The 57,671-nt window shown below is 35.3% G+C and carries 51 protein-coding genes and 1 pseudogene (1 of these 52 running past the window's edge); 13 read left to right on the top strand and 39 right to left on the bottom strand.

Going from position 1 to position 57,671, the window contains the following annotated elements:
- Window positions 1-951: the 3' portion of a serine hydrolase domain-containing protein gene (locus tag BJ095_RS12155; protein ID WP_107937040.1), read on the top strand. 111 nt of this gene lie to the left of the window's left edge; only the last 951 of its 1,062 coding nucleotides appear in the window; its start codon lies off the left edge, out of view; the stop codon is at window positions 949-951.
- Between the two features lie 115 nt (window positions 952-1,066).
- A complete protein-coding gene (locus BJ095_RS12150; protein WP_107937038.1) occupies window positions 1,067-1,633 on the top strand; it encodes a nitroreductase family protein in 567 nt (188 codons plus the stop codon).
- A gap of 95 nt (window positions 1,634-1,728) precedes the next feature.
- Here the strand turns inward: BJ095_RS12150 and BJ095_RS19415 are convergent, their stop codons facing one another.
- Window positions 1,729-1,854: a CrcB family protein gene (locus BJ095_RS19415; RefSeq protein WP_193768078.1), complete on the bottom strand. Its 126-nt coding sequence runs from the start codon at window positions 1,852-1,854 to the stop codon at window positions 1,729-1,731.
- A 246-nt stretch (window positions 1,855-2,100) separates the two neighbouring features.
- On the opposite strand from BJ095_RS19415, the gene aspA reads away from it, so the two are divergent.
- From aspA to BJ095_RS12135, 3 genes are all read left to right on the top strand, one after another.
- A complete protein-coding gene (gene aspA / locus BJ095_RS12145; protein ID WP_107937036.1) occupies window positions 2,101-3,516 on the top strand; it encodes an aspartate ammonia-lyase in 1,416 nt (471 codons plus the stop codon).
- Between the two features lie 179 nt (window positions 3,517-3,695).
- Window positions 3,696-4,508 (top strand): LAGLIDADG family homing endonuclease, encoded by an 813-nt coding sequence (locus BJ095_RS12140; protein WP_107937034.1) that lies wholly within the window; start codon window positions 3,696-3,698, stop codon window positions 4,506-4,508.
- Window positions 4,492-4,866 carry an rRNA methyltransferase gene (locus BJ095_RS12135; RefSeq protein ID WP_107937032.1) on the top strand — a complete coding sequence of 125 codons (375 nt, stop codon included), beginning with the start codon at window positions 4,492-4,494 and terminating at the stop codon, window positions 4,864-4,866. Before BJ095_RS12140 ends, BJ095_RS12135 begins: the two co-directional genes overlap by 17 nt.
- Before the next feature lie 245 nt (window positions 4,867-5,111).
- On the opposite strand, the gene BJ095_RS12130 is transcribed toward BJ095_RS12135, so the two are convergent.
- On the bottom strand, window positions 5,112-5,684 hold the full coding sequence (locus BJ095_RS12130; RefSeq protein ID WP_235867655.1) for a YdhK family protein: 573 nt from the start codon (window positions 5,682-5,684) through the stop codon (window positions 5,112-5,114).
- Window positions 5,685-6,148: 464 nt separating this feature from the next.
- On the opposite strand from BJ095_RS12130, the gene BJ095_RS12125 reads away from it, so the two are divergent.
- Together BJ095_RS12125 and BJ095_RS12120 are read left to right on the top strand one after the other, a co-directional pair.
- Window positions 6,149-6,472 (top strand): DUF485 domain-containing protein, encoded by a 324-nt coding sequence (locus BJ095_RS12125; RefSeq protein ID WP_107936365.1) that lies wholly within the window; start codon window positions 6,149-6,151, stop codon window positions 6,470-6,472.
- Window positions 6,472-8,016 carry a solute symporter family protein gene (locus BJ095_RS12120; protein WP_107936367.1) on the top strand — a complete coding sequence of 515 codons (1,545 nt, stop codon included), beginning with the start codon at window positions 6,472-6,474 and terminating at the stop codon, window positions 8,014-8,016. The genes BJ095_RS12125 and BJ095_RS12120 overlap by 1 nt, the downstream gene beginning before the upstream one ends.
- Window positions 8,017-8,301: 285 nt before the next feature.
- Here the strand turns inward: BJ095_RS12120 and BJ095_RS12115 are convergent, their stop codons facing one another.
- The 3 genes from BJ095_RS12115 to parE all read right to left on the bottom strand — a co-directional run bounded on the left by BJ095_RS12115 (window position 8,302) and on the right by parE (window position 13,771).
- On the bottom strand, window positions 8,302-9,216 hold the full coding sequence (locus BJ095_RS12115) for a DMT family transporter (RefSeq protein ID WP_107936369.1): 915 nt from the start codon (window positions 9,214-9,216) through the stop codon (window positions 8,302-8,304).
- A 152-nt stretch (window positions 9,217-9,368) separates the two neighbouring features.
- Window positions 9,369-11,798 carry a DNA topoisomerase IV subunit A gene (gene parC / locus BJ095_RS12110; RefSeq protein WP_107936371.1) on the bottom strand — a complete coding sequence of 810 codons (2,430 nt, stop codon included), beginning with the start codon at window positions 11,796-11,798 and terminating at the stop codon, window positions 9,369-9,371.
- Entirely contained in the window at window positions 11,795-13,771 is a 1,977-nt protein-coding gene (gene parE, locus BJ095_RS12105) for a DNA topoisomerase IV subunit B (RefSeq protein ID WP_107936373.1), read from the bottom strand. The genes parC and parE overlap by 4 nt, the downstream gene beginning before the upstream one ends.
- Window positions 13,772-14,371: 600 nt before the next feature.
- Between parE and plsY the strand changes: the two genes are divergently transcribed.
- From plsY to BJ095_RS12090, 3 genes are all read left to right on the top strand, one after another.
- The gene (gene plsY / locus BJ095_RS12100) at window positions 14,372-14,977 is read left to right on the top strand and encodes a glycerol-3-phosphate 1-O-acyltransferase PlsY (RefSeq protein ID WP_107936375.1); all 606 of its coding nucleotides are present in this window, start codon (window positions 14,372-14,374) and stop codon (window positions 14,975-14,977) included.
- 26 nt (window positions 14,978-15,003) lie between these two features.
- Window positions 15,004-15,294: a HesB/YadR/YfhF family protein gene (locus BJ095_RS12095; protein ID WP_107936377.1), complete on the top strand. Its 291-nt coding sequence runs from the start codon at window positions 15,004-15,006 to the stop codon at window positions 15,292-15,294.
- 121 nt (window positions 15,295-15,415) lie between these two features.
- Window positions 15,416-15,865, top strand: a complete 450-nt coding sequence (locus tag BJ095_RS12090; protein WP_107936379.1) for an NUDIX hydrolase — start codon at window positions 15,416-15,418, stop codon at window positions 15,863-15,865.
- Window positions 15,866-15,917: 52 nt separating this feature from the next.
- Here the strand turns inward: BJ095_RS12090 and BJ095_RS12085 are convergent, their stop codons facing one another.
- The gene (locus BJ095_RS12085; RefSeq protein WP_107936382.1) at window positions 15,918-16,475 is read right to left on the bottom strand and encodes a flavodoxin family protein; all 558 of its coding nucleotides are present in this window, start codon (window positions 16,473-16,475) and stop codon (window positions 15,918-15,920) included.
- Window positions 16,476-16,644: 169 nt separating this feature from the next.
- On the opposite strand from BJ095_RS12085, the gene BJ095_RS12080 reads away from it, so the two are divergent.
- On the top strand, window positions 16,645-17,541 hold the full coding sequence (locus BJ095_RS12080; RefSeq protein WP_107936384.1) for a 3-hydroxyacyl-CoA dehydrogenase: 897 nt from the start codon (window positions 16,645-16,647) through the stop codon (window positions 17,539-17,541).
- A 218-nt stretch (window positions 17,542-17,759) separates the two neighbouring features.
- Window positions 17,760-18,680 carry an oxidoreductase gene (locus tag BJ095_RS12075; RefSeq protein WP_107936386.1) on the top strand — a complete coding sequence of 307 codons (921 nt, stop codon included), beginning with the start codon at window positions 17,760-17,762 and terminating at the stop codon, window positions 18,678-18,680.
- Window positions 18,681-18,733: 53 nt separating this feature from the next.
- Here BJ095_RS12075 and BJ095_RS12070 read toward each other — a convergent pair whose 3' ends face one another.
- From BJ095_RS12070 to BJ095_RS11960, 23 genes and pseudogenes are all read right to left on the bottom strand, one after another.
- Window positions 18,734-20,311 (bottom strand): amidohydrolase, encoded by a 1,578-nt coding sequence (locus BJ095_RS12070; RefSeq protein ID WP_107936388.1) that lies wholly within the window; start codon window positions 20,309-20,311, stop codon window positions 18,734-18,736.
- A 160-nt stretch (window positions 20,312-20,471) separates the two neighbouring features.
- On the bottom strand, window positions 20,472-21,386 hold the full coding sequence (locus tag BJ095_RS12065) for a VanW family protein (RefSeq protein WP_107936455.1): 915 nt from the start codon (window positions 21,384-21,386) through the stop codon (window positions 20,472-20,474).
- Window positions 21,387-21,464: 78 nt separating this feature from the next.
- On the bottom strand, window positions 21,465-22,586 hold the full coding sequence (locus BJ095_RS12060) for a Ger(x)C family spore germination protein (protein WP_107936390.1): 1,122 nt from the start codon (window positions 22,584-22,586) through the stop codon (window positions 21,465-21,467).
- A complete protein-coding gene (locus BJ095_RS12055) occupies window positions 22,583-23,692 on the bottom strand; it encodes a GerAB/ArcD/ProY family transporter (protein ID WP_107936392.1) in 1,110 nt (369 codons plus the stop codon). Before BJ095_RS12055 ends, BJ095_RS12060 begins: the two co-directional genes overlap by 4 nt.
- Window positions 23,689-25,215, bottom strand: coding sequence for a spore germination protein (locus BJ095_RS12050; protein ID WP_404427982.1), 1,527 nt, complete (start codon window positions 25,213-25,215; stop codon window positions 23,689-23,691). Before BJ095_RS12050 ends, BJ095_RS12055 begins: the two co-directional genes overlap by 4 nt.
- Window positions 25,216-25,342: 127 nt before the next feature.
- Window positions 25,343-27,451: a methyl-accepting chemotaxis protein gene (locus BJ095_RS12045; RefSeq protein ID WP_107936396.1), complete on the bottom strand. Its 2,109-nt coding sequence runs from the start codon at window positions 27,449-27,451 to the stop codon at window positions 25,343-25,345.
- Window positions 27,452-27,759: 308 nt separating this feature from the next.
- Window positions 27,760-28,749 (bottom strand): VanW family protein, encoded by a 990-nt coding sequence (locus tag BJ095_RS12040; RefSeq protein WP_107936398.1) that lies wholly within the window; start codon window positions 28,747-28,749, stop codon window positions 27,760-27,762.
- Window positions 28,750-28,896: 147 nt separating this feature from the next.
- Complete coding sequence (locus BJ095_RS12035; RefSeq protein WP_107936400.1) at window positions 28,897-29,745, bottom strand: CheR family methyltransferase; 849 nt, start codon at window positions 29,743-29,745, stop codon at window positions 28,897-28,899.
- Between the two features lie 21 nt (window positions 29,746-29,766).
- Window positions 29,767-32,997 (bottom strand): response regulator, encoded by a 3,231-nt coding sequence (locus BJ095_RS12030; protein WP_181418057.1) that lies wholly within the window; start codon window positions 32,995-32,997, stop codon window positions 29,767-29,769.
- 39 nt (window positions 32,998-33,036) lie between these two features.
- The gene (locus BJ095_RS12025; RefSeq protein WP_181418056.1) at window positions 33,037-35,109 is read right to left on the bottom strand and encodes an EAL domain-containing protein; all 2,073 of its coding nucleotides are present in this window, start codon (window positions 35,107-35,109) and stop codon (window positions 33,037-33,039) included.
- A 231-nt stretch (window positions 35,110-35,340) separates the two neighbouring features.
- Window positions 35,341-38,268 (bottom strand): EAL domain-containing protein, encoded by a 2,928-nt coding sequence (locus BJ095_RS12020; RefSeq protein WP_215534992.1) that lies wholly within the window; start codon window positions 38,266-38,268, stop codon window positions 35,341-35,343.
- 419 nt (window positions 38,269-38,687) lie between these two features.
- A complete protein-coding gene (locus BJ095_RS12015; protein WP_181418055.1) occupies window positions 38,688-39,143 on the bottom strand; it encodes a DUF2269 family protein in 456 nt (151 codons plus the stop codon).
- Between the two features lie 148 nt (window positions 39,144-39,291).
- Window positions 39,292-40,191, bottom strand: a complete 900-nt coding sequence (locus BJ095_RS12010) for an alpha/beta hydrolase (RefSeq protein WP_107936410.1) — start codon at window positions 40,189-40,191, stop codon at window positions 39,292-39,294.
- A gap of 54 nt (window positions 40,192-40,245) precedes the next feature.
- Window positions 40,246-40,458 carry a hypothetical protein gene (locus BJ095_RS12005; protein ID WP_107936412.1) on the bottom strand — a complete coding sequence of 71 codons (213 nt, stop codon included), beginning with the start codon at window positions 40,456-40,458 and terminating at the stop codon, window positions 40,246-40,248.
- A gap of 107 nt (window positions 40,459-40,565) precedes the next feature.
- Window positions 40,566-41,780, bottom strand: coding sequence for a CapA family protein (locus tag BJ095_RS12000; RefSeq protein WP_107936413.1), 1,215 nt, complete (start codon window positions 41,778-41,780; stop codon window positions 40,566-40,568).
- A 71-nt stretch (window positions 41,781-41,851) separates the two neighbouring features.
- Window positions 41,852-41,998 (bottom strand): annotated as a pseudogene (locus BJ095_RS19515) (hypothetical protein); the annotation flags it as partial.
- 142 nt (window positions 41,999-42,140) lie between these two features.
- Window positions 42,141-42,605: a DinB family protein gene (locus BJ095_RS11990; protein ID WP_107936415.1), complete on the bottom strand. Its 465-nt coding sequence runs from the start codon at window positions 42,603-42,605 to the stop codon at window positions 42,141-42,143.
- A gap of 59 nt (window positions 42,606-42,664) precedes the next feature.
- Window positions 42,665-43,657 (bottom strand): M23 family metallopeptidase, encoded by a 993-nt coding sequence (locus tag BJ095_RS11985; protein WP_107936417.1) that lies wholly within the window; start codon window positions 43,655-43,657, stop codon window positions 42,665-42,667.
- An 82-nt stretch (window positions 43,658-43,739) separates the two neighbouring features.
- Window positions 43,740-44,321 (bottom strand): hypothetical protein, encoded by a 582-nt coding sequence (locus BJ095_RS11980; RefSeq protein WP_107936425.1) that lies wholly within the window; start codon window positions 44,319-44,321, stop codon window positions 43,740-43,742.
- A 72-nt stretch (window positions 44,322-44,393) separates the two neighbouring features.
- Window positions 44,394-44,588: a nucleic acid-binding protein gene (locus BJ095_RS11975; RefSeq protein WP_107936427.1), complete on the bottom strand. Its 195-nt coding sequence runs from the start codon at window positions 44,586-44,588 to the stop codon at window positions 44,394-44,396.
- Between the two features lie 2 nt (window positions 44,589-44,590).
- Window positions 44,591-45,325 (bottom strand): class I SAM-dependent methyltransferase, encoded by a 735-nt coding sequence (locus BJ095_RS11970; protein ID WP_107936429.1) that lies wholly within the window; start codon window positions 45,323-45,325, stop codon window positions 44,591-44,593.
- Between the two features lie 119 nt (window positions 45,326-45,444).
- Window positions 45,445-45,828 carry a hypothetical protein gene (locus tag BJ095_RS11965; RefSeq protein WP_107936430.1) on the bottom strand — a complete coding sequence of 128 codons (384 nt, stop codon included), beginning with the start codon at window positions 45,826-45,828 and terminating at the stop codon, window positions 45,445-45,447.
- 23 nt (window positions 45,829-45,851) lie between these two features.
- Entirely contained in the window at window positions 45,852-46,751 is a 900-nt protein-coding gene (locus BJ095_RS11960) for a TIGR01777 family oxidoreductase (RefSeq protein WP_107936432.1), read from the bottom strand.
- A gap of 176 nt (window positions 46,752-46,927) precedes the next feature.
- Here BJ095_RS11960 and BJ095_RS11955 point away from each other — a divergent pair, with 176 nt between their 5' ends.
- On the top strand, window positions 46,928-47,362 hold the full coding sequence (locus BJ095_RS11955; RefSeq protein WP_107936435.1) for a GNAT family N-acetyltransferase: 435 nt from the start codon (window positions 46,928-46,930) through the stop codon (window positions 47,360-47,362).
- A gap of 175 nt (window positions 47,363-47,537) precedes the next feature.
- On the opposite strand, the gene BJ095_RS19075 is transcribed toward BJ095_RS11955, so the two are convergent.
- The 10 genes from BJ095_RS19075 to BJ095_RS11910 form a co-directional block, all read right to left on the bottom strand.
- Entirely contained in the window at window positions 47,538-47,699 is a 162-nt protein-coding gene (locus tag BJ095_RS19075) for a hypothetical protein (protein ID WP_181418054.1), read from the bottom strand.
- 49 nt (window positions 47,700-47,748) lie between these two features.
- A complete protein-coding gene (locus BJ095_RS11950) occupies window positions 47,749-48,726 on the bottom strand; it encodes an agmatinase family protein (protein ID WP_107936437.1) in 978 nt (325 codons plus the stop codon).
- A 1-nt stretch (window position 48,727) separates the two neighbouring features.
- Window positions 48,728-49,984: an imidazolonepropionase gene (gene hutI, locus BJ095_RS11945; RefSeq protein WP_107936439.1), complete on the bottom strand. Its 1,257-nt coding sequence runs from the start codon at window positions 49,982-49,984 to the stop codon at window positions 48,728-48,730.
- Window positions 49,984-51,660 (bottom strand): urocanate hydratase, encoded by a 1,677-nt coding sequence (hutU, locus tag BJ095_RS11940; protein WP_107936441.1) that lies wholly within the window; start codon window positions 51,658-51,660, stop codon window positions 49,984-49,986. Before hutU ends, hutI begins: the two co-directional genes overlap by 1 nt.
- A 94-nt stretch (window positions 51,661-51,754) precedes the next feature.
- On the bottom strand, window positions 51,755-53,266 hold the full coding sequence (hutH, locus tag BJ095_RS11935; protein ID WP_107936443.1) for a histidine ammonia-lyase: 1,512 nt from the start codon (window positions 53,264-53,266) through the stop codon (window positions 51,755-51,757).
- A 124-nt stretch (window positions 53,267-53,390) separates the two neighbouring features.
- The gene (gene hutP / locus BJ095_RS11930) at window positions 53,391-53,834 is read right to left on the bottom strand and encodes a hut operon transcriptional regulator HutP (protein WP_107936445.1); all 444 of its coding nucleotides are present in this window, start codon (window positions 53,832-53,834) and stop codon (window positions 53,391-53,393) included.
- Window positions 53,835-54,029: 195 nt separating this feature from the next.
- Window positions 54,030-55,118 carry a DUF4179 domain-containing protein gene (locus BJ095_RS11925; RefSeq protein WP_107936447.1) on the bottom strand — a complete coding sequence of 363 codons (1,089 nt, stop codon included), beginning with the start codon at window positions 55,116-55,118 and terminating at the stop codon, window positions 54,030-54,032.
- Complete coding sequence (locus tag BJ095_RS11920) at window positions 55,115-55,669, bottom strand: sigma-70 family RNA polymerase sigma factor (RefSeq protein WP_107936449.1); 555 nt, start codon at window positions 55,667-55,669, stop codon at window positions 55,115-55,117. Before BJ095_RS11920 ends, BJ095_RS11925 begins: the two co-directional genes overlap by 4 nt.
- 254 nt (window positions 55,670-55,923) lie before the next feature.
- Window positions 55,924-56,520 carry a protein kinase gene (locus BJ095_RS11915; RefSeq protein WP_107936451.1) on the bottom strand — a complete coding sequence of 199 codons (597 nt, stop codon included), beginning with the start codon at window positions 56,518-56,520 and terminating at the stop codon, window positions 55,924-55,926.
- Between the two features lie 112 nt (window positions 56,521-56,632).
- Window positions 56,633-57,568 carry an LCP family protein gene (locus BJ095_RS11910; RefSeq protein WP_107936453.1) on the bottom strand — a complete coding sequence of 312 codons (936 nt, stop codon included), beginning with the start codon at window positions 57,566-57,568 and terminating at the stop codon, window positions 56,633-56,635.
- Between the last annotated feature and the right edge of the window lie 103 nt (window positions 57,569-57,671).

Here is a 57,671-nt window from a genome sequence, read left to right as displayed (position 1 = left end):
GATACAGTTGTCATTGAAGAGTATTGGGGTAAACAATCCAATAAGAATGATGCACGGACTGTTCAAGCAAACACCCAATTTCACGTAGCATCTGTTCGAAAAAGCTATATTGGTTTTGCAGTAGCTTACGCAATTTTTACCGGCAAAATTCAGAGTATAGATGATCACGTCCTTCAATATTTACCAGAGCTTGATACTGAAATCTGGGAGAATACCACAATAAGACATTTATTAACCCATACACATGGTCTAAATGAATTAGACGGGCAAATTTTCCGCGAATATCCAGTCGGTGAAAATTGGACATATAGGCAAGTCAATATAAATACCCTAACCGAACTGGTCAACCGGACTACCCAAAAAACAGTTTCTCATATCCTGCATGAACAAGTTTTTGAGCCATTAGGTTTGAAAGAAACTGGTTGGTATAGCAATTCACACGAAAAACTTGTAGATGTTATTCTTACGGACGGTCAGCACAGGAAATGGAACATCGACAAAAGTACTGATGGTGACAGGATGAATATGTTTGTTTCTGCAAGGGAATTGGCTTTCTGGGGGTACTTACATTTAAAAGAAGGAAATATTAACGGGAAACAGATAGTACCAAAAGAATTGCTAAATTTAGCTATTTCATTACAAAGTCCTTCAACAATAGATAAAGATCTCCCTCAAAACGGTTTTTTATGGTTTGTTAAGGCTTTACCTGCAACAAAAACAGAGATTGGTGCGAGTGTCCCAAAAGGAGCCTTTCAAATCCTTGGATATACAGGCGTGACACTGTTGGTCATACCAGATGAAGACATAGTTGCAGTTCGTATGTTTAATAGCTATGGTTCACCAGAAGGCTATGACTATTTAGAGGATGTTAGGTCATTTGGAGATACAGTGATGGATTGTTTGAAAAAGCTAGAAATAGAAAATGTACAAAATCGAACGCTTTCACTATAAGTCGTTCCTTTGGATTATTCCCTGCAACTGGTTTAAACTTTTGAATGGCAATAGAGTGTAAAAATACATACGATGCTGCCCATTAAATTTAAACTATTTCTAAGGAGTAATTACAATGAATGAACTACAAATTAAACAATTCCGCCAATCAGAGCATGATGTGGATCCTATCTATTTAAATCGTTGGTCTCCTAGATCTTTTTCTGAGAAAGAGGTGCCTGAGGACGTTCTAATGCGCGTGTTTGAAGCAGCACGCTGGGCTCCTTCTGCAATCAATCTACAGCCCTGGAGATTTATCATTGCACGAAGTGAAGAGGATCGAGCAAAATTCAATTCCTTCATCTTAGATGGGAACCGTCGCTGGTGCGAAAAAGCTCCAGTATTAGCTGTACTTATTTCAGATAAGGAAGATCCAGTGCATGCTTTTGACAGTGGCACGGCATGGGGCTTTTTAGCACTACAGGCTGCAAAAGAAGGTTTAGTAACTCATGCGATGGGTGGATATGAAAAGGACAAGGCCCGTGAAGTTCTAAATATTCCTGACAACTTCGATCTTCAAATTGTAATTGCCATTGGCTACCAAGGTGAGAAAGAGGCATTACCAGAAGATTTACAAGGTCGTGAACAGCCATCTACACGTCGCCCATTAAATGAAACAATTTTTGAGGGCACTTTTAAATAACACCATAAACATTATTAAAGGGTTTTTTACACGATCGTATAGCGTCGTGTAAAAACCCTTTAAAATTTAACCAGATAACTATTTACATTATTTAATTATAAAAAAGAGAGCCAATCCTTAACATATGCTAACAAACCTAAAAATGCGCCAATACCAGCTCCGAAAAAGGCTGGTACTACTAAATTTGATGTTATTTTAGCCTTCACCTTACTGTTTCCCACCGAAACTCCTCACTTTCTAAACGATATTACTATAATTATATATAATCAATTCATTACTGTAAATCAATTAGTTTCCATATATTGGATTTCGAAGATTTATTCACATAATATTCGAACATTAAAAAATTTAATTTTCTATCTCAAAATTAGATTAAATTGTGCTAATCTAGAGATAGGTTTTGGAATATTCTTATATAAAATAATTTGCTTTTAATTTAGAAGACATCAGAAATGGAGATTTGTATTATGGTAATGAGCGAATTTCGTATTGAAAAAGATTTTTTAGGTGAAAAGGAAATACCAAAAAACGCATATTATGGCGTACAAACAATGAGGGCTATTGAGAATTTCCCAATTACTGGATACCGAATCCATCCAGTGCTTATAAAATCTTTAGGTATTGTAAAAAAAGCTGCCGCACTAGCCAATATGAAGGTGGGTATGTTAGACAATAAAATTGGACAATTCATTATACAAGCATGTGATGAAGTGATTGATGGAAAATGGAATGACCAATTTATTGTTGACCCGATTCAGGGTGGTGCTGGGACATCTATCAATATGAATTCAAACGAAGTAATTGCAAATCGTGCACTTGAACTTATGGGAGTGGAAAAGGGGAATTATAAAGTCATTAGTCCCAATAGCCATATCAATATGTCTCAGTCAACAAATGACGCATTTCCAACAGCAACTCATATTGCAGTCTTAAGCTTAATGCATCAATTACTCGATTCAACTAAAACTATGCAAGATGCGTTTGGGTCAAAGGCGAAAGAATTTGCCGGTGTTATAAAAATGGGCCGTACACATTTACAAGATGCTGTACCGATATTACTTGGTCAAGAGTTCGAGGCTTATGCTAGAGTGATTTCTCGTGATATATCACGTATGTCACTATCTATTCAGCATTTATATGAAGTGAATATGGGGGCAACCGCTGTTGGTACAGGCTTAAATGCAGACCCGAAGTATATTGAAGCAGTTATACAAAATCTTAGGGATTTAAGTGGGTTGCCATTAAGTGGAGCAGAACATTTAGTGGATGCAACTCAAAATACGGATTGTTATACTGAAGTATCTGCCATGTTAAAGGTTTGCATGATTAATATGTCTAAAATTGCCAATGATTTTCGTTTAATGGCCTCTGGACCACGCGATGGATTATTTGAAATTGTGTTACCAGCTCGTCAGCCTGGATCATCAATCATGCCTGGTAAAGTAAATCCCGTGATGGCAGAAGTAGTAAACCAAGTTGCTTTTCAAGTTATGGGGAATGATTTAACGATTTCACAAGCCTCTGAAGCTGGCCAATTTGAATTAAACGTAATGGAGCCTGTCCTATTCTATAATTTAATTCAATCTATCTCGATTATGAATAATGTATTTAAAGTGTTTACAGAGAAATGTGTATTAGGTATTAAAGCAAATGTAGAGCATTTAAAACAATATGTCGAACAAAGTGTAGGGATTATTACTGCTGTAAATCCTCATATTGGATATGAGCTTGCTGCTCAAATTGCAAAAGAGGCAATTGAAACAGGGAACTCTGTTCGTGAGTTATGTATTAAATCAGGTGCCCTAACTGCCGAACAGTTAGATAAAATATTAGATCCATATGAAATGACGCATCCAGGTATTGCAGGTGGAAGAAGCTTATAAGATTGTAAGAGAAATATCTAAAGTTCAGCCAATATTGGTTGAACTTTTTATTTGAATCATCTGGAAATTATTTCATTTAAATTGAGTGTAAATTATTGAAAACAAGAACATATGTTTGTATAATTGTATTAACACCTTTAGTTTATAGCATAAAGCCTAATTATATTGGAGGGTTTAAGATGCCGAGAAATAAAGGAATAACTGATGATATGATTATAGAGATGTACAAAAGTGGCATGCCTTATAAAGAGATGGTTCCAATTATTGGGCTATCTAATCGAGCCATCTATAATGTAATTGCTAAGCATAATGTCACCGTTAATCGTGAGCCATCCAGTGGCCAACCAAGAAAACATAAGGTCAATGAAGACTTTTTTAAAATCTGGTCCCATGAAATGGCTTGGGTATTTGGATTATTTGTTACGGATGGAACAGTTAGTGGAAATGCACATAGCATAAACTTCGCTCAAAAAGATGAAAGAATCCTTAAACTAGTGGCCAAATATATGGAAGTAGCCTACGTAGTACGACCAATCAGCACCACTAGAACCGTACCCATCTTAGTTATAAACTCAAAAGAAATTAAAAATGATCTGGCTAATTTAGGAGTTACTTCCAATAAATCTTTAACTTTACCTTTTCCAGACGTGCCGGAAGAATTTATGGGCTCATTTGTACGAGGGGTAGTGGACGGGGATGGGTGGGTACAAGACCGTGGTTATGTAATGAATATTACTACAGCTAGTTATAATTTCGCTGAAGGATTATATAACATATTTAAAAAATGGAATTTGAAAACTGAAATAACAAACCAATTGACAAATTCAGGGCGAAAAGTATATAGAGTTTGGGTAAAAGGTAAAGAAAGTATTTCAGAGCTATCTAGGCTTATTTATAATAATTGTGAAGAAAATTATGTATATACAAAACGTGAGAGGCTTACACAATGGATTAAAGAAACGGAGGTGAAGTATTTTGTGGAAATCTGTTAATGGTAGATTAATTCAAACGGTTGACGATACTAGGGCTGAATATAAAACACGTATAAGTAAATCATTGCTAACAGAGCTAAAAAAACTAGCAGACGAACATAATACACATGTAGGATATTTATTAGAAACTGGATTTGTGCAGATTTTAAAAGAAAATTATATAAACTTCGATAAAAAAAACAGACCCAAGGATCGAGTTGAATTCAGAACAACATGTAATAAAGAAGTACTAGAAAATCTTAGAGTATTTGCTAAGGATAATAAATTGAATTTAAATGATGTTATTGAAGCAAGTTGCAACTTAATTGATATTGAGCAAGTTAAAGATGGTAAATGGAGATATCGTATTGAAAGTTAGCAAAGGAGTATTTAGATACTCCTTTTTATACTTCTATAAATAGGGATGTGGTCGTAATATCTATTATAGGAAGCTAAGTATCATTTAAAAAGTATACTCTTAATAGTGAGACAGAAACCAAAATAGCTCTGAAACCAATTTTTAATCTTCAACTAGTACCATTAATCTTATAGTGTTTATAAATTAACACCTGTTGCTTTAGGCAAAAAAATACAGCCTAGACTTCCCAAGCTGTATTTTCAAGCTTATTCTTTTGTTTTTGATAATTCACTTTCTGTGACCCATTTATGATTTGTTACTTTTTCTCCTGTTGTTGAAATGTAATCTACCATATATACAGTAGTTTCTATTGCCGAATCAATTGTTCCTGTTGCTCCTTGCATTCCGTGCATATGGTCTGCATTAATGGTTGCTTGATCACCTGGCTTTAAAGGATCTTCACCAGCTCCCTTTAGTTCCTCATGAATCACCCATTTATGATTTGTAACAGGTTCTCCACCATTTGATGGTGTATAAGATACTGCATAAACTGTTGTATCATAAGCACCTACAATTGTAGCTTCAGCATTATTCATGCCTTCCATATGGTTTGCTTGTATTATAGCTGTGCTACCGACTGAGTATGTTGGATAACTAGCTTCTTTTAAACCATCTGGTAACTTGCCATCAGTTGAATGATTCATTGTTGAATGGTCAATTTGTGTAGTTTCTTCTTTATCATCTTGTGACATATCATGAGCAGCATCTTCATTGTCTCCACAAGCAGATAAATTCAATACAATGGCTAATACTATAATTACAAAACTGAATTTAGACACCGTAAAACCCCTCCATAAGCTATATTATTTTACATCGAATTCATCCTATTAATCGTAACAATTTTCAATCAAAAAATGCTGTGAAATTTTATTGAAATTTTCCAAATAAACCATCTACTAAGTTAGCAAAAAGCCTATTACAGAATACTATTATAAACTATTTTCACTATTTACAGGCTGGAATAATTGCGAAATTTTGCTTTGTCAATAACCAAAAGTTTTCATATTTTCTCTTTCGTGTATATATGAAATCTGTGTTTTTTTAATGGTAATACCTATTTTTAATCGTTTTTGTATAGAAATTCTCTAAAAAACTAATAAATTTTCAAAAATATATTTATTATTTAAATAAAAAGTATTGCAATTTTGTGAACGACAAAATAAAATGAGAAATGTAAAAACTATTAAACTAGAATTTTACGAACACAAAGTAGAAAATAATAACCTAAAAAAGGGGGATAATTATGGCGGGGAAAATTAGAGAAAATATTAATTATGACAAGATTGCACAAATGGAATCATTCAAAAAGTTAACGAAAAGAAAAAACAACTTCTTATGGACTCTTACTGTTATTTTTTTAGTTGCTTACTTGTTATTACCTATCTTAACTTCATTTACTGAAATTCTACATCATAAAGCTGTAGGAGAAATTACGTGGGTATGGTTCTACTCTGCTGGGCTATTTATCATGACATGGGGACTAGCTCATCTATACGTATCAAAGGCGAATTCATTCGATAAGGAAGCAAAAGCGATTATCGAAGAGTATGAGAGAGGTGTTAATTAATGAGTATTACTGCTATTGCAATGTTCGTCGGGATTGTTGGCTTAACATTAGCTATCACATGGTGGGCATCAAGAAAAAATAATACTGCTAGCGATTTCTATACTGCTGGTGGAGGTTTAAAAGGTTGGCAAAATGGACTAGCTATCTCAGGTGACTATTTATCTGCTGCTTCATTCCTTGGTATTGCTGGATCTATCGCTTTAGCTGGATTTGATGGATTCTTCTTCTCACTTGGTTATTTAGTAGCTTACTTAGTGGTTTTATATATCGTAGCTGAACCATTACGTAACCTTGGTAAATTTACTTTAGCGGACATGATTTCTGCTCGTTTTGATGCAAAAAAGGTTCGTGGAACAGCTGCTTTAAGTTCAATTGTAATTGTTTTATTCTATATGATCGCTCAGCTTGTTGGTGCAGGTGCACTTATTCAATTATTATTAGGAATTGATTATTGGGTAGCAGTACTTCTTGTAGGTTTCATGATGACAGTCTATGTATTATTTGGCGGTATGACTGCAACTTCTTGGGTACAAATTATCAAAGCATGTCTTTTAATGTTAGGTACAGTCATTATTTCATTCTTAGTATTAGCTAAATTCGATTTTAATATCTTAACTATGTTCTCACATATGTCTACTGCAACAGAAGCTGGTGAAGCATACTTAAACCCTGGTCTAAAATATACAAATGGAATTGACACGATTTCAATGTTAATTGCTTTAGTATTAGGAACTGCAGGTTTACCACATATTTTAATGCGTTTCTTCACAGTAAAGGATGCTCAAACAGCTCGTTCTTCAGTAATTTGGGCAACTTGGATTGTTGGTTTATTCTATGTGTTAACAATCTTCTTAGGATTTGGTGCTGCTGCATTCGTAGGTAAAGATGCAATTGTTGCTGCAAACGCTGCTGGTAACATGGCTGCCCCACTTCTTGCACAAGCTTTAGGTGGAGATATTCTATTCTCCTTCGTATGTGCTGTTGCCTTTGCAACAATCTTAGCAGTAGTAGCAGGTCTTGTACTTTCTGGAGCATCTGCCCTTTCACATGATATCTATGGTCAAATCATTAAAAAAGGTAAAGTAACTGAAAGAGAACAAGTAATTGCTGCTCGTACAGGTTCAATTATTATTTCTGTAATTTCTATCGTATTAGCATTAGGAGCACAAACTCTAAACGTTGCGTTCTTAGTATCTTTAGCATTCTGTATCGCAGCGTCTGCTAACCTACCAGTAATAATTTACACAATCTACTGGAAGCGTTTCAATACAACGGGTGCAGTTACAGGAATGTTAACTGGTTTAATTTCAGCATTAATTTTAGTAGCGCTTTCACCAAACGTTTGGAATCCAGTAGAAGGTGCAGCAATCTTCGTTGGAGAAGCTTTATTCCCATTAGGAAATCCAGCTATCATCTCTGTTCCACTAGGATTCTTAGGTGGATGGATTGGTACCCTACTTTCTAAAGAAGCTGATGAAGCGAAATATCGCGAAGTTGAAGTTAAAGCTCAAACTGGTATTTCTGTTCAAGACGTATCACACTAATACACAAAATGGCCTCGAGCACTAGTTGCTCGAGGTTTTTATATTTATTACTTCCCTTTTTACTCATAATGGAATAATATAGAAATCAAATAATATCAAGAGGTGAAGGTAAATGTCGAATTCAAGAGCTAAGAAAAACAGGTTGCGTGTACTACGTGAGCAAGGTAAAGATGTAACTATACAACGGGGAGATGTAAAGTTTAGTACGCATGAACGAATGACAAAGACAAAGCAGGAATCCTTAAATAAATTTTATAAGAAGCATAAAAGGCATTTCCAGGACAATCACAATGATTCTTCTGGAGATGCCTTTTGTTTTTTAGTTAATACGACTATGGTTAGTAAAATCAGTACAGTACCAAGCCAATCGATCCATCCAAAAGCAACATTTAGAAATAGAACGGATGTTACAGCAGCCGACAATGGCTCGGCACAAGCCAATAGACTGGTTTCAGATGCAGATAAGTATTTTAAACTCTCAAGATAACTATAAAAAGCAAGGACTGTACCGCAAACAACTACAAATAAAAAGGCTAAGCTTGTAGAGAAATACCATTCCCCTTCAAAGCTCCAGGGAGGTGTTACAAAGCTGAACACAACCCCACCGATAATCATGCCCCAGCCAACTACGATAGTAGACCCCCAGCGTTTTAGAAGCTCGATTGGTTGAATAGTATAAAATGCAAGTCCAAAAGCAGCTAAAATCCCCCATAGAAAGCCTAGCTTTGAGATTGATAAGTTTTGGATATTACCATGAGTTACGAGTAAAAATGTACCAAATAGCGCTAAGAAAACCGCAATCATTTCTTTTGAAGTTGGTCGTCTCTTAGCTTTTAATATAAAATATCCAGTTACAATAGCTGGACCTAAGTATTGTAAAACAGTAGCAGTTGCTGCGTTTCCATGCTTAATCGCAGCTAAGTATGTATATTGTACCCCAATCATCCCTATAATTCCGAAAATTACAATTCCCAAAATATCAGCTTTGTGACGCCATACATCAAATACCCGATTCCCATGTTGTTTATAGGCTATTAATGTAAGTAAGAAGCCTGCAGACAACAGTCTAGCGGTAGTTAGCCATTCTGCACTGATATGTAATTCTTGAAAGAGATATTGAGAAACTGTCCCAGAGATACCCCAGAAAAACGCTGCAGTTAATACTAGAATAATCCCTTTTGTTCTACCCTGTAAGTTCATATTAGACCTCCTAGAAAATAAAGGAAACAAGTCTATCTTATTCGTTATATCTATTGAAAGCAACATAAATTTAAGATTATAAATTCTATATAAACCAAAAAAGATATGTAAAAGCGGATAGTCGCCTTTACATATCGATAATAGATTAAATCTTAATTGCTTGAAGGAATAACTTTAACACGCATTAGCTCACCATCATTGGATACATCAATTTTTAAAGATCCATTTGAATAGCGGTCTGCTTTTGATAATGACTTCACTTCAATCGTTTCTTGTACGTTTTCTTCTGTTTCTAATAACACAGTATCGTTTGCTGAAACCACTTTTACAGCAAAAATTCGATGTGGATTCGTTTTTAACTCTTTTAATGTGACTACGCCTCGTTTTGCACGCGTACTTTTCTCAACCTCTGTTACATTCATGCGTTTGACAGATCCGCGATGTGTAACAATCGCTACTTCTTGCTTTTCTTCAGAATTGAGCAGGTTTACGGCTATTAATAAATCGCCATCCTTTAAATTGATACCTTTAACGCCACCAGTTTTTACACCAGTTACAGGTATTTCGTCAATATCAAATCGTAGACTATAGCTTAAGTAAGATGTTAACAACACTTCTTTTTCAGCTGAAATAAGACTTACAAAAATCATTTCATCTTCGCCTTTAAGGTTCATAGTCTTAATTGGTTTAGAATATCGAGTAACTGCATAATCTGCTAATGCTGAGCGTTTAATTTGTCCTTCTTTTGTTGCTGTGAGGATATAAACATTTTCTTGATCGAATTTATCAATACCAATGACATCTATGATCTCCTCATCTTGCTCGATAGGAACAATACTTGAAATATGCTGGCCAAGATCCTTCCAGCGAATATCAGGTAGCTCATGAACAGGCTGATAAATATAATTTCCTTTGTTTGTAAAGAGCATTAGATGATGCTGAGTATTAAGTGTCTCTTCAAATAATAGATAATCAGAATCCTTCATTGCAAAATCCTGACCATTAGAAGCTGAATGAGAACGTGTGCTTGTGCGTTTCACATATCCGTCCTTTGTTACTGTTACTACAACTTCTTCACTTGGAACTAATACATCTAGAGTTAACTTAATTTCTTCAATTTCCGCTTGAATGACTGAACGACGCTCTTCAGCAAACTTAGCACGGATTTCTGCTAGTTCTGATTTGATGACATTAATCAATTCTTTTTCATTCCCCAAAATATCCATTAGCTTTGAGATTAACTTCTCAAGTTCTTCTTGTTCGGCACGCAGCTCAGTAATATCTGTATTAGTTAAGCGATACAGCTGTAAGCTAACAATTGCTTCAGATTGAGCTTCTGTAAAACCAAATTGTAGTTCTAAGTTATTTTTCGCATCACGTTTATCTTTTGAAGCACGAATAGTTATAATTACTTCATCCAAAATTGAAATAGCTTTGATTAAACCTTCAACGATATGTAAACGATCATTAGCCTTTTTAAGGTCAAATTTAGAACGTTTTGTCACTACATCCTTTTGGTGTTTGATATATGAATCCAGCATTAAAGGTAATGTCATCATTGTTGGACGACGATTATGAATGGCAATCATATTAAAATTGTAGTTGACTTGTAGTTCAGTTGATTTATATAGGTAGTTTAGTATACCAACTGCTTGTACATCCTTTTTAAGTTCAATAACGATACGAAGACCTGTGCGATCCGATTCGTCTCGAATTTCAGAGATACCCTCTAATCGCTTATCTACTCTTTGCTCGTCTATTTTCTTTACTAGGTTAGCTTTATTCACTTCAAAAGGAAGTTCGGTAATGATGATTTGTTCTTTACCACCCTTTACTGCTTCAATCGTAGTTTTAGAACGTACGATTATTTTTCCTCTACCTGTTTCATAAGCCTTTTTAATCCCCTCGACACCCTGAATAATTCCACCAGTAGGAAAATCAGGCCCCTTGATAACTGTCATTAATTCATCAACGGAACATTGGGGGTTATCTAAACGCAAAAGTACTGCATCAAGCGATTCAGTTAAATTATGAGGCGGTATATCTGTAGCATAACCTGCAGAAATCCCTGTAGAACCGTTTACAAGCAAGTTTGGAAATCTTGAAGGTAAAACGGTTGGCTCTAAATCTTGGTCATCAAAGTTTGGAACAAAATCTACAGTTCCCTTATTAATATCGCGAAGCATTTCAGCAGCAATTGAAGAAAGCCTTGCTTCTGTATAACGCATCGCTGCTGGTGGATCACCATCTACCGAACCGTTGTTCCCATGCATCTCTATAAGCATATGGCGCATTTTCCAATCCTGACTTAAACGAACCATTGCATCATACACGGATGTATCTCCATGTGGATGGAAATTACCGATTACATTTCCGACTGTTTTTGCAGATTTACGGAAAGGTTTTTCGTTCGTATTCCCCTCATTGAACATGGCATATAGAATTCGTCGTTGTACAGGCTTTAAACCGTCACGTGCATCAGGTAAAGCGCGATCCTGAATGATGTATTTACTATAACGACCGAACCGATCGCCCATCACTTCTTCTAACGGTAATTCTTGAAATCGTTCGGGTGTCGTCATACTTCTAAATCCTCCTCATGTTGGATGAAATCGCTATCTAAAATATTTAAGTCATCCTCCATACCAAAATCTACATTGGATTCAATCCATTTACGTCTAGGTTCAACCTTATCGCCCATTAATGTTGTAACGCGACGTTCAGCACGTGCGCCATCTTCTATTGTTACACGAATTAAAGTTCGTGTTTCAGGGTTCATTGTTGTATCCCATAACTGATCGGCATTCATTTCACCAAGTCCTTTATAACGTTGGAGCATATAGCCTTTACCAACCTTTTGGATAGAAGCTTGCAATTCTTTTTCTGTCCAAGCGTACTCGATTACTTCTTTTTTGCCGGTACCACGAGAAACTTTGTAAAGAGGTGGTAGTGCAATGTATACCTTACCAGCATCAATTAATGGTCTCATATATTTATAGAAGAAAGTTAAAAGTAATACCTGGATATGAGCGCCATCAGTATCGGCATCGGTCATAATGATGACTTTATTGTAAGCGGAATCATCAATATTAAAATCTGCTCCTACTCCAGCACCAATTGTATGAATGATTGTAGAAATTTCTTCATTTTTCATGATGTCTGATAGCTTTGCTTTTTCCGTATTAATTACTTTTCCGCGCAAAGGCAAGATTGCCTGGAATGTACGGTCACGGCCTTGCTTAGCCGAACCACCGGCAGAATCACCCTCTACTAGATATAACTCATTACGAGCAGCGTTTTTCGATTGTGCAGGTGTCAGCTTACCAGAAAGAAGTGTACTGGACTTTTTCTTTTTGCCACTACGTGCATCCTCTCGAGCTTTACGGGCTGCTTCTCGAGCTTGCTGTGCACGTATAGCCTTACGAACAAGCGAAGCAGACAATTCAGCGTTCTCTTCTAGTACATAAAGCATTTGCTCAAGTACAACACTCTCTACTGCAGAACGAGCTTCAGTTGTACCAAGCTTACTTTTCGTTTGCCCTTCAAATTGTAAAAGATGCTCTGGAATACGAACAGATACAATAGCCGAAAGTCCTTCTCGAATATCAGTACCTTCTAGGTTTTTATCCTTTTCCTTTAAAAGCCCAACTTTTCGTGCGTACTCATTAAATACCTTTGTCATGGCTGATTTTGCACCAGTTTCATGTGTTCCGCCATCTCGTGTACGAACGTTATTAACAAATGAAAGGATTGTTTCTGAATAACCATCGTTAAATTGAAATGCGAATTCTACCTCAATACCTTCTTGAGAGCCTTCGACATATTTAACAGGATGAAGAACATCTTTTTCCTCATTCAAGTATGTAACAAACGCTTCAATTCCGTTTTCATAATGGAAAACATCAGCTTGTCCCTCGCCGCGCTCATCAATAAGCTCGATTTTTAACCCTTTAAGTAAAAAGGCTGATTCACGTAGTCGTTCAGCTAATATATCGTAATTGAATTTTGTCACAGAGAATATTTCTTTGTCCGGCAAGAAGCTGACATTCGTTCCCGTTTCTTTTGTTGTTCCAATTACTTCAAGTGTTGTAACCGGCTTTCCGCCTTGCTCAAATCGCTGACGGAAAATTTGACCATCACGATAAATAGTTACTTCTAAAAATTTAGAAAGTGCATTAACTACAGACGAACCTACTCCGTGTAGACCACCACTTGTTTTATAGCCACCCTGACCAAATTTACCTCCAGCATGAAGGATTGTAAAAATAACTTCAGGTGTCGGCTTCCCCATTTTATGCATTCCGGTTGGCATGCCTCGACCATAGTCACGAACACTCACAGATCCATCCTCATGAATCCTTACAATGATATGTGATCCAAATCCACCAAGAGCTTCATCCACTGCATTATCAACTATTTCATAAACTAAGTGATGAAGACCTCGACTGTCTGTGGAGCCAATATACATTCCTGGTCGTTTTCGAACCGCTTCTAATCCTTCTAATACTTGAATGGCATCGTCATCATATGCGATCCCTGGCTGATTTATTGCCAAATCAAATCCCCCTCCAAAAATACAAACATCCGTTCTGTTTCTATATCCATCGTAATGAGTATAGTAATTTCTGTCAATATTCCTTTTACCAGAAATAAGCTTTTTTATTGTATCAAACTCAAGTCACTCTGCACAAATAGAACTTTATAAAATCAAGTGTGGCTTGGCGTATTTGAAACTTTATTGAACTATATTATAGGCAAATCAATTTCGGCTTGTATATATACCCGTGCTCTTTGAAATATTTATCAAACTACTCGTATCTCTTCTAGTAATGGATAACCTACTTAAAAAGGTAAAAGTGTTTACATATTTTTATTATAACTGTAAATCTAAAAACATATTGTACATTTATTCACGATAATTTTTACTTTTTCCTTCAAGTTCATTCATTTTCTTTAAAAAAACTTTGTTATGATTGAGCTACAGACTCGCAATAGTATAAAAAACTACTCGTCCCGTCACACTTGTTGGGGGTCTATTTAGTTTGATCGATAAAAGAACTAAATACAAATACATCTTCCTCAAATGGTTAAAAAGGTGGTATATTGTTATTACAAGTATTAGTACCAACTATTAATTTTTTGAAAGGAACATTCTATGGTTAATGTAATTATACTTATATTGGCTGCCTATTTAATTGGCTCCATTCCTTCTGGCCTTTGGGTTGGTAAAATCTTTTACAAAAAAGATATTAGAGAGCATGGTAGTGGAAATTTAGGTGGGACAAATTCATTTCGTGTTTTAGGTAAAAAAGCGGGACTTGTCGTAACGATCCTGGACATTTTAAAAGGGACAGCTGCTACATTACTGCCACTTGTTCCGTTTTTTGCAGATACAACAATACATCCGCTATTATTAGGAGCAATAGCAGTTGTTGGACATATGTTTCCTATCTTTGCTGGATTCCGTGGTGGAAAGGCTGTCGCAACCTCTGGCGGAGTACTGTTAGGCTATGCATGGCCATTATTCCTCTTATTAATTGTAGCATTCTTTTTAGCATTAAAGGTTACCAAAATTGTAAGCTTATCTTCGATGATTATTTCAGTTATAGCAGTTATTTATAGCATTATTTATATGATTGTGACTGGAGATATCGCTTTATTGATTTTAATCTTAATATTAACTGTCTTTATATTCTATCGTCACCGTGCAAATCTTAAGCGTATAAAAGAAGGAACAGAACCAAAAGTAAAATGGATTTAAAGATCGGTCTGAAGGGATGTTTATGTATGAACATAAAAGTTACCAAAGAAGCATTACAGTGGTTTAAAGAAGAGATGGAAGTATCTCCTGGCGATATGATTCGTTTTTACGCACGTTATGGTGGTTCTTCCCCGTTTCATGAAGGGTTTTCCCTTGGCATGAATCGTGAGGAGTGGCATGATGTTGGCATAAAGCAAACGATTGATGGAGTTCATTTCTACATTGAAAAAGACGACCTTTGGTTTTTTAATGAGCATGATCTACTAATTGATGTAAATATAGAAGCAGACGAACTTAAATATGAATATTTAGCGTAATAATTAGAGCGAGAAGTGATTCTAGAAGATGACTTCTCGCTTTTTTGTATTTAAATAGAGGTTTTTAAATATAGGCATTGAACTAGTAAGGAAAGAATACGCATTAAGAGAGGTAAAATAAGTGGAATATTATAAAGCAATTCGTAAATATGTAGGTAATAAACCATTACTATTACCTGGTTCAGTAGTAATTATTGTAAATGACAAAAAGGATATTCTCCTGCAACAGCGACCTAATGGGAGCTGGGGCTTGCCAGGTGGCTTGATGGATCTAGGAGAAAGCTATGAGGAAGTCGCATACCGAGAGGTTTTTGAGGAAACTGGCTTAACTGTACGTGATTTAAAATTATTAGGCGTATTTTCTGGCAAAGATTACTTCAGTAAAATTGAAAATGGTGATGAATTTTATTCTGTTACAGCTGTTTTTCTATCAAAAAACGTTAGTGGCAAGCTAAGGATAAATCATGAGTCACAAGCGCTGACGTACTATTCCCCACTTCAACTACCAGATAATATGAAGTCAGAATACATTGGGTTTATAACACCCTATATAGATGAAATCCTCGCTTAAATTAAACTAAAAACGAGTTGAGATTCAATGTCTTCAACTCGTTTTTAGCCATCTAATTCAATTTCAACTTATTCTTTAAGGACGCATTCATTTCCCTAGCTGCTGCAATAGCCTTTGAATCATTGGGTATCTCCCCTGGCTTACTCGCTTTGCCAATAATATAGCTTTCAAAAGCCATATTAAAGAAATCGCAAATGTATTGAAACTGTTGTATCATCGGAAGTGCTTTAATCGTCGGCTTATCTCCTCCTACCGCAATCACATAGGCACTTTTCTTCGCTAATTCTTCTCTAAAGGCAGGTCGATCTTTATCACGTAAAGTTTGAGACCACCGATCAATAAACAGCTTCATTGTTCCGCTCATGCTATACCAATAGATAGGAGTAGCAAAAATAAGTATGTCATGCTTCAAAACTTTATCAATAATAATGTTATATTGATCTGTCACCTCCTGAAACCCTGCCTTTGTGTGCCGCTCATCCTTAATGGGCAGTATGTTATATTCTCTTAGATATATTTTTTCGACAGGCAAATCATTTATCGCTAGCTCAGTTAGCCATTCCGTATTCCCATTTTCGCGAGTACTTCCGTAAATAACAGCAATAGACATGCAATGATTCGCTCCTTTCCTACCATTATATTCATTTAAAACGAATGAAAGAACTGTATTTCTCACAACAGCCCATTAGAACATTTAAAATCAGTATAAAAAACAGTAGCATGTCTATCATGAAAAGTGAACAATATAGCTTGTTTAAAACTAAGTAAGGGGTTTTCATATGGACTATAAAAAGATTGTAGTAGCTGGTAGTGGTGTTTTAGGAAGTCAGATTGCGTTTCAAACTGCATTTAAAGGATATGATGTTGCAGTATATGATATTAATGATGAAGCAATAGATCGTGGGAAAAATCGAATGATGAATCTAAAGGTACGCTATACTCAAGACCTTGAAGCGACAGAAGAAGCTGTAAATTTAGCTTATAATCGTATTTCCTTCTATACAGATTTAGGAGAAGCAGTTCTAGACGCAGATTTAGTTATTGAAGCTGTCCCAGAAGTAGTTGAGATTAAGAAGACTTTCTATCAACAGCTACGTCAAGTAGCACCCGAAAAGGCGATTTTTGCAACCAACTCCTCTACGATGCTGCCAAGTCAATTTGCAGAAATAACAGGTAGACCTCATAAATTTCTTGCGTTACATTTTGCTAATGAAATCTGGTTAAACAATACTGCCGAAATTATGAAACATCCTAATACTGAAAAAACAGTATTTGATGAGGTTATCGAATTTGCCAAATCGATTGGAATGGTAGCATTACCTATTCAAAGAGAACAACCTGGCTACATTTTAAATTCTTTACTCGTTCCCTTCCTAGAAGCTGCTCAAATGCTATTAGTCAAGAAGATTGCTGATGTAGAAACAATTGATAAAACGTGGATGATTGCAACTGGTTCTCCAAAGGGTCCATTTGCAATATTAGACATTGTAGGAATCAATACAGCCTATAACATAGCGAACGCTAAGGGCGAAGCTGGTAATGAAGAATTTAAAAAATTAGCTAATGTCCTAAAATCTGAGTATATTGAGAAGGGAAAATTGGGTACAGAAACTAAACTAGGCTTCTATTCCTATCCTAACCCAAGTTATTTAGAACCAGGGTTTTTAGACAGTTAGAATACAGCGGCACACAAAATAAATGTGTGTCGCTTTTTAATATAAAATTCCCTTATTAAATATATAAACTCCTAACTCAAAACACATTTCTTAAATAACATTACAAGGTTTCTTCTGTTTCGCGGTTTTGAACATATAATAAAACATAATTTACTAGACTTGAGCAGAAAATTTCAACTCCATCAATTGATTTGAAGTAATTTAAGGAGTGTGTAAGTATGAGTAAAGGATGGACAAAAAAAGACATACGAGATCTTACAGGAAAAGTAGCAATTGTTACTGGGGGAAATAGTGGAATCGGCTATGAAACAAGCTTGGCATTAGCTGAAAATTACGCTACAGTCATACTGGCAGTTCGTAATCTGAACAAAGGACATGAAGCTGTAGATAAGATTAAAAGAGAATTTCCTAACGCAAATGTACATGTACTAAAGCTCGATTTAAATGATTTAGAAAGTATTAAAGAATTCGCCGAGGATTTTCGTAAAAAATTTCGTTCCTTATCAATACTGATTAATAATGCAGGTGTACTGATGCCGCCCAAAAAAGAGACAAAGGACGGTTTTGAATCACAATTCGGCATCAACTATTTAGGGCATTTTGCTTTAACAGGATTATTGCTCGATTTAATCATTAAAACACCGGATTCTAGGGTAATTTCACTTGGTAGTCTTTCTGCGCATTCCATTAAGCCAGAATTTAAAGAGTTTCTTGGCTCTAAGGTGAAATCTAATGCCATGAAGCGCTATGCTCAAAGTAAACTTGCTTGTATGTACTTTGCTAAAGAGCTTCAATATCGTTTTCGTGCGCGGAATATTGATTCAATAAGCGTTGCTTGTCATCCAGGAATTGCGCAAACCTACATCTTCGGGAAGGGTTCTCGTAAGCTTAAGACGCGCCTTACACGGGCTTCATTAAAAATGATTGGTCAAAGTGCGGAGGCTGCTGCGAATCCAATTTTGTATGCAGCAACAGATTATTCGATTCGTGGAGGAGAATATATCGGACCAGATGGACGTAAAGGAATAAAAGGCTCCCCTACTGAACTAGAAATATTAGATCAGCAATTTGTTGAAAATGTATCCAGTAATCTATGGATCCTTTCAGAAAAGCTTACAGGCATCACATATAAATTTTAAAACCAATCCCCTCTAAAAGCACTGTGGAGGGGATTGGTTTTTATTTTTCTACTTTATCGTTCAAAAACAACTCGACCTGCTACAACTGTTTTCACAGCTATAGCTTCTAGCATATCCTCTGATGACCCTTCAAATAAATCACGATTAAAAATAGAAAAATCAGCATCATAGCCTGGTTTGATGAACCCACGAACAGCTTCTTTTCCAATGGCTTGTGCACTACCATACGTATAAGCACGGATTGCCTCAAAGCGAGTTAGCTTCTCTTCAGGAATGTATCCCTCATGCTGTGCTCCAGGCTTTTTACGTTCAACTGCAGCATAAATAGATAAAAGAGGATCGATATCTTCAATTGGTGCATCTGTTCCAGCAGAACACATAATGCCTCTATCCAGCATTTTTTTCCAAGCATAAGCATACTCTAAGCGATTTTCACCAAGTCTTTCAATTACCCAAGGGAAATCTGAAGAAACAAAGGCTGGCTGTATATCCACAACTGCCGATAACCTTGTTATTCGTTCCATTAGATTCTCATTTAAAACACAGCAATGTATTAATCGATCGCGTTTGTCTGCTGGTACAGGGTATTTTTCAATAGCGTTCAAAACTTGCTCAGTAGCAGCATCACCAATCATGTGAACAGCAATTGCCTCATTATATTTACGTGCTAATTTTACAAGCTCCTCTAGTTCTTCATCAGTGTGAATAAATAATCCTTTATTCTCCGGATTATCACAATATGGTTCAACTAATGCAGCAGTTGCTCCACCTAACGAACCATCAGCAAAGATTTTCATAGCACCTGGTTCAATAAAGGGTTCATCATAGGAAGGATTTGCCTCCATCATCTCTTTAAAAACAGCATGATGCCGAAGTAAATTCACACGGAAATGACGCTTTTCTCCTATTACTCTTTCATAAGCGGTTAGAGGATTCGTATAACTGCCAAAATAGCTCATATCCTCACTGTGACCACCTGTTAAACCTTTAGATAGCATGTCATCAATCGAATAGTTCAATGCTTCTACTAAATTTTGAACATAGGCTTCTCCTTCTCGAACAATCGCATTATTAACTAGACTTGTAGCTTGCTCATATAAGAGACCGTTTAATTTACCATTGGAATCACGGCCAATTTTACCTCCTGCTGGAGAAATGCTGTCTTCATGAATCTCTCCTGCATTCAGTGCAGCTGTGTTACCCAAAAGGACATGATGACATACACGTGTTAAAAGGATGGGACCTGATCGGATGGCATCAAGCTCTTGAATAGTAGGAATACGCTTGTCTTTAAAGTTATTTTCATTCCATCCTTCTCCAAATAACCATTTATCTGACGGCGTATTCTTTGCTGCTTCACGTACTAAGGAAAGTACTTCCTCTACTGAGGTTGCATTTGATAGATCAAGACGCAGTAATTTCTCCCCGTGGCCTATGATATGAAGATGACTATCTACAAATCCAGGATACATTGTAGCTCCTTTTAAATCATGAAAAGTATCAGCTTGTACTTTTAGTTTCTCGAATGCTCCTACTTCTATAATCTTACCATGCTCTACTAAAACAGCCTCTACTCTATCATTCTCATCAGTCATTGTATAGATTGTCCCGCCATGCCATAAATCTTTCATCTTACCAAACCTCTCTACGTAAATTTTTTGGATTTACATTTATATTTCGAACTAAAATTTCTGTATATTCTACTAATTCTCATTATGCTATTTTACTGCTTAAAGCTCAAGTAAGGGATTTTCTTTTCCAAAAGAAAAAAGACACGAGATTTACGTGTCTTTACTGTAAATGACTGAGTTCATTTTTTAGAATCTGTTCGTATTCCTTTGACGTTTTAATCTGTATAGTAATAGCCCCTTTTTGATAATAGGTTTTCACAATAAAGGGAACACCAATTGTGTTTTGAAATACAAAATCTAGTCCTCCAAAGGAAACTGTTGCATCTCTGCCTTCTGGTACATAACCAACATCCCTTGAATGATTATGGCGTTCAATAATTTTCAAGCCTAACTGATCTACCGCATTAAATAATGTCGAAGAGGTCTGGCATATGCCCCCACCTATTCCCATGACCATCTTTCCTTTTATTATTTCTGGTGCCATTTGATAGCCGGATGCAACATCTCTTGGCCCAACGACCGAATTAAAGGAAAATATATCGTTGTTACCGACTATTACATTATTTATGGCATTTGCTGAAAGCTCGATATTTTTACTGCGTCCAGAGTTAAATGCTCTAAAGCGTGTACTGTAAGAGGCAAGGACTACTTCATTAAAATAAGGGAGATCCTTCTCACTATAATCACTTTGACTATAATTTAGTGGAAGCTCAATTTCCCCACCTGATAACGAATGCTGAACGATTTGTTCAACAAGCTCCTCCTCATTAACAGTTATTAGCGGTCTTCCCTTGATGAGCTCGCCGTTTTCTTCAATCTTATCTAAGATCATTGGCTTTCGATAGCCATCACTAAAATCACGCACCCACACTTTAATTTGCTTCTTATATTGAGTGATATCTATTGCGATCTCGTAATCACTCGGTGTAAAAGTCTTAATAAGATCCTTTGTAAAAGGATCTATAATTTTAATCGTTCTAGAAGAGATTGACTCGTCTCCCTCTTTTTCAGCTTGAATCGTTGTGATATTGACTGAAAGCAAAAGAATAATCAGAATCGGTATAATTTTATTCATTAACACGCTAAACCCAACCTAACTATTGTCTGTAGTTGAGTTTATCTTGCCCAAATCGTGATGAAATATCATAAATTATTATTCATATACGCCATTTCTTATAATCTCAACATCCACATTTATATTTAATTTCATTTTTTTATACATTTCCATCCATTTCTCCTCTGTTAGATTCGCGCCTCTAACCTGCGATCTATATTCTTCCCCAAAACCAAAGATGTCCGATTCAATTTCTTTCGTATACTTAATAATCCTGGAGATTTCGCTTTCAATTTTTTCATTCATGGCTTTTTCTATTGTCTTATTAACTTTTGGATCACTTATATCAATTTTATTAGAAGTTTCCAACAATCTACATTTCAATAGTATGTTTAAATCAAATTCGTTCTTTTTTGCATCGGTTACTTTTATAATACTTTTTGATTTTATTGAGTCAACAGCCAAATTGAGGGTGTCACCTTTCGTCTCGACTGTGGGACTTATTGATTCCGAATCCAAGGAAAGTTCAAGTGTACCGGACTTAAAACTATCACAAATCAGCACGAGATAGGAGATATCACTTGATGGTAGTTCACCAACCATTTTTCCTTTATTAAAAAAAGCAGTACCAGTAATTCCGATAAATTGTCCCTCTTTTTTAAGGATTGGTAATGCAAAATTCCGTACTTTTGATTGATTATCCCGTCCTATTTCATGAAGTGTTGAAGAGATTAGTTGTTGTTGCTCAATGTTATGGTCTATTAAATTATACAGATGTTGGCCAATGTCAGATATTCCTTCATAGTTCTGTTCTATCAAGGTTTTTGACTCTCCTCTGACTACCGCTAAATAGACACTTGTACTAATTTCAGAATTTGAAAGCAGGGTTTGAATGGATTCCTCTATCCCCTGTTTCGCCAGCTCTTCACCGTATAGTACAACCCGCAATTGACCAGCTGCTAATTTCTTCGCAGTTTTCATGTCTACTTTGATTCGTGTTCCTTTACTCGTTGCTTCGGTTTCCGTTTGAGTTTCGACTCTACTTTCAAATTCCGGGTTAATTTGTCGAACAACTGTAGTGGCCGTTACCTTATCCTCATCTCCATTATCATAACCAATTAACGTTACTAAACTTATTCTTTCTAGAATTTTAGTTTCCGCACACCCAGTGATTAACGAGCAGCATATTAACAAGATTAAAATTAATTTTATTTTTCTCAACTACTTTTCACCCATTTTTTCAAAATCTTTTTAGTTGATGCCATAATATAGAGAAACAATGGATAGATAAAAACGACGTAAAATGCAATTTTACTAAATATATTATTTATCCGGTTTATATCATGTCGTGATTGGACTGGTAATGAAACAAAAAAAATTAAAATAGTAAAAATCCAAATAAATGTTGTTCCTTTAATATTCTTTATCCGAACAATGCCCCGGTATGCAGACCAAGAAAATAAACAAAGATTAGGTAATATAATAATTAACCAAAAACAGATAACAATAATTTCAATTCTCTCAATAAAAGGAAGCTTTATAATGCTAAATAATGTAAGCAATGCCCAAATTGTCTTTTCCAATTGCTCATTGCTAAAATATACTATGGTAACAATCATAACAAATACATATACAAAGCAAGTAAAAAACAAACCAAAGTGAACATATTTTTGTGCTTTGTTTTTATCTTTTACAAATGGGTACAGGATATTGACAACTTCAAATCCAACAATTGTAAACGTCATTGAATATGCACCTTTTAAGATACTTACAAGATCATTTGATAGTACGGGTAGAAGGTGATTATAATGTGCATATTCTAAAGGGAAGAGGAGTAGAAGTAGCATCCAAATAGTGGAAACAACGCTAATGAAGCAAACTCCAATTATTACCCGCAACCCACCTGTAAATGAATAAATGACAAGTATCAAAAGAGTTCCTGAGATAAATACCTGTGATAAATTTGGAAAAACCCATGTTGTGATGATTTCAGTGTAATTTTTTAATACCACAAAAAAGGCGAAAGATACGTAAATAACATATGAAAAGTTTATTAAATGACCAAGGTATTTGCCAAACAAATCTAGCTGAATGCCAAACAAATCGTTTGTTGAATATATTTCCAGTGTTTTAAACATGACATATACAATAAAGTGAGAAAATAGAAAACTCAATAAGATTGAAATCCATGCATCGTGAGTTGCATCCTTTACGATAAGACGTTGAAATCCCTGAATTCCAACCGCTATTTGACTAGTTACCACTACAAAAAATAGGAGAGGTGCATTAAACTTTTGATCGTTGCTTATTTGGAGTAAGGATTTCATGATTGCTTCATCTTCTCCTCATTTGAAGAGTTGTTATTTGACGCCTTATCGTTTACTTTTCTAGATGTAAGTATCGGTTGACGATTAATAAACGGGAGAGGTAACCTTATCACACTATCAGCCATGTCTTTCCATCTCGGTGGATAGAATGGTTGCAAATAAGGAGCACCAAGGCTCGATTGTCTTAATAAATGAATAATTAGTAAACAAAAAGCAAACATAATGCCATAAAAGCCCCAAAATCCAGCTAAAAAAATGATTGGAAAACGTAAAATTCTAATTACATTACCCATCACATAATTTGGAGTAGTAAAAGCAGATAAGGCACATAAAGCAATAATAATGATTAAAATATTACTTGTAATCCCTGCTTGAACAGCTGCTGTTCCCAGGACAATCCCTCCAACAATCCCGATTGTTTGTCCTACTTTGGTAGGCAAACGTGCCCCAGCTTCGCGTAATAGTTCAATTATTAATTCCAAAAATAAAGCTTCGATAATTGGTGGAAATGGAACTATCGCTCTCGATTCACTTAAAGGTACTAATAGAGGCTGTGGAATCACTTCATAGTGAAATGTTAAGGTAGCAACATATATAGGTGTAAAAAAGATTGATATTAAGATAGCGCTAAACCTTAATAACCTTAAAAAGGTAGCTATTGGCCAACGAAGGTTTTGGTCTTCTCTACTCTGGAAAAATTCGAAAAAGGTATAAGGACATAGGATAGCCATAGAACTTCCGTTTACCACTATGCCAACTTTTCCACTTAATAGTCCATCACAAAATCTATCGGGTCTTTCAGTTAAAAGCATTTGAGGGAAAATGGTTAAAGAATTATCATCTATTAATTCAGTTAAAATTGCACTATCTAAAATATCGGAAACATCCAAATCTATAATTCTTTGGCGAACAGTATTCACATACTCTTCGGAGGCAATGCCTTTAATATATAAAACGGATAATGACGTATTAGTTTCTTTCCCTATAACATATTTTTCATTACTTAAGTTAGGGTTTGTAATATACCTACGGATTAATGAAATGTTCGTTGCAAGACTTTCATTGAAGCCTATTTGTGACCCGATAACTTGGGATTCATTTTCAGGGGTTGTTAAACTTCTCGTCTGGTACGCTGATATCTTAGCAATGACGAGTTCAGAATTCCCCTCGACATGAATTAATACTGCACCAATTAACATTTCAAGTACACATTTATTCAACTCTGAACCTAAGTCAACTTCAGCAACTAAAAGGCTCTCTTTTATAATTCTGGGTGTTGCACAATCTGTTTTTTCAAGTGTTGGTAAAATCTGTTCATTTAAAGTATTTACATCAATTAAAAAGTCAACATAGATAATCGTAATGGTGTCACTAATTTCCTTTATCATTAAATCTGCTGGTGAGTGTGTAATCTCTTTTAGTTTTTCAATGAATTCCACCTTAGACGACGGAATTTTAATATGTTTAGCTTCAGTTTTCGCCGAAGAATCATTTGATTTATTTATTTTTCTAATCTTTTTCATTCCAAACATAAATTTCTCTCCATTTCCTATCTTTTCATAGGATTGTCTGAATAGCATAGATCTATACTTTTTGTTTAGATGAAAAAGGCAATATTTTCGCTTGTTACACGAAAATATTGCCTGATAGTTACATTTTAAATGCTTGTGCAGCGGCCTTTAGATTATCTGCCATAGTAGCTAGATTATCTGCCGAGGCTGCGATTTCTTCCATAGAACTATTTTGTTGCTCTGATGCCGAAGCGATTTCTTGTGTATTTCGAGATGCTTCTATCGAGATTTTGGAAATATGGTCAATTTCATCAACCATTTTCTCGGAAGAGCTGTTGATATGCTGACTCTCCTCTAAAATTTCTCTCATATGAATTGAAACCTTATCCACGGCTTTTGCAATGTTTTCAAATTCACTGCCAGCTCTTACGACTAACTCTTTTCCGTCATTTACAGCTGTATTCCCTTCATCCATAGCTTGAATCGATAAGGAAATTTCATGTTGAATATCTTTTATCAGCTCACTAATTTGACCAGATGCCTTACTGGATTGTTCAGCTAGCTTGCGAACTTCATCAGCTACTACTGCAAAACCTCTACCATACTCACCCGCTCTAGCCGCTTCAATAGCCGCATTCAGTGCAAGTAAGTTTGTTTGACTTGCAATATCAGTAATAACAGAAATGATGTCATTAATTTCAGAAGATTTCTTCCCTAGTCCGTTGATTGTTACCGATGCTGCATTTGTTTTTTCTTCAACGGTTTTCATGTAGCTAATCGTATTGCCAATTACTTCTGTACCGGAATTCGATGCATCGACTGCTTGGCTTGAAAGCTCATTCGTTCTTTCGATATTATCAGCTATCGTAGAAATACCATTTGATATATTAACAACTACATTTTTGGCGTTCTCTGTAAAGCTTACTTGAGTTTCAGTATTCGAAGCAATCGTTTGTATCGATGCAGCAATTTGCTCCGTTGCTTGCACTGTTTCATCTGAGCTTGCAGATAATTCTTCAGAAGAAGAAAGAACTTTATCAGAGGCTTTCTTAATCTCTGAAACAAGATGCTTAATATTGTCAATCATCAGGTTGAAATTTTTTGAGAGCTGTCCAATTTCATCATTTCTCTTCGTTTTAATAATGGATGTCGTCAGATCACCTGTTGCAATTTTCTCCATTTTCGAGGATAGAACTAAAATTGGTTTTGTGATACTTCTTACAATCACAAAGGTTACTATTATAATTGCTATTGCAGCAATGATAATCATTATGACTGTTGCATCACGAAGTGCATTTGACTCGGAAAGTACTTCATCATTAGGTGTATAAATAGCTAGCCCATAACCTACTGAACTAATAGGTGTATAAGAAACGATGTATTCTTCATGATTAAAGTCAAATGTAGAAATCCCTGATTCTTTAGCACTTTTCTCTAAATAAGACCCTAATTCACCAAGATTTGCTTCGTTAAATTTTGTTCCAATTAACTCTTCTGATGGATGCTCCTGTATAATTCCTTGCTCATCGACTAATGTAATAGAATTTGATGAGTTTTCATCCTCAGCTAAATATGTACTAATCAAGGCATCAAGATTAGCTGCACCAGCTAAAATACCTACAATTAAACCCTTGTCATTCATAATTGGTGTAGCAGCAACTACAGCTCGCTTGTCCGAATTATCTAGTGTGATAACCTCTGAAATAACAGATTTACCACCAAACACAGTAGGTACATAGCTTTGATCACTATAATCTGCACCAACCTCACCTTTGAGGGTATGTGCTACTACTGTTCGGTTCTTATCAATAACAAACATAGTATCAAACACATCTGAACGATTTTCTAGCATATTGATGTATGATAACACACTCTCAGTATCCATTGTTTTCATAACATCACTTGCAGCAGCAACCTGCATTTCAGAGATTTGTGTGTTAAACCATTGTTCAATGGATAAGGACTTACTTACTGCTAAATCCTGCATAGCATTTTGTTCTTTTTCTATCAAAATACTACTATTGTTATTTTGAATAAAGAAAGATACTGCTATTAAAGGAATAATAGAGATGAGTAAAATAGCCCCTACAAATTTAGTACGGATACTAATCCTGCTCTTTTTCTTTGAATCTTTGAGAGGCTTCTGCTTACGCGGTTCTTTCTGAGCTTTTCTCTTTTTAGATTCTGTTGGATCCTTTTGAATTTTCTGTTTTTTAAGCTTGTTTGGCTTTAGATATTTGCTAAACAATAAAGAAACCCCCTTGGTGCCGTTCTAGTATTCAATTTTAGGAATTATGAAGTGTATGCAGTAAAATCCTCCCTTTAAAAATATTATTTTCAGAATTAATTATATACTAAAAATAATGGTAATTAAATATAATTTTAGAACATTACTACTAAATGGAAAATATAAACTAGTTAAAAAGTATGTAAAATTTTATAATATAGTAATTTTTTAAGAGTTTATCTTTTTTATATTAAAAAATAGGCACGATAAAAGTGCCTATTTTAAAGGGGAAACCTGATATTGTTTTAGACAATATCGTTTGTTTTAAGTTAATGATAGGTATAATGCTCGGAAGTTCGAATCTCAATGGTTATCGAGTTTTCAGTAGTTGTTGAAATAATCATAAATGGAAAACCGGTGGTATTATGAAATCTAAAATCCAAGGTCCCATATGACACAGTAGCATCTCTACCCTTTGGCACATAACCAATATCTCTTGAATGATGATGCCATTCAACATATTCTACTGATAGTTGGTCTACTGCGTTAAATAGAGTTGAAGAAGTTTGGCAAATCCCCCCACCAATCCCCAATACAAATTCACCATTAACGATTTCAAGTGCCTCCTGATAGCCTGTTTCCTTTGTTCTTGGACCGACCATTGTATTAAATGAAAAATAATCTCCATTCCCTACAATCACCTTTGAAATCGCATCAGAGGACTGACGGATATTGTGCGTACGACCCACATCTGAAGCTTTAAAATAGGTTGTATATGAAGCAATAATCACTTCTTCGAGTGAGTCAAACTCACTACGGTCATATCCTGTTTCCGTAATATAAATAGGCAATTCCACATTGCCTCCATTTGGAGAGATTTCAAGAATTCGTTCCACAAGCTCACTTTCTTTTAATATAACCATAGGATGGCCTTTGATTAATTCCCCATTTTCATTTACTTTATCAAGGAACATTCGCTGATCATAGCCTTCTGTTGAATCGGTGCCTTGAGCTAAGTCTTTTGCTAGCTGTTTGATTTGGTTTACGTAAGAATAATAATCTGTATGATATCCTAATTCAGTAGTGGAAAATGTAGCGATAACAGAGTTTGTAACAGGATCGAATACATTTATTTCGCCGGTAAGTTCAGTGGTCTTTGATTGTTCTTCTGAGGTTGCCTCCTCTTGTTGAGGATTTTCTACGTCTACGTGTTGATTACTTTCTTCTGTAACACTTTGTTGAATTGGAGCATCTTCAGTGCTTTCTTCGCTACATCCAGTCAACAATACTAGCATCATGAAAATGAAAATAGCTTTCATTTGCAAGCCCCCCTTAATTCGACATCCTTCTCCAACAATTAGTGTATTCAATAAGGGGCGAATATGACTCTCGTTAAAAGCAGCATAAGTTACGATAAAAAAACTCGAAAATGCGTCCAGAAGCATTTTCGAGAATAGTAGTAGGGATCACTTTATTTTTTTGTAAATCTTTTGGGAAGGGCTTATCTCCTCGTACATCTTATTATAGTTCGTGTAGTTGATGGATTCTTTGTTTCCTAGACAGAGAACGCCGAATTTCCCTAAGCTATTATAAAAAAGAGTGTGTACTTTATTTTGTAGGTCCTTGTTAAAGTAGATCAAGACATTTCGACAAAGGATGACGTGAAACTCATTAAAGGAGCTATCAGTAACAAGGTTATGCTGTGCAAATACTACGTTTTCCGTTAAAAACGTATGAAACTTTACACCTGCATCAGTTACTTTATAATAATCAGAGAACGCCTCATCTCCACCGGCCTGCATATAATTATTTGTGTATTTTTTCATATGCTCTAAGGAGAAGCATCCGTTTTTTGCAGTTTTTAAAACTTCCGTATTGATGTCAGTTGCGTAAATTTTTGTCTTTTCGTAAAGTCCCGCTTCTTGGAGGAGAATGGCCATCGAATACACTTCCTCACCTGTAGAACAGCCAGCATGCCAGATTCGAATAGAAGGATAAGTTTTTAATACAGGAATGACCTTCTCTTTAAACGTCCTGAAAAATAGAGGATCCCGAAACATCTCGGTTACGTTTATAGAAAAGTCAGCGATTAACCGTTCAAAGCAGGACGAATCATGTAAAACCTTATCCAATAAGCTGGAAATTCTATTTAAATTTTCAGCATGGACTCGATGCCATACTCGTCTCTTAATAGAAGGATAGGCATAGTCTCGATAATCATAGCCATATTTCAAATAAATACCCTCAAGCAGTAGGTAAATCTCGATTTTTTCGAAATCCTCTCCCTGATTATTTTCTAGAGTTAGCTGGTCCATTGCTATGCATTCCTCATCTCATTAATATAGCCATACTTTAATAAGAGAAATTAATTGATCGGGCTCTACAGGTTTTGCAATATAATCTGAGGCACCGATTTCCAGGCATTTTTCTTTGTCTTCCCTCATTGCCTTAGCTGTAAGAGCAATAAGTGGAAGATTTTCGTAAAGTGGATTTTCACGTATTTTAATAATCGCTTCGTAGCCATCCATCTCAGGCATCATAATATCCATTAACACAAGGTCAATATCTGGATGGTCGTCTAGCATTTTTAAGCTTTCTAATCCGTTTTCGGCAAATACGACATTCATGCCTGCCATTTCAAGAACACTTGATAGAGCAAATACATTTCGAATGTCATCATCTACAAGGAGAATTTTTTTTCCTAATAACCCCTGTTTTGACTGAACACGCTGAATAAATAGATCTGTATTATGAGGCAGCATGCTTGAATCTTCCAAATAAGCTTCAAGCTCTGCAACTAATCTTTCAGGAGAATGCTCATTTTTGATAATAATTGCATGGGCATATTTGTTTAAGTCGATTTCTTCTTTAAGTGTTAAATCACGACCTGTATAGATGAACACTTTTATATGTTCATTGGCCACATTATTTTTTATTTTACTTAGTAATTCGAAGCCATTTGTATCTAATAGCCCTAAATCAAGAATGATACAATCAACTGCCGAAACTTTTAACGTTTCAATGGCTTCTTCTCCTGAAGACACAGCTTTAATAATAAAGTCCATATTCCCAATAAGCTCCATCAAGCTATTTCTTTGGTTCAGGTCATCATCAACAATTAGTAGCCGTTTGATATGACTAGTTTCAGTAAATTGATCTGGTAAAGCTACATTAATAGCCGGTATTTCGGGTTCAACGCTCGTATCTAAAGAAGTAGCTGCTACTTCTAGAGGACTTGTCACCAGATTCTCTACTAGTTGTTCTTCATAGTCGGCAAGATAGAAGGTAAATCGACTTCCCTTTCCTTCTTCACTTTCCACTTCAATTTCCCCACCTAAAAGGGAGGCAATTTCCCTACTAATGGATAAACCTAGGCCAGTTCCACCATATTTTCTACTAGTCGTTCCATCCGCTTGCTGGAAAGCTTCAAAAATAATATGTAACTTATCTTTAGAAAGTCCAATACCAGTATCAACAACCGAGAACGCAATTACAGGCTTCCCATACTTTTTCGTTTTCAACGTGTCTTCTGAAATCTGTAAGGAAACTTCCCCGGCTGGCGTGAATTTAAACGCATTTGATAACAGGTTTTTCAACACTTGTTGTATTCGGATTTGATCACTGAAAATCGTTGGTCTAATGTCCTCTAGGACCTTCACCTCGAAGTTGATTTTTTGATTATCCGCTAAAGCTGCGAAATTATTTTCGACGAATTCCACTAAATCCTGAATTGAAACTTCACTAGGAATAATGTCTGTTTTACCTGATTCAATCTTTGCGAGATCTAGAATATTATTAATTAGAATCAACAAATCATTCCCAGATGAATAAATCGTTTTTGCATACTCGACCTGTTTATCAGACAAATTCTCATTTGAATTATCTGCTAATAATTTTGATAGGATGATTAAACTATTTAAAGGTGTTCTCAATTCATGAGACATGTTAGCCAAGAATTCTGATTTATATTTAGAGCTTAGGGCTAGTTGTTCAGCTTTTACTTCAAGCTCTTTTCTCGCCTGTTCAACAATACGGTTGGCTTCCTCATACTTCACGTTTTGGTTTTCCAGACTCTTTGCTTTTTCCTCTAGTTCTGCATTTGTTTGCTCTAATTCCTCCTGCTGAATTTGTAGCTTAATTTCTGATTGGCGTAAGCTTTGAGTTTGTTCTTCAAGCTCTTCATTTGTTGCTCTTAGCTCTTCCTGTTGATTTTGTAATTCTTCTGATTGAGCTTGAACCTCCTCCATCAGAGTTTGCGATTCCTCAAGAAGCTGAGCTAATTGTAAACGACTTACGACACTTTCAATAATAATTCCTAGATTTGCAATCATTTCTTCTAGGAATGCTTTATGGGCTTCGCCTATTGGCTTTAGAGCAGCAATTTCAAGAACCGCATTAACCTCACCTTCAAATAGAATTGGTAAAATTACCACATCTACTGGTGTTGTTGCACCTAGACTAGAAGATATCTTCATATAATCTGATGGAAGTTCAGAAAGAAAAACGGCTCGTTTTTCTTCAATTGCTTGTCCAAGTAACCCTTCTCCAAAGAGAATTGTCTTCTTTATAGATTTCACATCTTCTAGTGCATAGGTTGAAATGAGATTAAATTGATCTTTGTTTCGATTATTAAAATCCTTTGCATAGAATACGGCATGGTTCGACTCTACTAAAGGTACAACCTTTGACAGCAAAGTCTTACCTAGATATTCAAGATTGTGCGACCCAGTTATACTAGAAGAAATCTCGGCTAAATTCGACTTTCTCCACGTCAATTCTTTTTCTAACTCAATTTGTCGATCTAATATCAAGGCCAATTGGTTAAAGGATTTAGCCACTCTATCGAATTCATCATTAGCTATTACATCAATTTTTGTTGTCAGGCTTATTTTACCTGCTGAAATATTACGCATGATGGTCGTCATCTTCATAATGCGATTGGAAACCGAAAAAACATTTTTTAGGATGATTGTCATGATGATCAGAATGGCAACAGCCAATAAGATTGAGCTTAGGAGTGTTTCCCTTTGTGTATTATTACTCATTTCGACTAAAGAGTTTTCAAGCTCCTCATCGTAGGCTGCAGCGATATCTCTTAACACGATTGTAAAGTTTTCATGCAGTTGTTCTGAGCTTTCACTAATAAGCCTTCTCGCGTCTTCTCTTCTATTCTCTCTGGTTAGTGAAACCATTTGATTTTTATAAATTTCAAAATCCTCGTTTACGTTTTTCAAACGGGTTACTAATTCTTTATGGTTCTTACTTTTTACATTTTCCTCTAAAAGAAGTATATTTCGTTGTACATTCTTGCTCTCTACTTCAATTTTGGCCAGTTCTTCCGTGATGGCTTGTTCGTTAAAATAAATAGCTAGATTCCTTAAATACATTCCCTGGTCTTTAATATCTGCACGAATAGTAGCTGCCAGTACAGATGAATTAAAATTTCCATGGATTTGCTCGCTAGTAGCATTCAAATGAGAGATTTGTAACCATCCACTACCGATAATTAATAGCACTAAAATAGGTAATGTTGATATTGCTAATAGCATTTTTGTCCGTACCTTCATGGCTACACGCTCCAATAAACACATATAAAATGTATTACTCTATTTTATTTTTTTCTCGTTAATACATGTTTCATATACTAAAGCGATTGCCTGTACGCGATCAGAAACATTTAATTTTGAAAGGATATTCGTAATATGATTTTTTACAGTGTGCTCACTTATGAATAAATTCTCAGAGATTTCTTTATTACTTAATCCCTCAACAATTAAAGAGAATACATCCACTTCACGGGTAGAAAGGGAGTTTTCCCTTTTAATAATTTGAATGGAAATCTCAATAAGTGTTTTGTTTATTCCTATTTCTTCTTTTGGTTCTAAAATGATAACGTTATCTACGCTTTTTATATTTTTAGAAGTTTTTGATTGACGGTTCTCCATATTCAGTTTTTCAACGTATAGGACAAAATCCTCTGGTGGTAAAGGTCGACTATAGAAATACCCCTGTACTTCGTTACATTGTAGGTTTCTTATCACATTAAGCTGTTCGATTGTTTCAACACCTTCAGCTACAACATGGATCCCTAAATTTTTGACTAGTGTGATAATTGAATCTACAATGACACGGCTATTTTTCTCAGGATTTGTAGTATCTTGAATATAGGATTTATCGATTTTTACCGTATCAAATGGAAACTCTCTTAAATATTTAATAGATGAATAACCCGTCCCATAATCATCAAGGGCAATTTGAATATTCAGATCTTTTATCTGTTGTAAGGCCTGTAATACAGTCTCTTCATTTTGTAAGAGTGCTGATTCTGTAATTTCAATTTCGAGCATGCTCGGATTCATCTTAGAAACATTTAGGATTTGTTTAATTTGTTTTATTAAATCTCGCTGTAAAAAATGCTGAGCACTGAAATTTACTGAGACCTTTATAGATAGATAGGGAATATTGCTCCACCTACTCATTTGCTCACAAACCTTTTTTAGTACCCATTTATCAATCTCGAATATTAAATTAGATTCTTCGGCAATCGGAATGAAGACATCGGGTCTAACAACTCCCCAGCTTGGGTGATTCCATCGAATAAGTGCCTCAGCGTTAACTACTTCACCAGTTTCTACGTCAATACGGGGCTGATACACAATCGAAAATTGATCTAACTCAATTGCTTTTCTTAGCTCGTTTTGCATTAAGAATTTACGATAGGATTCAATATTCATGCCAGAATGGTATACCTTATATTCGTTTTTGCCTTGTTCTTTTGCACGATAAAGTGCAGCATCTGCATTTTTCATTAAGGTATTCGAATCCTCCCCGTCATATGGGAAAATTGAAAGCCCGATACATGTAGTGATATAAAACTCAAAATTATCTATATAGAAAGGGTCTTTAAAGCTACTAAGTATTTCTTCAGCAACCTCCAAGCATTCCTCACGATTACTATTTGATAGCACGATAACAAATTCATCCCCGCCAAGACGAGCAACAAAATCATACTCTCTTACAGCGTTAACTAATCTTTTAGATACTTGCTGAAGCAACTTATCCCCCATTAAATGACCAAGAGAATCATTTACAGACTTAAATCGGTCTAAATCTAAATACATTAATCCAAGAGTTTCATTTTTGTTTTTCGCATTCATAAGATTTTGAATCATTACATCATGAAACATTCTTCGATTTGGTAAGCTTGTTAAACCATCGTGATAAGCAATATATTCAATTGTTTTGTTTTTGTCTTCTAAGCTCTTAGATTGTTCTATTATTTTTTTATTTAACAGATATAGCTCTACAAATCTTTCTAACTTTGACTTAAGAATAAGTGGGTCAAAGGGCTTTAAAAGATAATCGATTGCACCAACAGAATAGCCCATGAATATGTGCTCGGAATCTAAATTATTAGCCGTTATAAAGAGGATTGGAATATTTTTCGTTTTTTCACGAGCTTTAATAATTTTGGCAGTACTAAAACCATCCATCCCTGGCATTTGAACATCAAGGAGGATAACTGCAAAATCATATTTTAATAGGTACTTCAGTGCTTCTTCTCCGGAATATGCTTTTATTAAATTATATTCATCTCTTTCAATAATCGCTTCCAAAGCTAATAGATTTTCTGGACGATCATCAACTAATAAAATATTTATTCTATTTTCTTGATTCATACCTTTTCCCCCCAACCAAACATACAGAATCATAATACTTTGGTAGTAATTAGGATACCATACTATTTAATGGGATGGGAGATATAATCCCGTATAAATTTTAGTTAAAACCACTTTCACATTACTTTATGACTACGTTTTTAAAAGTTTGATAAATTTATCATATAAAAAAATCTAATTACATTAATTATTTGATGAAATAAAAAGTAATTAGATGTTTCTGCTGTATTATTAACTTGCACTAGCGGTTATTTTCTTTAAATAATAAAATTTGTCTTCTTTTATTAAATTACTATTGGCTTCAAAAGGATCTTTCTTTAATTCCCTAGAAAATTTCTCTAGGATTTTTAGTAATTCATCTCTTTCATTGTCATCAATCGAAAATTTGACACCATATTCAAAAAATCCATCCTTCGATTCATTTTTCCAAACAATGTAGCCATTTACTACTATTTTAGAATTCACAATCATTGTTTCAAATTGATAGAAAACATCCGAGCGAACAGGAAGCTGCATATTAGAGGTGAATTTTAGACCACCTGGACTGATATTATCAATAATAACTTCTGTTTTACCAAGGTTTACTTTTCTATCCTGGAAAGTTGTCAAAGTCATTTTACTACTTAGAGGGAACAGCAATTCAATTCGATAAAATGCCCTTCTTTCAAATTGTTTGTGATTATCCTCACTATATTGTGGTTTCAGATAAGCTTGTTTCAAAAACGATTGAAATTTATCATCCGGTACAGCTTGACTAAAGAGATACCCTTGTATTTCTTTACAATCTTGTTCCTTTAAAAACTCAAGCTGTTCGATTGTTTCAACACCCTCTGCAACAATATTCATATCCATTCCTTTTGCCATAAAAATAAGGGATTTTATAATCATTTCTACTTTCTCATCCCTATTAATTTTTTGGATAAAGGATCTATCGATTTTAATTGTATCAATCGAAAAATCATTAATATGAGCAAGGGATGAGTAGCCTGTCCCAAAGTCATCTAAAGCAATTTTTATACCAAGCTCTTTTAAAAATTGAATTGCAAACTCTACTTCCTTCTCATGCTCGAACAAGGTTGTTTCAGTGATTTCAAATTCAATCAAGGAAGCGTCTATCTCATACTCGTTTAGAACAGAAAGAATCAGAGTAACCCAATCACTTCTAAGGAATCTTTGGGAAGTGACATTTATAGATACAGGTACAACAGTTAAATGATTCTCTTTCCATTTTGCAATTGTACGGCAAACCTCTTTAAATACCCAGTCACTAATATCATTGATAAAGCCACTTTCTTCTGCAATTGGTATAAACTCTCCTGGAGAGACTAGCCCCCAAACGGGATGCTGCCAACGAATTAATGCTTCAGCACTTAACAATTTACCTGTTTTCGCATCTACACGAGGCTGGAAATGTAGTACTAATTCATTGTTAATAATCGATTTTCTTAAATCTCTTTCCAATTCAAATATTTTAAATGACGAAATATTTAAAGTCGAAGAATAGATATGGTAGTTGTTTTTTCCGTTTTGTTTTGCACGTAGTACAGCTGAGCTAGTATTCTTTAATATTTCCGTCGTTGTATTACCATTTGTCGGACACTCACTAATTCCAATACTAGCTGATAGATATAGCTCAAATTCATTTGCTGCAAAAGGCATACTTAAATGGTTAATAATATTTTTAGCAACAGTTTCAGGATAACAATTATCCTCATATCCCCATAAGATTAACCCGAACTCGTCCCCACCAAGTCTTGAAAACATATAGGAACCCGTCAGTAAATTATCAACTCGCTCACAAAATTGCTTTAAAATAATATCTCCAATCGTGTGACCCAATGTGTTATTGATATTTCTAAAACGATCTAAATCTAAAAACATGACAGTAAATCGCTTATCTTGTTCGATAAGAGCCTCTATTTCTTGGTTAAATAAGAGACTATTTGGTAAATTTGTTAAATTATCATAGAAAGCTAATTGATTAATTTTTTCTTCATAGTTTTTCTGATCAGTAATATTGGTAATAATCCCATCAATTCGGATGACTTTTCCTGCATCATCTAAAACTGGAAGTGTTTTATCTTGAACCCATACAATTTCACCATTTTTATGAAAAATTCGATATTGGATTTCAAAGCCTTCCCCATTCAAAACACCTTGAAATGCATCCATATAAAATGAACGATCTTCTAGATGAATTATTTTTTCCAAGCTTCCTTTTTCGTAAAACATCTCAGTAGGATAACCAAGCATTAACTCAATACCTGGAGTTACTAAAATATATTTTTTCTTTATTGTATCGAAGGATCTTATGCCAAGAGAAAGATTATCATAGATATGTTCGAATCTTTTTTCCGTTTCGAGCAGTTCATTTTCAGCTAGTTTTCGATCTGTAATGTCTTGCGTATTGCAAATTAAACGAACTGGTTTACCATTAAGATTTTTTACCACTGAGATTCTTTCAGATACAAAACGGATAGTATTATCCCTTCGTAGTAAACGATATTCTAAGGAATCTCCTTCACCACTTTCTACTATCTGATTAAAATATTTTAAATATTTTTCACGATCACTTGGATGTACATAAGTTAAACCTTCAGCAATATTAAGTGTGTAATTTTCTTCTATTTCCATACCGCATATGATATAAAGCTGATTCGACCAGAAAATTTCATCTTTTTCAATATCGTAATCCCACGAACCAATATTTCCACAGCTTTGAGCTAATTCTAATTTATCCAATACATTTTGAATTTTCTGTTCGTGCTGTATATATTGAGTTATATCCTTTGCCATACCATAAATCGAAAGCACTTCCATATCTGGTTTCAAATATGGGACAAGTGTAAGACCCACATTCACTTCATGCCCATCCTTATGTTGTACGATTTCAAAGAAACTTTGCGCTTTCCCTTTTGCTACAAGTTTGAATTTCTTTTTTATATTTTCATTAAAAAACAATTCATTAAAATCAGTCACAATTTGTTTATCGGAATATCCGAAAATAGATAGTAATGATTGATTATAGAGATTAACTTTACCATCTAGGTTTAATGTGAAAACAGCATCAGGATGCTGATCAAACAATAAATGAAATATATTTTCATTTGTAAAATATGAGCTATCTGATTCTGTATGTTGTTTTTTATTTTTTTTCATATTAGGTAATAGTGAAAATCCCATCAAAAAATTCCTCCTAGTTCCAAGCTTTTAATTATTATGTTTAACTGTCACCCCCGAACGAATCAGACCTATAGATTACAGTTTGTTTATATTTATAGTATTTGTATTTGATTTAATAGAAATTCTTGTATAAATTCATAATTATCTTGCAGTATATCTAGTCGATTAAATACATGATATCCCTCTGGAGAAAATTTACATATCACCGACAGTTCTTATTTAGATAGGAACCTATTCCTATTTTCTTAAGTATTCGTAATTTTTATACTCCTATTCGTTTTCACTTAACGATTACATTTATTTTTGTAAGATAATGCTTCTGCTTTATATCAGTTATAAGTTATCTTCTTTTTTAATGAAAAAATGCCCCAAAGTTTTATCTTTGGGACATAATCTTAAAAAGGCTTAAAGACCATTAAGAAGACAAGCAGGACAAGTAAGACATATGTTGTGAGGGTTAAGGGCTTGGTCTTTTTAGCGATCTGAATGTATTCACTTGGCAGGTCCTCACTCTTTGATTGCTCAAGGATTTCAAGCATTGATCTCTCATATCTAGGTATTAAGTAGGCGACAATTGGTTGCGTAAGGATGTATAAAACAATTGAAGTTATGTACCAGCCTGTTATGAATAAATAGGGATGAATAAAGCCCATAATGAGACCAGATGTCAATAAAGCAATACTCCCTATCTTTGCCAGTTTTTCCACTTGGGCATTAATCATATGTGCAGTAAAGGCTGTGCGGACGTTACGGGCACTATTCATAATATAAGGAGAAGCAAATGTAGCTCCTAACCCACAAATCGCACCGAGAATATGAATGATTAGTAATAGCTTGAAGAGGATATCCAATATAGTTAGCACACTCCTTCTTAATAGATACTGTATGTATACGTTTTAAAGGAGTGAAAAATTTGTTGAAACTAAAGCTTATTATGTAAAATTAATTACAAATAAAAGGAGCAGCACGAATCCTATATGGAAATCGTACTACTCCTTATTATTCACCTATTAGGAATTCGCTGGTAATGTCATATCCTCGCATATAATCCGGTGACCCAGGGAAATTTTGCATAAAGCCATGAATTCCTCCATCAAATCGTACTAGCTTCACATCAACACCAGCCTCTTTTAATTTTTCTACATATAGCTCCCCTTCATCACATAGAGGATCATACTCTGCTGTAAACAGTAATGTTTTTGGCATTTGTGAGAGGGTTGGCTGGTCAAGAAAAAGTGGTGATTTATAGGGTTGATTTTCATGTTCGGTATGAAGTAAATCAGCTTGACTCTTTGTTATGTCTACACCATATTTTGCATTATACAATGCTCTTGACTGATATTCACTTCCATTTTTTGTGATATCTATATCAAGTATTGGATAATGAAGAACTTGTTTCATTATAGTAAAATCCTTTGTCGCAATTGACTTTAAAGTAACAACGGTTGCTAAATTCCCACCAGCACTAGGTCCTCCTATAGCTACATGCTCTTTGCGCCCACCAAGCTCAGAGGCATTATCGAATACCCATTTTGTTGCAGTGTAGCAATCCTGAAATGCTGCAGGTGCAGGAAACTCTGAGCTTAACCTGTAATCAACAGAAATCACTTTATAGCCGGAAAGCTGGCAAAATAAGCGGCAAGAAACATCATGCGTTTCTATACTGCCATCGATGAATCCACCACCATGAAAAAAAACGAATAGGGGGTAATAATCCATTTTATCATCCGGTGTGTAGATTCTAATGGGGATTTGATGAGTGTGTGTATCTACTGTTAGGTCCTCAACACTAAGCACCTTTGGTCGTTTTTCTAATGGAGGAATTTCTAAAGAAATACCTTTACTTCGCGCTTCAAGATTTTGCTGAAAAAATTGCTCGATATAATGATGTAATGGCATAGGTTAACTCCCTTCGTTTTTAAATGTATAGCTTCCTTCTATCAGTTCATAATATTATTTCTTCTTCCGGTGATATGCAGATACTTGCGTAACCCGTACATTCCGAGTATTTAATTCGTGGTAAATTCCTCTACTATCGGTAAATTCGATGTAGTGATCTCTTTCCTTTCGAATTAACGCCTCTGCTACTTCTTGAGATTCCACATGAATAAACCGTCTTACATAATGCTGCTCGTCAAAAAAATAAGTCACTTTAAATTCTTGCATGCGTTTTTCTCCTAAAGTTTCTTACTACTTAACATATCCAAGTGAAGAGGCACTATGAATAGAAAAACCAAGTTAAAAAGGATAAATCCTTCTAACTTGGCTTATCATTATGTTTCAATAAATTCTATATTTGGAACGTATTGTGACATATGCTTTTTAATTTCATCGTAAACACCCGTAGCATTGGGTAAACTGTCATTTGTTAGTTGGTACATCGGAATAATTTCGAAATCCTTCCAATTGGAAAATTTCACATAGGTTGGTAATAGCTTCGGATTTTTTACCTCGATTAAGGTATTTGCATTACCTACCTTATCATAAGTGATGGTTTTATTGACTTCTAATTCGAGAACTGCTCCAATTTGTCGATAAAGCTTATCTTGCGAAGAAAGGAAATTTCCTAATGAATGAATGACAAAGGTTTGATTTCCTTCGACACCGGTATACCACTTTGCTGGCTGTAATACATGTGGATGATGGGCGAAAATAATATGAACACCATTATCAGCGGCCAGCTGGGCAATTTTCTCCTGATACTCATTTTGGGAACGACTGTATTCATCCCCAATATGTAAATTTAAAACAACAAGATCAGAGATTTCTTTGGCCCGTTGAATGTCTTGAATCATTTTTTCTTCTTCAATATAGCTCACCAGATAATCTTTTCCATCTGGTACCTGTATACCATTTGTGCCATAAGTGTAGCCTAAAAAGGAAAAGGTGATATTATTGACAGTTAAAGTCTTAATTTGCTCTGCTTCCTCTTGACTTGTAGCTGCGCCGACATACTCGATACCTAACTCACGCCAATAGTTGGTTGCGTTTTGGATTGCTTGTTCTCCTCTATCCAATGTATGGTTATTGGCCATATTCACTACATCAACTCCAACAGCTTTTAAAATATCCGCTAATTCGTAAGGGCTGTTAAATTGAGGATAGCTTGAGATGCCAATTTCCTGTCCGCCAACAATACTTTCACTATTTGCAACTGTAATATCAGCTCTTTCTATGTATGGTTTCACTTTTGTAAACATTATAGAAAAATCGTATTGATTATTTCCAATATAAGCTTCTTTGTAAACTGGACTATGAGCTAAAATGTCACCAATTGCCGAGATGGTAGCAGAATAATATTCAGGCTCTTTCGGTTCAGGTTTATCTGCTTCCTCTATAGCTTTGGAGATATTATCTTCTTTGACAGTAGAGGTATCATCATTATCTACTTGATTTTGATTTTGATTTTGATTCGTGAAATTCTTATCAACACATGATACCAGTATCAACAAACCAATTAATAAAAAATACTTCTTAAGAATCGTCATTCACCACCTTTTCTGCTTCTTCTCTTTTAATATACATATTTTATCAAAGATTATACTTTTTACAATTATTTCTAGGGAAAAAGTAATCGTTCAAAAGTTGTAATGAGCTGAAGCATCTTTGGATTTTCAAAGGGATCTACATTTACGAATATTTCAGAAAACCCTTCTTCTCTCGCTAATTTTTCACGAAACTTTATTAATGCTGAACCTACACCATGACCACGAAATTCTTAATGAACAAATAGATCACTTAGCTTTGGAGCTACTCTTTCTTGTTTCTAATTGTGCAAAGGTTTTGAATATCATATTCATTTGATTTTCGAATATTAAATTCCATGAAGATACCTCATCTTTTCTCGGTTATTCAAACATCATTATCTTGGGATCTTTACTATAGCAATGCACAAGCATAGCATGTAACTGACCTCTATGATGGTAAATGTGTGCCATTATTTCTAATAGCCATTCATATCTTGTGTAAGTTATCCCCCAGTAGGCTGTTGTTTGTTCAATAAGCTCTTCATCTGACAAACCCGAGTAATTATCCTTTAATGCTTGAAAGCTTGTAAGAAGTACATCCTTTATTGACTGCAAAGTTGTGTAAGCATTTTCTGAATAAAATGCCGTCATTTGTGACTCTGTTGCCTCATTGGAATTTCGCCAATCAGCTTCACAAATGACTGCTAAATGAGTTAAGAGTTCACCAATAGATTGTTTGTTTGGTGTAGGTCTCTTTTGCAAATCTACGTCTTCTAACTTTTCTATCATTTGTACAATTGTATTAACCGCAATCTCGATTTGATGCAAAATACTTTTATAGTCCATAACACACCTTCAATTAAATAAATTTACAAATACTCAGTGGAAAAATCCATTCATTAGAATCATCTGAAAAATGACAGAAAGAAACGAGGTATTGTAATTAACGCCTCTCCTATAAGTACAAACAGCTCTGCTTTATCAAGGGATGGAGTCCGTTTATCGGCAGTGTTATGAAAGAGAGCACCTTCTCCTACAAAATCTCCTTGAACTGGCTGTACACCGTTTGAAAAGCGGATACTAATCGATTTACATTTTTTTAGATTTGGTGAATTCATTACTTGAAAATGAATATGTGGCTCAGAAGAATGTCCTGAATTCCCACATAATCCAATCACCTGTCCCTGTTTCAATTTATCGCCCTTTTTTACGTTTATAGAATTCTGTTTAAAATGTGCTAATAAGCTATATTCGTTATTTAAATGCTTTAAAATAACATAATTTCCAGCTGGCTCTGAAGCATTCATCACTCCTGGGATATTGTCAGCGACATGATTTACCACTTTCACTACTGTACCAGCATCAGGAGCAACAACCTCTTGATTGAATGCATAGAAATTTTCATTTTGCGATGTACTATCTTTGTAGGTTTGATGTTCCTTCATGATGACTAAATCATAAGCATATCTTTGCGATTTATAGGCGTAGTGATAATTGAGAAATTCGTTATTTCCACCCCAGAAAACAAACCATTCTTTGTTGATAGGCATATTATAGAAGTTTTTTGTATAACGTTTATCACTCTTAGGGAAGGTTAAATAGGGTTTTATTAATAAACGGTGAATAGTATTTGATGAATCAAAAGCAACACAGACAGCCTTTTTTCTATGATTATCTAGCCACAAATACTGTTGTATTAAGCCTAAAGAGGAGCTTTGCAGAAATTGATAGCTTCTTACTTTTCTATTGAAGCTTTGAACCATTTTTTTAAAGTCTGATAGTGTAATTAGCTGCTTAAACTCTATGCTGCATTGGTTATAGATTAATTCTGGATTTCCATGTAAAAAAACATGCCCAAAATTTTCTGGAGTTACAAAATCTAGTGAAGAGCTGCCCATCAATATCCCCCTTAAACCCTCATCTTTTTAACACTATTTTACCATTTTTTACTATCTGTTTCAAAGATGCTCTTAGGAAACTTCATGATAAACATCCCTTTAAATTAGAGGCTAGCTCTTCCTGATAAAATATAATTTCTTCAATAGAAACAGTTGCAAAATAAGGATGGAAGTTACTATTCGACAAAATACACTTATCAAAGATTAGATTTATTTTCAAACCTTTACTAGGAATAATTTTCTTTTTCTTTAAGTAAGTACTTAATGCCTCATACAAGCTATTAGTCCTTTCATATACATGCATTTCGATAGAGCTTTGTCCTGCAGTACTTCTCCACCAAACTTGAAAGGCTTTATAGATGTCATTATATTTATTGAAGCTTTCTGGAGTCTGTTCAAACAATCTATTATAGATCAACTCGTTTTCTTCATAAAAAATGACCAAATCGTGATCATTTTTCATAATCCTGTGCGATATCTCATCAAATAAGTCATTAAATTGCAATTCAAAATCTTTCTTAAATGAAATTTTCGATGGTATATAGGGATGCTTATAAAAATAATCCTCTTCAGTATTTTTTTGGTTGAGGTAAATATTTTGAATATAGATTAAAAAATTAAACGTATATGGGGGATCTAATGCTATTCCAAATGAATTGACCATAGTGGTACCTCCTATTTCCATGCCTTTTATGAAACAGTTCAAAATCAAATCTTTTAATTAATTGACTGACTTTTAAATGAATTCTTTATAATTATCGATATAGAATGCAACATATCCACAACTTGGGCATACTGCTGCCTTTGTTTTTTCGGAAACATTATTAAACAATCCTTTTTTCTTTTTAATTATTTTCACTCCATACAAGCCACCCTCGACATTTACTTCGCAATTTTTAATCAATTCACTTTGACAATGGTTACAATTCAAAATTATCCACCTTTCATTTCAAAATAATTGTTTTTCTGATATTGAAATAATCCAACTAATAATCCTGAAATACCAAAGACTTTATCTGGTTGTTCCACGATTTTCATTTTCCTAATTTCAATTTCTTTAAAATCCTGAAATATAGATCTTAATCTTTCTTCTGTGTATCCTAATCCCCCCTGTAGACTTCGTAATCTATAAACCTCCCAGTCAGAGATAGCAGATCCTCCTACTGCCCCACCCTGTTCAAAACAGCTGATAGCAAAATAACCATTTGGTTTTAATGCTTTTTTTACTAGCTCAAGATAACCAATTCTTCTGTGTGGTGCAATATGATGAAAGCAACCTGAGTCATATACGATGTCATAGCTGCTTTCAACAATATCTAAATCGAATATATTTTCATGTATAAAATTGACCTTCACATTCTGCTCAAAAGCACGTTCCTCAGCCCATTTTATAGATTCTTTTGATATATCAACTGCATCAACATGACAACCTTTATGAGCAAAATAAATTGCGTTTCTCCCAGGACCACAACCCAATTCCAGAACATCTCCTTGTTGAAATATCTCTTTTTCAAAGCATTCAACTAAATTTTCATCTGGAAAATTAACAAAAAACGGGATGCTTTTATTACGCTTTGAATAAAAGCTATCCCAAAAATCTGTTGGATCACGTAACAATGAATCGAGCATTTCCAGTAATTCTTCAAAATTATGAATAGTCTCCTTCACCCTAGTTCCTCCAATTTTGAATAGTCTAACCATATTTTACCTCATTTTTCCATTTTCTACTATATTTTAAGAAGTAAAGAAGTTCATAAAAAAAGATTTGCCTCAGCTAGAGAACAAACCTATTTCTGGTTAAAATCATCGGGAATTTGTGCTATTGAATAATTACCTGTCCATTTTTCAGTAGTAACTATCAATCTTTCACCTAGTTTCTCAAAAAAGAGCCCGCTACCATCTTTATTAGTAAATTTCCACCCACTTTGACTTACCTTATCCTTGATAATTTCATCAACTGCCATTTGATTCTGGCTGTTAATAATGAACCATTCATAACCTTTTTCAGCGGTTAGCGATACAATGGGGCTACTTGAGCTATTCAATATATTAAGCACTTCTCTTTTACTTACATTTTCGATTGGGAGTGGTGGATAGTAAAATTTATTGGAGTATACAAAGATTGCAATAATTAAAATCAACAAACAGTGAATAAATGATTTTTTTGTCAATAAAACAACCTCCAACTAAACAATTAACCTAATAAATCTTTCAAAGCTTTTTCAAGGGTTGGGAAACTAAATTCAAATCCTTCTTTGAGCAGAACTTTAGGTAATACTTTTTGTCCCTCAAGGACTAGTTTACTTTTTTGTCCAAGTGCCACTTTCATAAGTAAAGATGGTGCTGGAAACCAATGAGGACGACTTAAAACTACTCCAATTGTTTTACCGAAATCCCTCATATTTACAGGGTTTGGCGATGTAATATTCACAGGTCCATTCAAGTTATTGTTTTTCACAGCAAACGCTATTGCTCTTACTACATCTGCTACATGAATCCAAGAAACCCACTGTTTACCTGATCCAACTGTCCCCCCGGCAAATAGCTTATATGGTAAAACCATTAATGGAAGTGCACCACCGTCATCACCGAGTACCACCCCAAAACGCATAAAGACTGTTCTCGTCCCATACTGACCCACTAGTTTCGCTTTTTTCTCCCAATCATCTACAGTCCTACCTAGAAAATCGTTAGGTGTGTAAATGGAAGCTTCAGTATATTCATTATCTAATGAGACTGGATAAATTCCGATGGCACTAGCATTGATAAAAACAGCTGGCTTTTTGGGTAATTTGCTGATGATTCTGAGTAACTCGTCCGTAGCCTCCATCCGACTATCATATATCTGCTTTTGGTGCTTTTCTGACCATCTGCCATCGTTTATGGAGACCCCAGCTAAGTTGATAAAAACATCTATATTTTCTAACTCTTTCTCAGGTGTAGCCCCATTGTTCAGCCATTTTACATATGAAACATCTTTTGCTGTAGATTTTTCCTTTCTTGTTAGGATACTCACTTCATGTCCTTCACTAATAAAAAGATTAGATAGTTTATTGCCAATAAAACCAGAGCCGCCAGCAATAACGATTTTCATTAGATCACCCCTTTATAAGAACTTAATTATGATAAGATAGTTTCTAATCACAATTTTAAGCGTTAAATTCATTTGTATATATTTTAACAGATGGAAATAAATTCTATATTAACCTATACTTATATTAGATTTTTAAAATTCTGTCAATCTATTTTTTTATAACGAAGGAGAAGACAATGTCGATAGCTACTACAATTATAAGAATCACAGAAAGAGCTGCTTTGATTAAAAGCTTTGAGATTATGAAAGAATTACGAACAGATCTAACACTTGAATCGTATCTTGAATTATATGAAGTTATGGAGCAAGAGGGCTACGAGCTATATGCACTATATAATGATAGAGAAATTCAAGCATTAGCAGGAGTTGCTATTAAAACAAATTTCTATAACAAAAAGCATCTATGGGTATATGATTTAGTAACAAGCTCTGCATCTAGATCATCTGGCTATGGTAAAGAGTTGATGCTATTTTTATCTGATTATGCTTCAGAGAATAATTGTGTGTATATTGCATTGGAGTCAGGTCTTCAGAGATTGGATGCACATAGATTTTATGAGGGGAAATTTGCATTTGAAAAGTTTTGTTATTCTTTCCGAAAAAGTTTATAAATAAAGTGAAAGACATAACAGAGTGGCTTTTGAACCCACCCATTGTTATGTCTTCTTAATTTTGTATTGCGTATTATCATGTAAGCTAATTAGACTTTGCTACTAATTGAATCTTATTTCAGTGCTTTGGAATATAACAGGAAAATTTACTGTTAAATTTGAAAATCTCCTTATTTTACTCAAAATAAAGGAAATTTTTTCTGTTATAATGCCAAAATCCTTTTATTTTACCTAATTTTGAGCAGTTAGCCAGAATATTTCCCCATATTTCAACCTTTTTAGCTCTGTAATCTAAAATAACCGAAATATTTCCTTTTATTTCTTTTGCAACTTCCACGAAGACTACGCTCAATACTAGAAACCAATCAATAGTCCGCTCACTTAAGCTATTTAATCTGTAAGATACGGCCAGTCACAAATTGTAACCATGCATATACCCCGCTCTTAACTGTCTGACCAACCGCCGAGTCCTTGCTAGGGTCTAGACATACAAAATCAATATGCAAAACATCCGGATGCTTTCCGATTTCTAGCAAACTATCAAACAGTTCAATCGTTGTCATACCGCCTGGAGTGGATGCCGGTACACCTGGTGCTACCGATATATCAAGCACATCCATATCAATTGTTACGTAGATGCGATCGACCTTTGAGGACAAACGCACGAGTGCTTCTTGGATAGTATTGATCAACCCAGCTTTTCGTGCATTCTTTAAAGTAACCATTTGAATATTATGTTCGTTCGCATAGTCAATCAGCGGCTTTGCATTAAAGTAGCCATGTAAACCGATATTGATGACGTTTTCCCCTTTAACAATATTCCCATCAATTAATTGCCGTATTGGTGTACCATTTGCAGGACCCAATTCTTTTGGATCTCTTACATCAAGATGTGTATCAAGCTGAAGGATTCCTATGGTTTCCTCTTTAAAAGCTTCTTTAATGCCGCGAACTGCACATGCTGTTGTTGAATGGTCACCGCCAATCATACAGGTTGTTGTGTTAGGAAAGTGTTCTACTAAATATTGAGTTGACTTTTGAATTCTTTGATGAGATAAAAGAATATCAGTCGTATGCATCAATACGTCTCCAGCATCAGCTACTTTGTATGGAGATAAGTCAACAGTTTCGTCCAAATTATACGTAGCGAAACCTTTCCAGCCTCGTCGAAACTCTGATGGGTATAAGGAAGCTCCTGACACACTAATCGATGATCTAGAAATAGGGGCACCGTAAAGAATCATATCAGGTAAAGTTTTTATATTATTTAGCTGATGCACCCACTGATGTACATAAACAGGGGCACTTCCATCTGAAGAATAATTCCAAGTCCACTCTGGTACTTGCAGCCAATGCTCACTCATATTACACGACCTTTACACCTTTTTTCCATACGGCTTTCACATGATTTACACCAAATAAATATTGCAGCTCCTGATAGCTTTTCGTATTCCAAATTACGAAATCAGCTTGTTTGCCGACTTCTAAAGAGCCCACTTGATTCTGCCGATTGATGGCACAAGCCGCGTTATAAGTAGCTGCTGTCAAGCTTTCGGCCGGAGTAAGACGCATAGAAATACAAGCTAAGTTCATAACAAGTGGCATGGATGTTGTTGGTGATGAGCCTGGATTGCAATCTGTCGAAATCGCTACAGGTACACCTAAGTCGATCATTTTTCTTCCTTGGGCTGCTTCTTCTCGTAAATACAAGGCAGTTGCTGGAAGTAGACACGCGATTGTTCCAGATTTGGCCATCGCTTTGATTCCTTCCTCTGACGCTTTTAGTAAATGCTCTGCAGAAATGGCTCCGATTTTTGCAGCTAACTCTGCTCCTCCATACGGCTCGATTTCATCTGCATGAATTTTCGGGATTAGTCCTAATCGTTTCCCTGCCTCTAAAATCTGCTCAGATTGTTCTGGTGTATAAACACCCTTTTCACAAAATACATCGTTAAACTCTGCCAGATTTTCCTCAGCTATTAACGGTAGCATGTCTTCAATCAAATGTTTCACAAACTCATCTTCACGTCCCTTATATTCAGGTGGAACGGCATGTGCTCCCATAAAAGTCGGAACGATGTCTATCATATGCTGCTCCTGTAGCTTTTTCATCACTCGCAATTGCTTGAGCTCTGTTTCAAGATTCATCCCATACCCACTTTTTCCTTCGATAGTGGTTACACCATGTGCTAGAAAGGAATCGAGACGCCGTGTTGTTTGCTCGATAAGCTCAGTTTCTGTTGCTTCTCTTGTGAAACGAGCTGTCGCATGAATTCCTCCACCAGCATTCATAATGTCCATATAGGTAGCACCCTGCAGCCGCATTTCAAATTCATGCTCCCGGCTTCCCCCATATACGACATGTGTATGAGGATCGACTAAACCGGGAGTGACTAAATGGTCTGTAGCATTAATAATCTCGGCTAAATGCAGCTTATCTGAATAGCGTTTTTCAAGCTCCTCCGTTGTCCCGACAGCTTGAATGATTCCAGCCTCTATCCATAAGCTACCATCCTCTATTAAACCTAAATCTGACATCGCCTCTTTAGCTCGTGGTCCTGATACTTCTGAAGCAAGTGTTGCCAATTGTTTTGCATGCTTTATCCAAATAGGCTTAGTCATTAGTGATCGGCTCCTTTATCAAGCATTGGCATCTTGATCCCTTTTTCACGAGCAGTTTTCTTTGCGAGATCATAGCCTGCATCCGCATGACGGACCACACCCATTCCTGGATCTGTTGTTAATACGCGCTCAATACGTACCTCCGCTTCCTTCGTACCATCCGCAACAATCACTACTCCGGCATGTAAGGAGTAGCCCATTCCTACCCCGCCACCGTGATGTACTGAAACCCATGTAGCACCACCAACTGCATTTAACATGGCATTTAAGATTGGCCAATCTGCTACAACATCTGACCCGTCCTTCATCGCTTCTGTTTCACGATTAGGTGAAGCTACAGATCCAGAATCTAAATGGTCCCGACCGATTACGATAGGTGCTTTTAATTCACCACTTGCTACCATATCATTTATAATTTTTCCAAAACGAGCCCGTTCGCCATATCCTAACCAACAAATGCGCGAAGGAAGGCCTTGGAATTGTATTTTTTCTTGTGCCATACGTATCCAGTTACATAAATGCTCGTTGTCACTAAATTCACGTAAAATCGCTTCATCTGTTTTATAAATATCCTCTGGATCACCTGACAACGCTACCCAACGGAATGGTCCTTTTCCTTCACAAAATTGTGGACGAATAAAGGCTGGAACAAATCCAGGGAAATCGAATGCATTTTCTACGCCTTCATCTTTAGCTACTTGGCGAATATTGTTCCCATAGTCAAAGGTAATGGCTCCTTTATCCATCATTTCAAGCATTGCTTTTACATGGGTTGCCATAGCTGCTTTCGAAAGCTTTACGTATTGTTGCGGGTTCGAGCTTCGTAAATCTGCTGCGACTTCAAGTGACATCCCTGAAGGAACATAACCATTCAGTGGATCATGGGCAGAGGTTTGATCTGTTAATACATCCGGAATGAAGTTTCTTGCAATCATTTCAGGTAGAATATCGGAGGCATTTCCTAATAAACCAATAGATAATGCCTTCCCATCCTTCTTCGCTTCTTCAGCCAACTGAATCGCTTCATCTAACTTATAAGCCTTTACATCTGTGTAGCGAGTTTCTATTCGGCGGTCAATTCTTGTTTCATCAACCTCGATTGCAATACACACGCCACCATTCATTGTTACAGCAAGTGGCTGAGCACCACCCATTCCACCTAGACCAGCAGTAACAGTGACTGTACCTTTAAGAGAATTGTTGAAATGCTGCTTCGCTAACTCCGCAAATGTTTCATAAGTACCCTGGACGATTCCTTGTGAGCCAATATAGATCCAGCTCCCTGCTGTCATTTGTCCATACATCATCAAGCCTTTTTTATCAAGCTCATGGAAGGTTTCCCAGTTTGCATAAGCAGGAACAATATTAGAATTTGCTAGTAGCACACGTGGAGCATCAGTATGTGTTCTAAAAATTGCAACTGGTTTCCCTGATTGTACAAGAAGCGTTTCATCACTTTCTAGCTCTTTAAGTGATTTGACAATCGCATCAAAAGACTCCCAGTTTCGCGCAGCTTTGCCAATTCCACCATAAACAACTAAATCCTCTGGTCTTTCAGCTACATCTGGATCTAGATTATTCATCAGCATACGGAGCACGGCCTCTTGCTGCCAGCCCTTTGTATTTAGTTTTGTACCTTCTAAACGTGTAATTTTATTGTTTGTTTCAGCTTGCATAGTTATTAACCTCCTAGTTAGGATCCTTAAATCCTATAATGATGACGCCTTATATTTGTTTCCCTTACGAATCTATTTGCCAATGAATTTATCTCTAAGTTAAAGCTTTATATTTATTAAATTGAAAGCTACCAACCTTTAACCAGTCATTCATGGCCTCGATATCCTTGGAAAATACACGATCTGCATTAATATATGAAACAATTTTTCTAGCATTCTCTAATAATTCCTTTGTTGCTTTAGCCATCTTATCTTTCCCTCGTATTTCTGCAGCCTGTATAGCGCAAATGGCTTCAATTGCTAACACTCGACGGGTATTCGTAATAACTAAATACGCGTGTCTTGCTCCAATCGTCCCCATACTGACATGATCCTCTTGGTTCGCTGAAGAAGGGATAGAGTCAACACTTGCTGGATGTGCCAAGGTTTTATTTTCAGATACAAGTGATGCAGCAACATACTGCATTATCATTGCACCTGATTGTAAGCCTGGTTCTGGACTTAAGAACGGTGGCAAATCATTTAGTTGCGGATTTACAAGTCGTTCTATCCGGCGCTCTGATATATTTGCTAATTCGCTCATTGCAATAGCTAGAAAATCCATAGCAAATGCAATCGGTTGACCGTGAAAATTACCACCTGATAAGACTTTCTCACCGTTATCAAAAATTAATGGATTATCAGTAGCTGCATTCATTTCGATTTCTAATTTTTCTTTTACATAGTTTAATGCCTGCCATGTAGCACCATGTACTTGTGGAATACAACGAATTGAATAGGCATCCTGTACACGAAGCTCTCCTTGTCTAGTTATTAAAGTGCTATCTGACAAGTAGCCTCGAATACGTTCTGCCACTTCTACTTGTTCTTTATAGCCGCGTGCTAAATGAATATCTTCGTCAAATGCATCAATAATCCCCCGTAATCCTTCCATAGTGACGGACGCAATTAGCTCGGATTGGTATGCTAATTTTTCTGCCTCCATGTAAGCAACTACTCCCATTGCCGTCATCGCTTGGGTACCATTAATAAGAGCCAAGCCCTCTTTTGCTGTTAATGTTATTGGGGAGATTGCTTCTTTCTTTAATGCATGTATTGCTGGTGTTTTCACGCCTTTATAGAAGACTTCTCCTTCACCAATCAGCACTAATGCCAAATGGGAAAGCGGGGCTAAATCTCCACTTGCACCAAGTGAACCCTGCTGAGGAATTATAGGATGTATCCCAGCGTTTAATAGCTCTAGCAATCTCTCAATCACAATAGGACGAACCCCGGAAAAGCCCTTTAATAAGGCATTTGCCCGAAGGAGAAGCATCGCACGTGATACGACCTCTGGAAAAGGCTCTCCTACACCGCAAGCATGTGAACGAATTAAATTTAGCTGCAGTGCTTCAACGTGATTTTTGTCGATAAGCACATCACTAAATTTCCCAAAACCTGTTGTAATACCGTAGACTATTCTTTCTTCCGAAACGATTTTTTCGACAGCTTTCCGACTTTCTTGGACCTTTTTCATGCTGTCCTCAGAATAAATTACTTTTTCTTCTTCAAATAAAACTTTTTGTACGTCTGTAAAAGTAAGTGACTGACCGTTTAATGTAACCATCTAGGTGTCTCCCTTCAAATTCCTTCAGTGAAATAAAAGCTCAATAGAAAAGGGGCTATATCAAAAAAATCACTAAAAATGATTTCTTGATATAGCCCCCTATTTACTAAATACTATGGGCTTATTATATGTGATTAATGCCTAAGCCAATTGTTTCATGCTCAGATCCTTTTACTGGTGCTCCAATTGTTCCGTATAAGGATACAGCAACCCATTCTCCCTCTTGCTCATTTTCATATGGATTTCCACGTAAAACCGCAAAAGATAAACCGACTGTTCTTAATACAGATCCTATTTGCACCTGACCTCTCGTAATCCCGCTCAAGGCTTCTATTATCGCATGGTACAATGCGTGGGATTCTCGGTAAAGGTCCGGATTTATAACACCATTTTTCTTGGCTGCCGTTTCAATTGCTGCTACTACCTTATGTGCATCCATCGATCCAACTTTTCCTGTACAGCTCTTCCAATTCAACTGCTCTAGCATATCCAGTTGATCTTTTGGATTCTCAGAAAGCAAAAGTAAGATAGCGTTTTTACCAATACGACGATCTTTACTTAATGCCATATTAACAACTCATTTCATCTTTCAAAATCAAGTAGAATAACTAACTGAATACTCTAATGTCTATTAACTAATTTAATTGTAAACGCTTCAAAATTGAGTGTCAACGTAATTTTTGTAAATTTAGCAAAAATTAGATAATTAAGCCCTCTGTAGGTTATAACTTATTTTAGTAAATTCTTCTTTAGATTACGATTACTATTTTATAGGAATCGTAATCGGTTCGATTGAATATGGGTCAAATGTAGTAGCTAGTTGTCCCTCACTTGTTATCATTTTATAAACATTTACCGTCGGAGTTATTATTAAAGCTGTTGCTTGCTTGTCTAAATTTTTAATAGTAATTCGAGGTTCACTTCTCATTCTTTCAAAATCTGTACTATGCCCCACTCCATTATATTGAACCAAATCATAGGAATTTCCCAAATTATCAGTCACCTGATAGTCGAATCCAATACTTCGCCATTTCTCGTCCTCTTTAGCTACCATTCTCACGTCGACTTTTTCAGATAAATAAATTGTTGTAGAAATAGGTGTCTCCGTCATTTGTATTGCATTTATTTCTATACCATTAACTTCTGTTTTTAGATCTTCTTTTGCTAGCTCTCGTTTCTTGCTTTCAAGTGCAGTTATCTTAAATTTAAAATTCCAGTCGCCTGATGTTGAATTATTAGCATTATTTAAATCAACAATTTCACCTGCTTCTAATGTTATAAGAAGCTCCTCTGGTCTTGGGTTCCGTAACAATTCATATATATAAATGACAGCGTATTCGTTATCATTTAATTTTTCTACTATATAGTGGGTGGAGTAGTAACCATTTTTGATTGTATTTTTAAGCTCTTCGGCAATTAGATTAATCGAAAGTGCAGGTCTTTCTCCCAAATCCTTTTCACTTCTCAGGGTGTAAGCAATCGTTATGTTCTCTCCATCATATACAGCATCTGTGACTGTTACTTCCACTCCATTACTTTCACGCGTTATACCTATAGTAGAAGAATGGTCATTATATTTTTCAAACATAGAATCATTGTCATCATTAAATAGTTCAAATACATTCCCGATAATTGGAATGTTTGCTGCAAAGGCTGGGAATCCCATACCAATTGTAATAGTTGAGGCAACCAAGAAAGTAGCTGCTGCCACAAAGTCTCTTGTATAATGATTTTTCTTTTTTTCCTTTAATATATTTCGTTTAATTCGCTCTTTTTCAATTTCGCTGACTTCCATGGGTTCTATTTCAAATCCTATATTTAAGCGGTTTAATTGTTTATATACCTTTTTCATGTCAAAATCCCTCCTAAATACATCTGATGTAGCCGTTTCTTTCCGCGATATAACCGATTATCAATAGCAGCCTTAGTCATTCCAAGATGCAATGCAATCTCATCATTCTTCATATTAAGAAAGTATTTCATAGTAAAGATATATCGATCTAATTGGTCCAATTTACTCATCATTATTAGCAGCTCTTTTGTAGAAGTCTTTATCAAAAATTCTTCCTCAGCAGATTTTACAGGGTTACTCGTACCATCCAATTCAGATGGCTGTGGTACCTTGTGTAATTTTCTTTGTATGTCAATTGCTTTAAATTTAGCTATTGTACAAATCCACTTTCTAAAATCCTCTTCATTTCCCTTGAATTGCTTGGCATTTTCATAAGCTCCCATAAAAGTATCACTGATACATTCTTCAATAATTTGAGGATCATTATAATTTTTCAGACTATTATGTATCACGGCTTTTACTAGGCCAGCATAATTTTCTAGAATAAAATCTAATGCCTCTTCTCTTCCTTTCTTTAAATGCTTTATAAAATTCTCACTTGTAATTATCATACAAACACCCTTTCTTAAGCTGTAAATCCTTTACACTTAATACATCGCTTAAAGAAGACTTTATTCTCATAAAAAAATTTAATATGTATAATGATAATTCCATTTTAATTTAAAAAAGGAATTTAAAGTTAAAATAAAAATCCTACTCAATTTTGTAAACGTAACAAAATGAGTAGGAAACATTTTTAATAAGGAATCAATTCAATCACTTTACTAGCCATATATATAGCTTCTCCAAATATAAATTCGTTCTTTTACTCCTTCCCACAGTGATAGCATCTTTTATCCATATCCTGGTCGCCATACATTCGAAGCTCTTTCTCATCACCACAATTACTACATATGTCAAATTCTATTTGAGGTATAATTCCAGCTTCAGCTTGTGGTATCCATTCTTTTTCGTAAACGCTTTTACTCATTCCATAGTCGATGAATGTTAGCTTTCCATTCGAATTCAATCCGTAATTACCACTATCCTTCAAGTCAAAGCTATCGAACTCTGAATCTAATAGTTGTATGATTTTGTGATAGGCTTCTGGAATGTAATTTGCATGCTTTTGAGTGTCAATTTCGTAGCTCTGGTTATTTTCTAATTCTAAAGGGCGGTAAAACCTTTGTATGGAAATTGAGTTATTTACATAAAAGGGCTGGGCAAATAAATGATTATAGCCTCTTTCTTTCATATGGACATATTTTTCAACTTCTCTTATTGATTGTTTATAGCCAATTGGATGTATATGTACTTTAATCACATAATCATTTACTTTATAGGCTTTTCGAGTTGAACCGATTCCAATAAAATTTTCAGGTATACAAAATTCTTTCCATCGTGCAATTAGTTCATGAATCAATTCAACTCAGCTCCTTATCATATTATCATTTGTAAATATTATACATTTTTTGATAGTTTATAAAATAAAACCGCGAAATCCTCTTAGGACTTCGCGGTAATTACTCAGCACTTTATTCATTGACTGTTAAAGTTTCATTGAAAAATTTTGATAGTACTTCTTGATTTTTAGGGAAATCTAATTCCAGTACCGCTCCAGCATGAGGTGTTTCTTTATTGGTGTATCCGTCAGTTACGGGAATTCTAAGGGTGTCGATTTCTTCACTTGGATGAAGAAAAATATTCGAACATAATGTAAACATTTGGCTGAAGGTTAAATCTGTTTCCACATTATTTACGACCATATCCACAAAGTCAGGTATATGTGTAACACCGTCTAAAGAGCTAATTTTTTCATTGATCTCGTTCTTTAATTGGAGTAAGACCTCCTGCTGACGATTGACCCGACCAAAATCACTTAAATCATCATGACGAAATCTGACATATTTCAGAAGATCCTCCCCATGAAGAATATTCTCACCAACCTCCATGTCAAAATTCATGTCATTAATCATTTCTGAGCTAACATTTACTTTTAAACCATCCGGAACCAGTGTATCTATCATGGTAGCAAATCCATGAAAGTCGACTGTGATCGTATAATCAATATTTACACTAAAATTATTTTGAAGTGTTTCTTTTAAAAGCTCTTCCCCACCTAAAAAGTGAGAAAGATTTAATTTTCCATACTTTTGTTTATATCCAGGGATTTCAACATAAGAATCCCTCATCACTGAGGCAACCTTTATTGTTCGATTCTCAGCAGAATATTGCACAATCATAATACTATCAGCTCGCGATTCTTCTTCATCTCTTGAATCTACACCTACGACAAGAAAATGTATCGGCTTATCCATTAATTTATTCTTAAAAAAGTCTAAAGGATTATTGACTTTATGCTCCGTAGACTTTTTATATTGTTCACCAGACTGTTCTAAAGGAGATTGTTGACAACTAATTAACAAGAAAACACTAACTAAAATGAAAAAATGCCAGACTAACCTTTTCACTTAACCCACTCCCTCTATAAATGTTGATATATCAACGGTTTAACCCGTTTTTATCAATTCATAAAATTATTTTTTATAGATTTATATTTTAGTATTTTACAGT

The organism is Ureibacillus chungkukjangi, from assembly GCF_003217295.1.
Lineage (GTDB): Bacteria > Bacillota > Bacilli > Bacillales_A > Planococcaceae > Ureibacillus > Ureibacillus chungkukjangi.
This window is presented reverse-complemented; position numbering and strand designations above follow the sequence as displayed.

Excerpts from the sequence above, each read along its gene's own strand:
- BJ095_RS12065 (WP_107936455.1), bottom strand. The coding sequence starts at position 21,386 with ATGAATAAAATTATACCGATTCTGATTATTCTTTTGCTTTCAGTCAAT.
- BJ095_RS12005 (WP_107936412.1), bottom strand. The coding sequence starts at position 40,458 with ATGCAAGAATTTAAAGTGACTTATTTTTTTGACGAGCAGCATTATGTA.
- BJ095_RS12080 (WP_107936384.1), top strand. The coding sequence starts at position 16,645 with ATGGACTATAAAAAGATTGTAGTAGCTGGTAGTGGTGTTTTAGGAAGT.
- BJ095_RS12000 (WP_107936413.1), bottom strand. The coding sequence starts at position 41,780 with ATGACGATTCTTAAGAAGTATTTTTTATTAATTGGTTTGTTGATACTG.
- BJ095_RS12010 (WP_107936410.1), bottom strand. The coding sequence starts at position 40,191 with ATGCCATTACATCATTATATCGAGCAATTTTTTCAGCAAAATCTTGAA.
- BJ095_RS12035 (WP_107936400.1), bottom strand. The coding sequence starts at position 29,745 with ATGGACCAGCTAACTCTAGAAAATAATCAGGGAGAGGATTTCGAAAAA.
- BJ095_RS12095 (WP_107936377.1), top strand. The coding sequence starts at position 15,004 with ATGAACATAAAAGTTACCAAAGAAGCATTACAGTGGTTTAAAGAAGAG.
- BJ095_RS12025 (WP_181418056.1), bottom strand. The coding sequence starts at position 35,109 with ATGAATCAAGAAAATAGAATAAATATTTTATTAGTTGATGATCGTCCA.
- BJ095_RS12120 (WP_107936367.1), top strand. The coding sequence starts at position 6,472 with ATGAGTATTACTGCTATTGCAATGTTCGTCGGGATTGTTGGCTTAACA.
- aspA (WP_107937036.1), top strand. The coding sequence starts at position 2,101 with ATGGTAATGAGCGAATTTCGTATTGAAAAAGATTTTTTAGGTGAAAAG.
- BJ095_RS12040 (WP_107936398.1), bottom strand. The coding sequence starts at position 28,749 with ATGAAAGCTATTTTCATTTTCATGATGCTAGTATTGTTGACTGGATGT.
- BJ095_RS12070 (WP_107936388.1), bottom strand. The coding sequence starts at position 20,311 with ATGAAAGATTTATGGCATGGCGGGACAATCTATACAATGACTGATGAG.
- BJ095_RS11950 (WP_107936437.1), bottom strand. The coding sequence starts at position 48,726 with ATGAGTGAGCATTGGCTGCAAGTACCAGAGTGGACTTGGAATTATTCT.
- hutH (WP_107936443.1), bottom strand. The coding sequence starts at position 53,266 with ATGGTTACATTAAACGGTCAGTCACTTACTTTTACAGACGTACAAAAA.
- BJ095_RS12150 (WP_107937038.1), top strand. The coding sequence starts at position 1,067 with ATGAATGAACTACAAATTAAACAATTCCGCCAATCAGAGCATGATGTG.
- BJ095_RS11960 (WP_107936432.1), bottom strand. The coding sequence starts at position 46,751 with ATGAAAATCGTTATTGCTGGCGGCTCTGGTTTTATTGGCAATAAACTA.
- plsY (WP_107936375.1), top strand. The coding sequence starts at position 14,372 with ATGGTTAATGTAATTATACTTATATTGGCTGCCTATTTAATTGGCTCC.
- BJ095_RS12075 (WP_107936386.1), top strand. The coding sequence starts at position 17,760 with ATGAGTAAAGGATGGACAAAAAAAGACATACGAGATCTTACAGGAAAA.
- BJ095_RS12115 (WP_107936369.1), bottom strand. The coding sequence starts at position 9,216 with ATGAACTTACAGGGTAGAACAAAAGGGATTATTCTAGTATTAACTGCA.
- BJ095_RS11980 (WP_107936425.1), bottom strand. The coding sequence starts at position 44,321 with ATGGTCAATTCATTTGGAATAGCATTAGATCCCCCATATACGTTTAAT.
- BJ095_RS11990 (WP_107936415.1), bottom strand. The coding sequence starts at position 42,605 with ATGGACTATAAAAGTATTTTGCATCAAATCGAGATTGCGGTTAATACA.
- BJ095_RS11955 (WP_107936435.1), top strand. The coding sequence starts at position 46,928 with ATGTCGATAGCTACTACAATTATAAGAATCACAGAAAGAGCTGCTTTG.
- hutP (WP_107936445.1), bottom strand. The coding sequence starts at position 53,834 with ATGGCATTAAGTAAAGATCGTCGTATTGGTAAAAACGCTATCTTACTT.
- BJ095_RS11985 (WP_107936417.1), bottom strand. The coding sequence starts at position 43,657 with ATGGGCAGCTCTTCACTAGATTTTGTAACTCCAGAAAATTTTGGGCAT.
- BJ095_RS11920 (WP_107936449.1), bottom strand. The coding sequence starts at position 55,669 with ATGATAATTACAAGTGAGAATTTTATAAAGCATTTAAAGAAAGGAAGA.
- BJ095_RS12125 (WP_107936365.1), top strand. The coding sequence starts at position 6,149 with ATGGCGGGGAAAATTAGAGAAAATATTAATTATGACAAGATTGCACAA.
- BJ095_RS12050 (WP_404427982.1), bottom strand. The coding sequence starts at position 25,215 with ATGAAAAAGATTAGAAAAATAAATAAATCAAATGATTCTTCGGCGAAA.
- hutI (WP_107936439.1), bottom strand. The coding sequence starts at position 49,984 with ATGACTAAGCCTATTTGGATAAAGCATGCAAAACAATTGGCAACACTT.
- BJ095_RS12030 (WP_181418057.1), bottom strand. The coding sequence starts at position 32,997 with ATGAAGGTACGGACAAAAATGCTATTAGCAATATCAACATTACCTATT.
- parC (WP_107936371.1), bottom strand. The coding sequence starts at position 11,798 with ATGACGACACCCGAACGATTTCAAGAATTACCGTTAGAAGAAGTGATG.
- BJ095_RS11925 (WP_107936447.1), bottom strand. The coding sequence starts at position 55,118 with ATGAAAAAGGTATATAAACAATTAAACCGCTTAAATATAGGATTTGAA.
- BJ095_RS12055 (WP_107936392.1), bottom strand. The coding sequence starts at position 23,692 with ATGAAATCCTTACTCCAAATAAGCAACGATCAAAAGTTTAATGCACCT.
- BJ095_RS12085 (WP_107936382.1), bottom strand. The coding sequence starts at position 16,475 with ATGTCTATTGCTGTTATTTACGGAAGTACTCGCGAAAATGGGAATACG.
- BJ095_RS12140 (WP_107937034.1), top strand. The coding sequence starts at position 3,696 with ATGCCGAGAAATAAAGGAATAACTGATGATATGATTATAGAGATGTAC.
- BJ095_RS12020 (WP_215534992.1), bottom strand. The coding sequence starts at position 38,268 with ATGAAAAAAAATAAAAAACAACATACAGAATCAGATAGCTCATATTTT.
- hutU (WP_107936441.1), bottom strand. The coding sequence starts at position 51,660 with ATGCAAGCTGAAACAAACAATAAAATTACACGTTTAGAAGGTACAAAA.